The following is a 56,200-nucleotide window of genomic DNA, read 5'->3' as shown; positions in this document are numbered from 1 at the left end:
GCGGTGTCCTGGTGGCCCCGATGACCCTGCTGCGGCAGGACTACCGGGACGAGATCTTCGGCGGCCTCGCGTCCCGCGGTATCGAGGTCCGGCATGTGCTGCTGGAGCCAGGAGAAACGATCCTGCGCGAACGCATTGCCGCCAGGGACGACCTCCCCGAGGGACCCGGCGCGGCCGACCGCGCCCGCCGCTGGGCCCTGGACCGCATCGCCGACTACGACAACGCCCTGCCGTGGCTCGCGCTCGACGCGTACATCGTGTCCACCGCTGGCCTCACGCCGAGGCAGACCGCGGCCCGTGTCGCCGAGGCCGTCGGGCGCGGCGCCGGGGCCTGCGGCATCGTGCAGACCCCGGAACCGGCCGCCGAGACCGTGGCGTCCGGCGTCCTGCTCTTCGACGACGCCGACCGCGTCCTGCTGGTCGACCCGACCTACAAGCCCGGCTGGGAATTCCCCGGCGGTGTCGTCGAACGCGGCGAGTCGCCCGCGCGTGCCGGGCACCGCGAGGTCGCCGAGGAACTCGGCCTGGAACTCACCACCGGACTCGAACTCCTCGTCGTCGACTGGGAACCCCCGCAGCCGCCCGGACACGGCGGTCTCCGGCTGATCTTCGACGGGGGCCGGGTCGCGGCGGCCGACATCGGCCGGCTGCTGCTGCCCGCCGCGGAACTGCGCGACTGGCGCTTCGTCACCGAGGACGAGGCCGCCGGGCTGCTGCCGCCCGCCCGGCTCGACCGGCTCCGCTGGGCGCTGCGCGCCCGCGAACAGGGCCGCCCGCTCAATCTGGAGGCCGGTCACCCCGCGGAGTGACCCGGCCGGCCCCGGCCGTCGCCGCCCACCGCCACGGGCGGCGACGGCCGACCGGCCGTAGCCCGACAGGGGGGCGGCTCAGGCCGCGCCGCCCCCGGACTTCGACGCCGCGTACCGGCCGAGGAACAGCGCCTCGGCCAGCGACAGCCGCTCCAACTCCTGCGGCGACACACTCTCGTTGACCGCGTGGATCTGCGCCTCCGGCTCGCTCAGCCCGATCAGCAGGATCTCCGCCTCCGGATACAGGCCCGCCAGCGTGTTGCACAGCGGGATCGAACCGCCCTGCCCGGCCACCGCCAGCTCCTCGCCGTACGCCTCCCGCATCGCCGCCGCCATCGCCGTGTACGCGGGGCTGCCGGTGTCCGCGCGGAACGGCTGGCCGCTGCCGCGCTGCGTGACCTCCACCTTCGCGCCCCACGGCGCCGCCGCCCGCAGATGCGCCGTCAGCGCCTGCGCCGCCTGCTCCGACGTGACACCGGGCGGTACGCGCACGCTGATCAGCGCACCCGCGGTGGCCTGTACGGACGGGGTGGCGCCGACGACCGGCGGCGCGTCGATGCCCAGCACCGTCACCGAGGGCCGGGCCCAGATCCGGTCGGCGACCGTACCGGTGCCGACCAGCTCCACGCCGTCCAGCACCTTGGCGTCCCGGCGGAAGTCCGCCTCCGGGTACTGGAGTCCCTGCCACTCGCCCGACGCGTCGAGTCCGTCCACCGTCGTCGAGCCGTCCTGGTCCCGCAGCGACGCCAGCATCTGGATCAGGGCGCCGAGCGCGTCCGGCGCCGCCCCGCCGAACTGCCCCGAGTGCAGATTGCCCTCGAGCGTGGCCACCCGCAGCTCCATCAGCACCATGCCGCGCAGCGTCGAGGTCACCGTCGGCAGCCCGACCCGGAAATTGCCCGCGTCGCCGATCACGATGGCGTCGGCGGTCAGCAGCTCGGGGTGCTGCTCCGCGTACCGCTCGAGACCGCCGGTGCCCTGCTCCTCAGAGCCCTCCACGATCACCTTGATGTTCACCGGGGCGCCGTCGTGCTCGCGCAGGGCCCGCAGCGCGGTCAGGTGCATCAGCAGACCGCCCTTGCAGTCGGCCGCGCCCCGCCCGTACCAGCGGCCGTCCCGCTCGGTCAGCTCGAAGGGCGGGGACAGCCAGGCCGATTCGTCCAGCGGCGGCTGCACGTCGTAGTGCGCGTACAGCAGGACCGTCGGCGCACCCTCCGATCCGCGCAGCCGGCCGTACACCGACTGCGTGCCGTCCGGGGTGTCCAGCAGGGCCACCTCCTCGAAGCCCTCCGCGCGCAGCGCGTCGGCCACCCAGACGGCCGCCTTCTCACTCTCGCTCCTGGGGAACTGCCGCTCGTCGGCCACCGACGCGTACGACACCAGCTCGGCCAGCTCGGTGCGGGCGCGGGGCATGAGGGCGGCGACGGTATCGGCGAGCGGCGTGCTGGACATGAGTGCTCCTCGTAGGAATCCGGTGACAACATCGTTCGTTGGTGCACACAACGGGTCGCTGCCGATGGTGCCACAGCGAGCCGTTCCCGACGGGCGCAATAGGATGCGGCTGAACAGGGGCAACACAGCCGGACCGGCCGAGCGGGAGCGAATCAGACGTGAGCGGTGAGCAGGCGGCGCAGGACAGCGGCGCGAACGACGGCGAGACGCTCGACGTCTGGGACGTGGTGGTGATCGGTGCGGGTCCCGCGGGTGCCACCGCCGCCCACGCGGCGGCGGTCACGGGCCGTCGGGTCCTCCTGTTGGAGAAGTCCGAACTGCCGAGGTACAAGACCTGCGGCGGCGGCATCATCGGCCAGTCCCGGGACGCGCTGCCGCCCGGCTTCGAACTGCCCCTGCGCGACCGCGTGCACGCGGTCACCTTCAGCCTCAACGGCAGGCTGACCCGGACCAAGCGCTCCCGGCAGATGCTTTTCGGGCTGATCAACCGGCCCGAATTCGACAACGCCCTGGTGGACGCCGCCCGTGAGGCCGGCGCCGAGGTGCGCACCGGAGTGACCGTCTCCCGCGTGGAGCAGCACGGCCCCGGCGTGCCCGACCGCCGTACGGTCGCCGTCGTCCTCAGCGCCAGCGGCGGCCCCGCGGGCAAGGGCGCGGAGGAGACCGTCTACGCCCGCGCCGTCGTCGGCGCCGACGGCAGTGCCAGCCGGATAGGCGCTCATGTCGGTGTCAAGCTCGACCAGGTCGACCTCGGCCTCGAGGCGGAGATCCCGGTGCCGCCGTCCGTCGCCGAGGACTGGGCGGGCCGGGTGCTCATCGACTGGGGCCCGCTGCCCGGCAGTTACGGCTGGGTCTTCCCCAAGGGCGACTCCCTCACCGTGGGGGTGATCTCCGCCCGCGGCGACGGCAGCGCCACCAAGCGCTATCTGGACGACTTCATCGCCCGCCTCGGCCTGGCCGGATTCGAGCCCAGCGTCTCCTCCGGACACCTCACCCGCTGCCGCGCCGACGACTCGCCGCTCTCCCGCGGCCGGGTGCTGGTCTGCGGCGACGCCGCGGGCCTGCTCGAACCCTGGACGCGCGAGGGCATCTCCTACGCGCTTCGCTCCGGCCGGCTCGCGGGGGAGTGGGCGGTGCGCATCGCCGAGTCCCACGACGCGGTGGACGCCAGGCGGCAGGCGCTCAACTACGCCTTCGCCGTGAAGGCGGGCCTCGGCGTCGAGATGGGCGTCGGCCGCCGGATGCTGACCCTCTTCGAGCGCCGCCCCGGCATGCTGCACGCGGTGCTCACCACCTTCCCGCCGGCCTGGCGGGCCTTCGCGGGCATCACCCGGGGCAAGAGCTCGCTCGCCGAACTGGTCCGCACCCACCCGCTGGCCCGCCGCGCGCTGGAGGCCGTCGACCGGCCCTGACCGGCGCACGGCTCACTCCCCGTCGGTGGTGTGGACCCGGAAGACCGGGTGCTTGGGCGCTATCGCCCGCAGCTCCTCATCGGTCGAATCCGGGCCCACACCGCCGAAGAACACACCGACCTCGGCCTTCCAGCGCTTGAGGTAGGCCCGCAGTACGGCGGGCTTGTCGTCGTCGGCGATCTCGGTGGCGGTGAAGACCTCGACGCGCTTGCCGACGTGCAGCTCGCCGCCGCCTGCCGCCCGCATGTTGTGCGTCCACTGGACGTGGCCGCGCGGCGCCACCAGATACCGCTCGCCCTCCAGGGTCAGCAGATTGACGGGGGTGCGCCGCCATTCGCCGCTCTTGCGGCCCCGGACCGCAAGCACCCGTGAGCCCCAGACGCTGAACCCGCGCCGGGTCAGCCACGCGACGCCGCGGTTGAGCACCTGGACGGTGAACCAGCCGGGCTTTTGGACATGCGCCGCCCCCGCCGAGGCATCCGTGGCGGCCGTGATGCCGGTTGCTGCGATCGTCGCGTTGCCGTTGCCGTTGCCGTTGCCGTTGCCGTTGCCGGCGGTGGCGGCGGCCGCGGCCGTGGTGACAGTCGTGGTGGTCATGGCGTCTCTCCCATTTCGTGAGCACTGCTCTCGCTTGAGAACAGTGTGCACCGCCGTACCGACAAAAAGCAAGAGCGGTGCTCTCTTTCTTGGCCGATGCTCTTTCGGGTGGCACACTGGCTGGCATGAGCGTCATCAAAGGGGCCAGGGAACGGGCCAGGATCGAAGTCACCGCGGCCATCAAGCAGGAGGCGAGCAAGCAGCTCGCCGCCGAAGGCGCGGCGCGGCTCTCGCTGCGCGCGGTCGCCCGCGAGCTGGGCATGGTCTCCTCGGCCCTCTACCGCTACTTCCCGAGCCGCGACGAGCTGCTCACCGCGCTGATCATCGACGCCTACGACGCGATCGGCGCCGCCGCGGAACAGGCGCTCGCGGGCACCGACGGAGAGCCGCCGGCCGACCGCTGGGTCGCGGTCTGCCGGGCCGTCGGCGCCTGGGCCGTCGCCCACCCGCACGAATACGCGCTGATCTACGGCTCTCCCGTGCCCGGCTACACCGCGCCCGACGACACCGTCGGGCCCGCCTCCCGCGCCGCCTTCGCCCTGATCACGATCGTCCGCGACGCCCACCGCGACGGTCTGCTCCAGCCGCCGCCCGGCAGGCCGCTGGCCGCGCCGGTCCGCGCCGACGCCGCCCGGCTCGCCGCCGAGATCGCCCCCGAACTGCCGATCCCGACCATCGCCGCCATCGTCGCCGTCTGGGCCCAGCTCTTCGGTGTGATCAGCTTCGAGGTCTTCGGCCAATTCAACCGGATGATCGACGCGCGCCGCGAATTCCTCGACCAGGCCGCCGCCGGCCTCGCCCTCCAGATCGGCCTCGGCGCCGCGGAGAGCCCGGCGGAGGACACCCCCGAGGGCACCATCGCGGCCACCCCCGAGGACGCCACCACAACCATCCCCGCACCGGACGGCGTACTCCGCTCGTAGTAGCCGCGGTGTCCACGCGCGGCGGACGCCGCCCCCGGGCAGGCGGTCTAGCGTGGTGGGCATGAGCCACGAGGAGCCGACAGGCCCGCCCCGCCGCGGATTCCCGGCCGGGCCGACCCTCTGGGTCCCCGCGGTCGTGCTGGCCTTCGTGCAGCTCGTCGGTTCCGGCGTGGCCGGGCGTCACCAGCCGGAGCGGGTGGACCTCTTCTGGTTCGGCTATGTGCTGCTGCTCGCCGGGCCCGTGCTGCTGGTCTTCCGCCGCCGGGCGCCGGTCCTGGTGGCCGCCGCGACCGGCGGCGTGACGCTGCTGTACGTCATGCTCGGCTATCCGTACGGCCCGGTCTTCGCCAGCCTCGTGGTCGCCGTCTTCAGCGCGGTCGCCGAGGGCCGCAGAAAGGCCGTACTGACCATCGCGCTGGTCGTCTTCGCGGCGCACACCCTGATCGGCCAGTGGCTCTACCGCTATCTGCCGCCGTCGGGGGACGGCCGTACGTCGTGGACCGAGGTCTCCGGCGCCGGCGCCTGGCTGCTCGCGGTGCTGGCCGCCGCAGAACTGTTCCGGCTGCGGCGCGAGCAGATCGCCAGGGACCGCCACGAGCGCGCCGAGGCCGAGCGCCGCAGGACCGACGAGGAACGCATGCGGATCGCCCGCGAGTTGCACGACGTCCTCGCCCACAGCATCTCGGTGATCAATGTGCAGGCCGGTGTCGCGCTCGCCCTCATCGACGAGCGGCCGGAGCAGGCCCGTACGGCACTGACCACCATCAAGGCGGCGAGCAAGGAGGCGCTCGGCGAGGTCCGGCAGGTGCTCGGCACGCTGCGCGCGCCGGGCGAGGCACCGCGTTCGCCCGCGCCCGGCCTCGACCGGCTGCCCGAACTCGTCGAGCAGGCGGCCTCGGCGGGGCTGAAGGCCGAGGTACGTGTGGAAGGTGAGGCCGTCGCGCTGCCGCCCGGTGTCGACCTCGCGGCCTTCCGCATCGCGCAGGAGGCGCTGACCAACATCGTGCGGCACTCGGGCTCGCGCGCCGCCCGTATCCGTATCGCCTATCCGCCCGGCCGCGTCGAGGTGCGGGTGGACGACGACGGCCCGGCGGTCGCGGGCGGCGAGACCGGCGGCGGCAACGGACTGGTCGGCATGCGTGAGCGGACCGCCGCGCTCGGCGGCGGCCTGGAGGCGGGCCCGCGCCCCGACGGCGGCTTCCGGGTGCACGCGACACTGCCGCTCGCCGTACGATCGGCGACGGCCGAAGCGCCGCGCGACCCGGCGGAGCGGCCCGTCCCCGCAACCGAGGAGCGCCCGTGATCCGCGTCCTGCTGGTCGACGACCAGATGCTCGTACGCGCCGGATTCCGGGCCCTGCTCGACGCGCAGAGCGACATCGAGGTGGTCGGGGAGGCGGCGGACGGGGAGGAGGCGCTGCGGCTGGTGCGCGAAGTGACGCCGGACGCGGTCCTGATGGACATCCGGATGCCGCTGCTCGACGGCCTCGCCGCGACCCGCCGGATCACCGACGACCCCGCCCTGGCCGAGGTCAGGGTGGTCGTCCTCACCACCTTCGAACTGGACGAGTACGTCTTCGAGGCGATCCGGGCGGGCGCGTCCGGATTCCTGGTCAAGGACACGGAGCCCGAGGAACTGCTGCGCGCGGTCCGGGCGGTGGTGGAGGGCGACGCGCTGCTGTCGCCGGGTGTGACGCGCCGTCTGATCGCCGAATTCGCCGCCCGCTCCAAGGAGCCCGCCGAGGCGGTCGGCCTCGATCAACTCACCGAGCGGGAAAGGGAGGTGATGGCGCTGGTCGGCATCGGGCTGTCCAACGAGGAGATCGCCCGCCGCCTGGTCGTGAGCCCGCTCACCGCCAAGACGCATGTCAGCCGGGCGATGGTGAAGCTCGGCGCCCGCGACCGCGCCCAACTGGTCGTGATGGCCTACGAGTCAGGACTCGTCCGTCCCGGTTGGCTGGGCTGAGCCGGGAACACCGCGCCTTCGCCGGGCTCGGTCCCGGACTCCGCCGCCGAACGCGCCGCGGTGTCCGGGAATTCGTCACCGTCGGGCTCCGGCAGATGCCCGCGCGGCCGGCCGCGTCGTTCGAACCGGCGCAGCGTCACGGCCACCCGCCCGCAGAAGGCCGCCGCGGCCACGATCACGGCGGCGGTGAACCACCCTTCACGGGCTGTGCCGTGGGCCTGATCCGCCATCACCGGGCTTGCCACCGCCAGGAATGCCGCCGCCGCGAGCACGGCGCCCGTCACCGCGGCGAAGACCATCTCGACGGTGGTAGCGTCGCGTTCGGCCCGCGTTCGGCTGCTGCGCATCCCACCCCTCCCCCTTGCGTCCCCCGTTGTACCGCTGCGCCGTGATCCGCCCAAGTCTGTCACGGCGGGGCCGGCCCCGCGCGGGTGCAATGCGCGCGGGGCCGGCCCTTCCATGTAATGGGGGACGTTGTGAATGGCGTTTCGGTTGACTGCCGGTGACGGTGGATCAGTCGCGTACGGAGAGCTGCTCCGCCGCGTCCGCGGACTCGGCGTCCGACCGCTTCGACGTGCTGTTCTCGAAGTCCGCGGAGGAGGCGACGAGGATGCCGTAGGACGCCTTCCTGCGGACGAGGAGGCCGGACAGGGTCAGCAGCAGACCCGCCAGGCCGATGCCGGTGACGACCCATAGGCCGGGCCGGTAACTGTCCAGAATGGCCTGCTTGTTCGCCGGGTGATCGCCGCCGCCCGAGGTGACGACCGCGGTGACCACCGCGAGGAAGATGGCGCCGCCGACCTGGAAGGAGGTGTTGAGCAGCCCGGAGACCATGCCCTGCTCGTGGTCCTTGACGCCGTTGGTGGCCTGGATGTTGAGGGACGGGAAGGCCAGGGCGAAGGCGGCGCCGAGCAGCAGCATCGAGGGCAGGATGGCCGCCGCGTAGTTCGGGTGCAGATCGACGCGGAGGAAGAGGATGTAGCCGATCACCAGCGACGTGAAACCGACGGCGATCACCCGCGGGGTGCCGAAGCGGTCCACGATCGGGCCCATCCGGGTGGACAGCACCGCGACCAGCGAGCCCGCGGGCAGGAAGGCGAGCGCGGTGTGCAGGGCGCTCCAGCCCAGCACGTTCTGCATGTACTGGGTGACCAGGAACTGGAAGGCGACGTAGGAGCCGAAGAAGGTGGCGCCGCCGAGATTGGCGCGGACCTGGCTGGACGAGCGGAGGACGCCGAGCCGGATCAGCGGATGGGCGGAGCGGTTCTCGATCATGACGAACGCCGCCAGCAGGACGGCGACGGCGGCGAAGGAGCCCAGGGTACGGGCCGAGGCCCAGCCGGCGTCGGACGCCGAGACCACGGTGAACACCAGCAGCAGCATCGACGCGGTGCCAGTGATGGCGCCGGGCAGGTCGTAGCCGCGGCCCGCACCGCTCTCGCGCGGGCTCTTCGGGATCAGCTTCAGACCGGCGATCAGGGCGATCAGCGCGACGGGGGCGGGCAGCAGCATCGTCCAGCGCCAGCCGGCCTCGGTGAGGAAGCCGGAGAGCACCAGGCCCATGGAGAAGCCGGTGGCGCCGCAGCTGGAGTAGATGGTGAGGGCGCGGTTGCGGACCGGGCCCTCGGCGAAGGTCGTGGTGATGATCGACAGTCCGGCCGGCGCGGTGAAGGCGGCGCTGAGGCCCTTGATGAAGCGGGTGGCGATCAGCAGTTCACCGGAGTCGACGAGGCCGCCGAGCAGCGAGGCGACGGCGAAGACGGCGAGCGCGACGAGGAACACCCGTCGCCTGCCGAGCAGGTCGGCCGCGCGGCCGCCGAGCAGCAGCAGGCCGCCGTAGCCGAGGATGTAGCCGCTGACGACCCACTGCAGCGAGGACGTGGACAGGTCGAGGTCATGGGCGATCGAAGGCAGCGCCACGCCGACCATCGACACGTCGAGTGCGTCGAGGAACAGCGCCGCGCAGAGCACGAAGAGCGTGCCCCACTGGAGGGCACTCCATCGCTCTTCGGTGCGGGGGACGGTAGGAGACGGAGAGGTCATGGAGGAGAGACTTACATGCGTACGCATTCAATGCAAGTGCATTTAATGTCCGCGCATGCAGGGTCCGTTTTCTGCTACCGTTCCTGTATGACCGGCGACAAAGGTGAGCGGGCGCTCGTGGACGAGTGGCGGCAGATCCTTGCCGTACACGCGCGCACGGCATGTGAACTCGACCGTGAACTGCACCAGTACGGCCTCGGCGCGAGCGACTTCGAGGTGCTCGACGTGCTGGCCGCCGGTGAGCCGCAGGACGGCGGCTGCACCTTCCGGGTGCAGGAGCTGGCCGACCGCGTGCACCTGAGCCAGAGCGCGCTGTCCCGGCTGGTCGCCCGGCTGGAGAAGGACGGGCTCGTCGACCGCGGCATCTGCAACGAGGACCGGCGCGGTGTCCGGGTCGGCCTCACCGAGGCCGGCCGCGCCCGCTACGAGCAGGCCCGCCCCTGTCACCGCGCCGTACTGGAGCGGATGCTCGTCACGTCCTGACGGCGCTCACCCAAGTGACGGTCCTCGCCGGGCCGACGGCCGTCACGATCCGCGGCGTCCCGTGCGCCGTCAGGTGATCGCCGAGGTGCGCCGCCACAGCTCCAGCAGCGAGTCGTCGCCCGTCACCGACAGGCCCTCGTACGGTCCCCGGTTCCACAGCGCCAGGTAGAGATCCTGGGCCGGTCCGCCGACCGTGCAGTCCGCGGCGGTGTCCTGCGCGTCCCGCTCGGTGACCGGCGCCTCGGCCGACAGCCGCACCAGCCACTCGCGCGGCCCGTCCGCGACATCGACGGCCCGGATCCGTACCGTACGGGGCCGGTCGGTGCGAACCCTGCTGCGCTGCCTGGCGTGGAAGCCGGTGAGCAGTTCGTCCACCCCGTCCGCCGCGAAGTCCGGTTCCACGGAAGAGAGTTCACCGCCGCGCGCGGCCTGCGCGTCCACCCGGTGGACCGTCGTCTCATGGGCCTGACGGCGCGCCCAGAAGGCCAGCGGCGACGGCGCCGGCAGAAAATACCAGCAGTCGACATCGGCGGGGGCCGCGGTGAGTACGTCGGTCAGCCGACCGTGCGTCCCGCGATACCAGTCCACCAGCTCCGGATCGGCGGGCGCGCTCGGGTCCCAGTCCTGGGGCCGGGTGCGCCGCTCCGCGACATAGCCGGCCGCCCAGCGGTGCACCGCGCCGGTGTGCGCCAGCAGATCGCGGACCCGCCAGTCGGGGCACGGCGGCACGGGCGCGTCGAGCCCGGCGTCCTGTGCCGCGTCGGCGAGCAACGCGCCTTCGCGGCGCAGCGTGTCGATGAACCCCGAGGTCTCCATGCGCGGATTGTCGCAGGTCCGGGCCGCGCGGACGACGGGATTACGGGCGGCGCGCGCGGTGCAGCGCGGCGGCGCTCAGCCCGTCGGCCGGGTGCCGGCTCCGGCGCTCGGCGCGCCCTTCACGGAGCCCGCGCCGGAGGTGCCCTCCGCGCCGGCCCGGCGGCGCGACCAGCGGGCGGCGTAACCGAGCAGGACGGCGTTGATCGCGGCGCCTACCAGGGCGGCGACCACCGTCAGCGTCCAGCCGGACCAGCCGAAGGCCGTGCCACGGGTGTCCATACCGCCGACCGCGGCGAACAGCGCCCACAGGGCGGGCGTCCAGGGCAGGGTGAGCAGGACCAGCAGGACCGCGGTGAGCGAGGCGTTGCGGTGCGAGAAGACCGCCGTGTCCAGCAGCATCAGCGCCAGTGCCGCGCCGACCACGTACAGATAGCCGCGGGAGACCCGTTCCCGGTGCAGCGGGACGGTGGCGGCGGCCAGCCAGGTCGGTATGCGCATCGCTCCTCCTCCTTGCGGGTGCCGCGGGCGGCGGCAGGGACACCCGCGGCACCGCGGGCGGCGGCCGGACCGGCGTCCGCGCCGATCACCCGCCGGGTGCCGGGCAAAGGACTAGGATGCCGCGAACCGCGCCGGTGAGCGCCTGTTCCGTAGGTCACTTCCGCGCGGGCGCCGCGCTCCGTCGCACCTGGCGCGAGCCGCCGGGCGCGCCGTTGCGCAGCGCGTAGGCGATCGCCGCCGCGATCGCCGCGAGCACGGAGACGGTGGTGAGGGCCGTGGGCAGCCCCAGGGCGTCGGTGAGGAAACCGATCGACGGCGGGCCGAGCAGCATGCCGCCGTAGCCGACGGTGGAGGCCGCCGCGACACCGCCGGGCCCGGTCAGTTCGCCCGCCCTGGCGATGGCGGTGGGGAAGAGATTGGCCAGGCCGAGACCGGTGAGGGCGAAGCCCGCCACCACCAGCGGGATGGACGGGGCCAGCGCGCCGAGCAGCATGCCGGCGCTCGCGGTGAGCCCGCCGAGCACCAGCGCCCGGGTCTGCCCCAGCCGTTCGATCAGCGCGGTGCCGGACAGCCGGCCGAGCATCATCGCGCACGCCACCGCCGCGTAGCCGGCCGCCGCGATGCCCGGCCCGCCGTGCAGATCCTGCTGGATGTGCAGCGGGCCCCACTCGGCGAGCGCGCCCTCGCCGTACGCCGAGCAGCCCGCGATCATGCCGACGAGCGCGACGAGCAGACCGGCGCGCGCGGGCCGGCCGGCGGGTGCGGCATCCGGCCCGGACCCGGCATCCGCCGTGGACGCCGGCCTCGACCCCGCCGCGGTCGCGGGCCGTACGTCCTCGGGCGCGTCGGCGGCCGGCGTCCCGGCGCCGGGCCCGCGCAGCGGGTGCGCCAGCAGGACGCGCCCGGCGAGGACGACCGCCACCAGGCCGATCGGCGTGAGCAGCAGCAGATGGGTGCGGGGTGACAGATGGGGTGCCAAGAGGCCGCCGAGTCCCGCGCCGAGCAGCCCGCCCAGGCTGTACGCGGCGTGGAAGCCGGACATCACCGGGCGGCGCAGAGCCGCGATCAGATCGACCGCGACGCTGTTCATCGCCACATTGAGGCCGCCGTAGGCGATGCCGAACAGCAGCAGGACCAGGCCGAGGGCGAGTGCCGAGTGCGTCCTCGGGGGCAGGGCGATGCTCAGCGCGAGCAGGATGCCGGTCAGTACGGTCACCCGCTCGCTGCCGAGGCGGCGGCAGAGCCTGCCGGTGATCATCATGGTGGCGATCGCGCCGGCGGACACGCCGAGCAGGGCCAGCCCGAGCTGGCCCGCGGACGCGCCGACCTGGGCCTTGATCGCGGGAATGCGGACGACCCACCCGGCGAAGAGGAAGCCGTCGACGGCGAAGAAGACGGTGAGGGCGACGCGCAGGCGGCGGAGGGCGGGGGAGGGGGCGGGAGTGTGGTGGGATCCTCGGAAGGTCGTCCCTATTTTGTTTAGCGTCGGCACAAAGTCAGAATAGAGGGGTGACACAGATTCGGACAAGGCTTGAGAGGGGCCGGGGCGCGCTCGGTCCGGCGCTCTCCCTCGTGCACACCGGACGGGCCGCGACCCGCGCGCTGCTCACCGCCGAACTCGGGGTGACCCGCGCCACCGCGGGCGCGGTGGCCGCCGAGCTGGAAGCCCTGGGGCTGATCCGGGTCGACACCCGGCCCACCGGTCCTTCCGGCGCCCAGGGGCGTCCCTCGCACCGGCTGGACGTCGCCCCCGAGGGGCCCGTCGCGCTCGCCGCCCAGGTGCACGCCGACGGATTCCGGGCCGCGCTGGTCGGACTCGGCGGCGAGATCGTGGCCACCGCGCCCGGCTCGATGACGGTGCCCGCCGACCCCGCGCATGTGCTCGGCGCCGTCGTGGACGCCGGGGTGGAACTGCTGCGCGAGTCCGGGCGGGTCTGCGTCGGCGCCGGCCTGGCCGTGCCGTCGGCGGTCGCGGAACCCGAGGGCACCGCCCTCAACCCGCTGCACCTGGCCTGGCCCGCGGGCGCCCCCGTACGGCAGGTGTTCACCGACCGGATCGCGCGGGCCGGCATCAACGGCCCGGACGGCGAGCCCGTCCCGTCCTTCGTCGGCAACGACGTCAATGTCGCCGCGCTCGCCGAACACCGGCACGGCGCGGGCCGGGACGCCCAGCACCTGCTCGTCGTGGCCTCCGGGCACCGCGGTGTCGGTGGCGCCCTCGTCCTCGACGGGCGTCTGCACACCGGCAGTTCGGGCCTGGCGCTGGAGGTCGGCCACCTCACCGTGCTGCCCGACGGCAGGCCCTGTCACTGCGGCAGCCGCGGCTGCCTGGACGTCGAGGCGGACCCGCTGGCCTTCCTGGAAGCGGCCGGCCGGGCGCCGGGGCCCGAGGGGTCGCTGCTGGAGCAGTGCATCGGCCTGCTCCGTGCGGAGTACGCCGACCCGGCCGTCCGCGACGCCGCGCACACCCTCATCGACCGCCTCGGCCGCGGCCTGTCCGGGCTCGTCAATGTCCTCAACCCCGACCGCATCCTGCTCGGCGGGCTGCACCGCCATCTGCTCGACGCCGATCCGGAGCGGCTGCGCGCGGTCGTCGCCGACCACAGTCTGTGGGGCCGCAGCGGGGGCGTGCCCGTACTGGCCTGCGCGCTGGACCACAACAGCCTGGTGGGAGCGGCCGAGTTGGCGTGGCAGCCGGTGCTCGACGACCCGCTCGCGCTGCTCGGCGGCTGAGCGCGGGACGGGCCGCCGCGTCGCAGGTCAGAACAGCGGCTGCGGCGCGTCCCTCGGCTGCTTCGGGGGTACGAGGTCGACGGTCGGCACCTGCTGCGGCGCGTCTTCCGGCGGGCGGTGCAGCGGCCAGCCCCGCGCGAGCCGGGTGTCCAGCAGCAGGAGCCGGCCGGGACCGTCGGGCTCCGCGGTCCGCACGTACAGATCGGGGCCCGCGGCGGCGACGAGCGTGCCGGTGAGCGCGCTGCCGGGCGGCAGCGCGCTCACCTGGCCCACGGGCGGCGGGAGTTGGGTGGGGGCGAGGCCGAACAGCCCGGCGTGGTCGACGATTTCGCACGGCCGTGGGCGCAGGGTGTCGGGCAGCTGGTCGGTCACCGAGGCGTGCAGGGCGCGCAGTTCGGCCGCGCGGGCCCCGGCGTCGGGCAGCGCGTGACGGGCGGCCCGCTTGGCCTGGCTCGCCACCCGGTCCGGTACGCCGAGCGCCGCGCCGAGGATCGCCTCGGTCCTGCGCGCCGTCATCAGCGGCCCCTCGCCGAGGAAGGTGAAGCAGACCGCCGCCTGCTCCAGCAGCCGCGCCGCACCCCGCTCGGCCGCGGTGATGCCCACCTTGAGCAGCCCGGGACCGAACCAGGCCAGATAGACCGCGTACGGCCGCGGGTCGTCCGCCTTCGTATCGGCCGCCACCGAATACGAGCGGTCCAGCGCAGCGCACCGCTCGCACTGGTCGCGCCGCGCCTCGGGAGGCAGCACCGCCCCGTACGGACACGCCGCGTACCGCCCGCCGCGCCACACCCCCGCGCAGGTGCGCACCGCGTCCGCGGCGACCGCGAGCGACACCGGTCCACCGAGCCGCAGCGGACTGGACCGGCCGCCGCGCACCGGATGCCACCACGTCCAGCCGGGCCGGCCGTCGCTCCAGCCGAGTCCCGTGCAGCGCCACATGCCGATCAGCGTAGAGCGGGGGTACGACAACGGCCTCGCGGACCGCGGGCGGCGGACCCCGGAAACAGGCAGGAGTCGGGAGCAGGGGGCGGCCCGCCGCGTACTCCACGGGTGGTAGCCCAGGTGCCGCTGGCCGTACGACGACGCGGCGACGGCGAAAAGCCAGGCTCGATGGTGTCGGCAACCCCCGACGCACCGAAGCACCGACGCACCGACACATCGCGGCACCGAGGAGTTGACGAGCGATGAACACCCTGGCGTGGCACGACGGCGGGCCCGGCCCGTGGATCCTGTTCTTCCCGCTGATCTGGGCGGCCGTGATCGTCACCGTGGTCACCGTGCTGCGCCGCACCGTCCGGCGTGGACGCGGACCCGGCGGCCCGTGGCAGCCCGGTCCCTGGCGGTTCCGTGACGCGGCGCAGGCCGCGCAGAGCGCCGAGCATTCGCCGGTCACCCTGCTCGGCCGCCGGTTCGCCGCGGGCGAGATCGACGAGGACGAGTACTGGCGCCGGCTGTCGGTGCTGGACGAGCGCTTCGGCCGCGACCTGACCGAGGGCAAGGGCGGCGCGCTGTGAGAGGGCCGACGAGCACGGCGCGGCGGTCCGGGACCGCCACCGCGGCCCGGCTGGACGTGCTGCGGGCGATCGCGACGGAGTAGCCGGACGGTCGCGCGGACCGGTCGGCGTATCCGAGCGGGGGCGGATGAACGGACCGGCCGCCGTATCCACACGGGGGGATACGGCGGCCGGTCCATGGCCGTACGGGCGGGGTCCGCTGCCGGTCCGCCCCCGGCCTGTCGCCGGGCGGTCAGGCGACCGGCACGGCCGAGGCGGCGCTCGCGGCGACGGCGGCCCGCTCGCGCGGGGGCTCGAAGGCCACGGCGGTCCGCAGCGGGACCAGCTTCGGGCGCGGCACCGGGGCGCGGAGCACGAACCACACGATCTTGCCCTCGTCCTCGGGCAGCAGGTCGGTGCCCCAGCTGTCGCTCACGGCCTCCACCATGGCCAGTCCGCGGCCGGCGGTGCCCATCGGCTCCATCGGAGCCAGCTTCGGCAGCCTGGGATCCTTGTCGGCGACGGCCACGGTGAGGCAGTCGGCGGAGTGCGACAGCCGCACCGAGCAGTGCTTGTCGGGCTTGGCGTGCCGGTGGACGTTCGCGAGCAGCTCGCTGATGCCGAGCGACGCCGCGTCTATCAGCGGGTCGAGGCGCCAGTAACGGAGCTGGGCGGACACGATTCTCCGGATCTGCTGGATCCGGTAAGGGTGCGCCTCCAGTTCGAGCGCGCATTCCTTGTCGACTCGGTCGGCTTGGTCGGCTTGCATGATCACGGCTGCGACTCCCTCCGCGGCGGGGGCCGGACACCGCGTGGCGGGGTCCGGGCGTGCGCCGCTCCGATGGGAACACCTGAGCGAAAATGCGTAGAGTGACTGCTGCAGTACTCCGTGATGCCCTAACAGCGTCACCCCGGGTGGCCGAATCCGCAACTTCCGTGACCGGCGCCCGCCTGTGCAAAGGCATCCCGCCTGGTCATGGCCACCTTTTGGCGGGTTTGCCCGTTTATGATCCCGGCATGGATGCCAACGACGACAGCGGCGTAGACCGCCGCTGCACGCACACGGCGGACGTCGACCGCAGCGACAGCGGCTACCGCGGCTGGCTCAAGGACGCCGTCCGCAAGGTCCAGGCCGACGCCAACCGCTCGGCCGACACGCACCTGCTGCGCTTCCCGCTGCCCGAGTCCTGGGGCATCGACCTGTACCTCAAGGACGAGTCGACCCACCCCACCGGCTCCCTCAAGCACCGGCTGGCCCGCTCCCTGTTCCTGTACGGCCTGTGCAACGGCTGGATCCGCCCGGGCAAGCCGGTCATCGAGGCGTCCAGTGGTTCGACGGCCGTGTCCGAGGCGTACTTCGCGGAGCTGATCGGTGTGCCCTTCGTCGCGGTCATCCCGCGCGGCACGGCCCACGAGAAGCAGCGGCTGATCGAATTCCACGGCGGCCGCTGCCATCTCGTGGACGACCCGCGCACGGTCTACGAGGTCTCGGCGCGGCTCGCGGCCGAGACCGGCGGGCACTACATGGACCAGTTCACCTATGCCGAACGCGCCACCGACTGGCGCGGAAACAACAACATCGCCGAGTCGATGTTCCAGCAGCTCGGCCGCGAGCGGTATCCGGACCCGGCCTGGATCGTGGCCACCGCGGGGACCGGCGGCACCTCGGCGACCATCGCCCGCTATGTGCACTACATGCAGCGCGACACCCGGATCTGTGTCGCCGACCCGGAGAATTCCTGTTTCTTCGACGGCTGGGTGAGCGGCGACAAGTCGGTGTCCTGCGACCGTGGTTCACGGATCGAGGGGATCGGCAGGCCGCGGATGGAGCCGAGCTTCGTGCCCGGCGCGATCGACCGGATGATGAAGGTCCCCGACGCGGCCTCGGTCGCGGCCGTCCGTGCCCTCGACGCGGCGATCGGCCGCAAGGCGGGCGGCTCCACCGGCACCGGGCTGTGGAGCGCCTTCAAGATCATCGCCGAGATGGTCGCCGACGGACGGACCGGCAGCGTCGTCACCCTGATCTGCGACCCGGGCGACCGCTACCTCGACAAGTACTACTCCGACGCCTGGCTCGCGGAACAGGGCCTGGACATCGCGCCGTACGCCGCCGCCGTCAACGCCTTCCTCGCGGACGGCAGTTGGCCGGACTGAGCCCCTTGTGCCGTACGCGAGCAGCGCCGTCCTACAGGGCGTCCGGCGACGCGTCCTCGGGGGTGCCCGCGGCGAGCGCCGCCAGGGTGGTGAGCGCCCGGCGCAGGACGTCGGGCGGGGGAGAGGCCAGACCGAGGCGGACCGCGTCGGTGGTGCGGTGCGGACCCACGACGAAGGACGCGGCCGGCGTGACGGCGATGCCGTGGCGGGCGGCGGCGGCCACGAAGGTGTCGGCCCGCCAGCGTCCTGGCAGCCGCCACCAGCAGAAGTAGGCGCGCGGATCGGCGCGCAGCGCGAAGCCGTGCAGGGCCTCGGCCGCGATCCGCTGACGCTCGGCGGCGTCCACGCGTTTGGCGGCGGCGACGGTGGCCGCGGTGCCGTCGGTGAGCCAGCCGGTGGCCGCCTCCAGCGCGTAGCCGGAGGTCGTCCAGGCGCCGGACCGCAGCGCGGCGGTCAGCCGGTCCGCGAGTCCCGGCGGGGCGACCGCGAAGCCCAGCGTGAGGCCCGGGGCGAGCCGCTTGGACAGGCTGTCGGCGAGGACGACCCGCTCCGGCGCGTACGCGGCCAGTGGTGGCGGCGCGTCCTGGCGCAGAAAGGACCAGACGGCGTCCTCGACCGCGGCCAGCCCCGACTCCCGCAAGGCGGCGGCCAGTTCGGCACGGCGGGCGGACGGCATGGTGACGCCCAGCGGATTGTGCAGCGTCGGCTGGAGGTACACCGCGGCGAGCGGCGCGGCCCGGTGGGCGGCGAGCAGCGCGTCCGGGCGCAGGCCGTCCGCGTCGCACGCCAGCGGTACGAGGCCGATGCCCAGCCGCCCGGCCACCGCCTTCAGCACGGGATACGTCAGCGCCTCCACGCCAAGACGGCCGCCGGCCGGGACGAGGGCGGCCAGCGCGGCGGCGATCACCTGACGGCCGTTGCCCGCGAAACGGATCGCCTCCGGGTCGGGCGCCCAGCCTGGTACGGCGAGCAGCGCGGCGACCGCGGCGCGGGCGGCGGGGGTGCCGGCCGCGGCGGCCGGGCGCAGCGCCGCCGTCAGCACATCGGGCCGCGCGAGCCTGGTGAGGCCGGCGGCCAGCAATTCCGTCTGCCCCTGGACCACCGGGTAATTGAGCTCCAGGTCGACGCGCGCGGGCGCGGGCTCCGCGAGCGCGGGACCCGCGGCCGGCGGCGCGGCCCGGACGAAGGTGCCGCGCCCCACCTCGCCCACCACGAGACCGCGCCTGGTCAGCTCGCCGTAGACCCGGCCCGCCGTGGAGTCCGCGATGCCGTGCCGCCGGGCGAAGGCGCGCTGCGTCGGCAGCCGGTCGCCCGGCCGCAGCCGCCCCGCCGCGATCTCCGCGGCCACCGCGTCCGCCACCCGCCGAAAGTCCCGCACCACCCGCCCCGCCTTCCGTACCGCCCCGGCGCCGTATCCGCCGCCCCGCCACATTGCACCGAGATCAATATAGGGATTGCCCTCTCAAATGCCCAGCCATAGCATCGACTTACGGTTCGAAGGAGAGGAAACCCGCAGGTGAGCACCGCATTCGTCAACGGCGTCACCCTCGGCTACGACGACGTGGGAAGCGGTGGCGCGGAGCCGCTGCTCCTCGTCCACGGGCACCCCTTCGACCGCGGCATGTGGCAGCCGCAGCTCCGGGCGGACACCGGCCGCCGGGTGATCGCCCCCGATCTGCGCGGATACGGCGCCTCGGACGTCGTGCCCGGCGTCACGTCGCTGGAGACCTTCGCCCGTGACCTCGCGGCGCTCCTCGACCACCTGGGGATCGAACTGGCCGTGCTGTGCGGGCTGTCCATGGGCGGGCAGATCGTGCTCGAATTCCACCGGCTGCTCCCGGACCGCGTGGCCGGCCTCGTCCTCGCCGACACCTTCGCGCAGGGCGAGACTCCGCAGGGCAAGAAGGAGCGCAACGACCGCGCCGACCGGCTGCTGCGCGAGGGCATGGCGGGATACGCCCACGAGGTACTGGACTCGATGGTCGCGCCCGCCAATGTCGCGGCGCTGCCCGACGTGGCCGCGCACGTCCTGCGGATGATGCTCGCCGCACCGCCCGAGGGTGCCGCGGCGGCCCTGCGCGGCCGGGCCGAACGCCCCGACTACACCGGCACGCTCGGCGGCGTCCGCGTACCGACGCTGGTCGTCGTCGGCCGCGACGACGGCTTCACCCCGGTCTCCGACGCCGAGTATCTGCACGCGCGGATTCCCGGCGCGCGTCTTGAGGTGATCGAGGGCGCCGCGCACCTGCCGAATCTGGAGCGGCCCGCCGACTTCAACCGCGCCCTGGACGGGCTGCTCGCCGCCGTGTCCGCCGGCCCGGCCGCGCGTGCGGGAGCGGCGGCGTGGTCCACAGCCGCCGCAGATGTGACGAAACACTGACGGTGCCCGGTCGCCCCTGGCCACGGTGCCCGCCGCGTGCTCGAATCGAAGGATGGACGACAGCGCGCCGCACCCGGTGAGGACACCGGTACCGCTCCCGCTCAGGGAGCCGCGGGAGCCGGGGGAATCCCACACATCGCACGACGCATCCGGCCCGGGGGACGCCGGGCCGCCGCACGAATCCGGGGAAGCGGCCGGAAAGGAGGACCGCGGCAGCCCGGTGGGCCGCCGCGTGGTGCTCGGCATGCTCGGCCTCGGCGCGGCCGGCGTCGCCGTCGGCGGTGACATCCAGGACAAGCTCGACTCCGTCCTGGCCTCGGTCAGCGCCAAGGACCCCACCGGGGTGACCGGGCTGCTGCCCGGCGGCGGCGGATTCCGCTTCTACTCCGTCTCGAACTCCATCCCGCACCGCGCCGAGAGCGATTACCGGCTGACCATCGGCGGCCTCGTCGACAAGCCCGTGTCCTACCGGCTGTCCGACCTGCGGGCACTGCCCCAGGTGCGGATGGTGCGCGACGTGCAGTGCGTCACCGGCTGGCGGGTGCCGCACACCGCCTTCTCCGGGGTGCGGCTGTCCACCCTGCTGGACGCGGCGGGCGTCCAGTCCAAGGGCGCGGCGATCCGCTTCACCTGCTTCGACGGCGTCTACACCGAGAGCCTGACCATGGAACAGGCCAGGCGGCCCGACATGCTGGTGGCGCTCACCATGAACGACAAACCGGTCACCGACGCGCACGGCGGCCCCGTACGGCTCTACGCCGCGCCCATGTACTTCTACAAGTCCGCCAAGTGGCTGTCCGGGATCACGGTCACCAAGGACGTTCAACCCGGCTACTGGGAGCACTACGGCTATGACGTGGACGGATGGGTCGGCAAGTCGAACGGCCGCCATGATGACCCGACTTCATGAGTCGCGGGCCGTCACCGGACTGCGCCGCTTCACCCGCGCCGAGACCTGGGTGCACCGTTCGCTGGCCTGGCTGATGGGTGTGTGCGTGGGCACCGCCGCCTGCCTGTACTTCCCGCCGCTGTCGGAGATCGTCGGCCGCCGGCGGCAAGTGGTCACCCTGCACGAATGGTCCGGGATCGCACTGCCCGTACCGGTGCTCCTTGGCCTCGCCTCCCGGGCCTTCCGCGAGGACGCCGGCCGGCTCGGCCGCTTCTTCCCGCACGACCGGCGCTGGCTCGGCGTCGCGCTGCGCGCCCGGCGGCGGGAGGCGAGCCTGGCGGGCAAGTTCAACGCGGGCCAGAAACTCTTCGCCGCCTTCAGCGTCGGCGCGGTCCTGGTGATGATCGGCACCGGTCTGATCATGTGGTTCCCCCGGCTGACGCCGCTGTTCTGGCGGACCGGCGCCACCTTCGTGCACGACTGGCTGGCGCTGTTCATGGCCGCCGTGATCACCGGGCACGTCTGGTTCGCCAGCAAGGACCCCGAGGCGCGGCGCGGCCTGCGCACCGGCTACGTCCCGCGCTGGTGGATCAAGGAGGAACACCCGCTGTGGCGGCCGGAGTCGGAGGCGCCGCGGAAGACGGCGGCCGGCAGGCACCGGACCGCGCCGGACGACGACCGGGCCCGTGAACGCGGCTGAACCGGTACCGGTCGGCGGCTGAACCGGTCCCGGTCCGCGGCTGATCCGGTACCGGCCCGCGGCGGACCGGTAAGGCGCCGCGGACCCGCCTCGCTCTTCGCTGTCGTTCTGTTACGGTCCGGACACCCGGGGGCCGCCCGCAGGCCATGGAGGTGTCGCGGAGCACTCCTAGCGTCGCGGTATGACGACGTCTCAGGTGACGCGGCCCCCGGCCGGCAGCCAGCCCCCCGTGGTGGCGGTGGCGGTCAGACAACCCGAGACGATACGCGCGCCGCGGCGCGGCCTTCGACGGGGGAAGGCCGGGCCGCGGCGGCTCGGCACCAGGGCCGTCACGGCGCTCGTCCTGCTCGCCGCCCTGTGCGCGGTGGCCGTCGTGGGCGCGGTGTCGGTCCGCTCCGACACCGCCGACCTGCGCGACGCGGTGAACCAACGGGCCGCCGTCGCCGCACAGTTGCGCTTCGCGCTGGCCGACCTGGACGCCCAGCGCGCGGACACTCTCGCTCCCGGCAGGTCCGCCACCGACGACCAGGTCGAGGTCGGCAACCAGCTCGTCGCGCTGATCACCGCGCAGCAGCGGCGTGCCGAGGTCAGCGAGGCCCTGCGACAGCTCGGCGCGGACCGCGGGAACAGCGGGACGGTCGGCGACCTGCTCAATTCGCTCGGCCGCTACGACGACCTCAGCGGGCGCGCCGCCTACGTCGACGAGCAGCAGCCCGACCGCACCGCGGGCCACCCGCCGACCCGCGCGGTGGCGATGAACGTACAGGCCGGGCAGATCATGCAGAACGAACTGCTGCCCAAGGCCACCCACTTGGCCGCCGTCTACCAAAACGAGGCGGCCGACCTGGAGTCGACGGCGCATGACGCGGCCATGCGCTGGACCCTGGTGATCGGCGTGATCGGCGCCCTGGCCCTGGTCTTCCTGCTGTGGTGGCAGTGGGAAATGGCCGTCGACTACCGCAGGCTGTTCAACCCGGCGCTGGTGGTCACCACCGCCGCCGTGCTGGCCGTCACCCTCGCGGGCACGGTCGCCCTCACCTCCTCGGCGGACGCCGTCGCCACCGCGAACCGCGAGGGCCTGCGCCCCTGGTCCAGGCTGGCCGAGGCACGCGCCGTGGCCGCCCAGGCCGCCGCGAGCGAGAGCCGCTGGTTCGTGCACGACGCCGCCTACGGGGTTGCCGACAAGGCCCAGTTCGACGGTTACGTCAAACAGCTCGACGCCCTGCTCCGCCCGAACGGCTACGCCACCGCGGCGGAACGCCCCGGCTACGACGACGTCCTCACCCGCTACGGCCACTTCCGCGCCGACGACACCAGGCTGCGTTCGCTCAAGAGCCAGGGCCGCACCGACGAGGCCGCCGTCGTCCTGACCAATGTCGGCCGCGGCGATGTGGCCTTCGACTTCTGGGACTTCGCCACCACGCTCGACGCGCTCGCCGGCCTCCAGCTCGCCGACTTCGACAGCAGCGCCAAGGAAGCGCACGACGACCTGGCGGGCTGGCCCCTGGTCCCGGCGGGCGCGCTCGGTGTCGCGGGACTGCTGGTACTGCTCGGCGTACGCTCCCGGTTCGCCGAATACCGCTGACGCACCTGGTACGTCAGGTCAGTTGTCGACGGCGCCCGCGCCGCCGTCGGGTTCCTCGGCGACCATCAGCTCCGACAGGTGCTCGGCGATCTCCTCGCGCAGCACCTCGGGGATGCCGGCGTCGGTCACCAGGGTGTCCACGTCCTCCAGCGAGGCGAAGGAACTCAGGCCCACCGTGCCCCACTTGGTGTGGTCGGCGATCACCACGACGCGCCGCGCGGACCGCACGAACTGCCGGTTGGTCTCGGCCTCTGCGAGATTCGGCGTGGACAGCCCCGCTTCCACCGAGATGCCGTGCACGCCGAGGAAGAGCAGATCGAAGTGGAGCGACTGGATCGCCCGGTCCGCGACCGGGCCGACCAGCGTCTCCGACGGGGTGCGCACCCCGCCGGTGATCACCACGGTCGCGCTGGCCTCGCCATTGTGCGCGCCGGTCCGCCGCTGCCCGGACTGGAAGACGTCCGCGACCCGCACGGAGTTGGTCACCACCGTCAGATCCGGCACGTCCAGCAGGTGGTGCGCCAGCGCGAAGGTCGTGGTGCCGCCCGCCAGCGCGATCGCGCTGCCCGGGGTGACCAGGGTGGCCGCGGCCCGCGCGATGGCCTCCTTGGCGCCGAGTTCCAGCGCCGACTTCGCCTCGAAGCCCGGCTCGTGGCTGCTCGCCTCGACCACCGGCACCGCGCCGCCGTGCACCTTCTCCACCACGCCCTGCCGGGCGAGTGCGTCGAGGTCGCGGCGCACCGTCATGTCGGACACATTGAGCCGCCGGGTCAGTTCATTGACCCGGACGCCGCCGCGGCGCCGCACCTCGTCGAGGATCAGGGCCCGCCGCTGCTCCGCGAGCAGGTTCTGGTTGTCGCTCACCCGTGACCCCGTCCCGTCCGTCTCGTTGTCCGCGGTGCCGTCCACCGACGCGCTGCGGTCATCTTTCCATGGGCGGGGCCGTCGCGTGTACGTCAGGTGATCGGACCGGTACGACATCCGACCGTCCGCATCACGATTACGGCACGGCTGCCGCACAAGGCGGCTGGCCGAGGTCCGCGTCGGGCACCACCGGAGTGACACGCGAGGGACAGGGGACGCCAGTGCCGACACAGCCGGGAGCGGGAGCGGACACATCGGAGGACACGGCCGTCCGTACGGCTCCGGAGGCGGCGGGAACGGCCGCCCCGCCGGTCGCGCTGGAACTCCTCGTGCACGGCGTCGGCGGCACTACCCCGGCCCTGATGCTGGACGATCCGCGGACGGTCTGCCTGGCGGGTGATGACACCGCGGGGATCCACCGCCGCGCCTGCGACGCCGACGCCGAGGAGCACCCGGAGACGCACCGGGACGGGCCCGTGCCCGAGGCGTACTGCTGGTCCAACCTCACCTCGGGCAACGGCAGCCGGGCGCTGTGGCTGCTGCTCCTGCCGTTCATGATCGCCAATCTGGCGCACTGGATGCGGCCGCCGTCCACCCGGCGGCGGCTCGGCGTGGCCTACGAGGTGCTGGTCCGGCTGATCGCGCTCACGCTGACCGTGCTGCTGGTCGCCGCGGCCTGCGAAGTCGCCCTCGACATCGTCGGCTGGCAGTGCGCGGGCCGGTCCGGCTGCTCCCGGCACCAGACCTGGCTGGGCTTCGCGGCGGCCGCGCGCGGCGGCTGGTGGAGCGAGCCGGGACGCCGCCTCGCGCTCGCCGCCGTCGCCCCGCTGGCCCTGACCGGCCTGCTGTGGTGGCTGTCCCGCCGCACCTGGTCCGCGTACGAGTCGCAGCGCCCGACCGGCGGCTGGACACCGTCGGCACCTGGAACCGCGCACCGGGCCGTGGCCGCACCCGGTACCGAGGCCGGTGCGGAACCGCCCGCCCTCGCCCTGCCCGGCTTCTGGTACGGCCGCCACTCCGTCGCCCGGCTGCGCACCGCCCACACCGCGGCCGCCCTGGCCACCGTCTCGGCCGCGCTGTGCGTACCGGCGCTGCGCCACGACCACGGGCGCGGCGGGTCGGTGCTCGCGGCGCTCGGCTGGGCACTGGCCGGGCTGCTCGCCCTCCTCACGGCGGTGGCCGTCGTGGCGGCGGCCCGGGCGCGCAGGACCGAGGACGACCTCGACGACGCCACCGACCGCCGCGCCACCCGGCTGCTGCTCATCGGCTCCGCCGTCGTGCTCGCCGCCGCCGTCCTCTACAGCGGCTGGCACCGCCCCGGCTGGACATCGTCCGGACGGCTGCCCGCGGCCCAGACCTTCACCACCCTCACCGTGCTCCAGGGCGCACTGATCGCCGCGCTCGCGGTCATCGCCGGACTCCTCCACCGCACACCCACGCCGCTCTCCGGCCCGGGTCCGACGGGACGGCGCGAAGCGGCTGAAGCGGCTGCCTCGACCGTGGCGGCTGGCCCGACCGCTACGAGCGGCCCGACCGTCGCGACAGACCCGGCCGTGCCGACCGGCTCGACCGGCCGGACGAGCCCGACCGAAGCGACCGGCTCCGCCAAACCGGCTCAAGCGGCCGGCTTGACCGGCCCGCTCGAACCGACCGCCGCGCCCCCGCGGGGCGTTGCCCTGCGTGGTCTTGCCGGGCCCGCCGTCGCGCTGCTGGCGTGCGCGTTGGGTGGGGTCCTCACCGGAGGTGTCGCGCAGCGTTGTGCGGACTGGCTGGACCGGGGGCCCACGCCGGGGGAGGACGGGAGTCCGCTGGCCGGGCCGCCCGCCGTGCTGATGTGGGAGGCGTCGGTGATCCCGGCCGTGCTGGTGGTCCTGCTGCTGTGCGGCGCCGCGGTGATGGTCCGGCTGCGCAAGCGGGAGCGGGCGCTGTACGCGCAGGTCGAGGGGTTGTATCCGGACGAGCCGCACCACCCGTTCAGGACCCGGCAGATCGCGGGCGCCATCGCGCGGGCGGGCCTGACCGACAGTGCGCCGCTGCTGATCGCCGTGGTGTGCGCGGCGGCCTTCGCGCTCGGCGCGGGCGCCGTCGTCGGCGCCTGGACGGGCAGCGGCACTCCTGGGGACACCGCCGCCGGCGCGCCGGACGTGCTGGCCGCCTGCGCCCGTACCGCGCAGGCGCTCGGCTCCTGGCTTGTCGGGGCCGGCGTGGTGGCCCTGGTCGCGCTCGGGCGGCGCGCGTACCGCGACGCCTCCGCCCGCAGGACCGTCGGCATCCTGTGGGACGTCGGCACCTTCTGGCCGCGCGCCGCGCACCCCTTCGCGCCGCCCTGCTACGCCGAGCGCGCCGTGCCCGACCTGAGCTGGCGGATGGCGTCATGGACGCAGGCCACCGGCGGCCGGATCATCCTGTCCGGTCACTCCCAGGGCAGCGTCCTGTCGGCAGCGGCCGTCTGGCAATTGGACCCGGAGACCCGAGGCCGGGTCGCCCTGCTCACCTACGGCTGCCCGCTGGACCGGCTGTACGGCCGCTGGTTCCCCGCGCACTTCGGCCCCGACCGGCTGCGCGCACTCCACGACGACATGCACGCCTGGCGCAATCTGTGGCGCCGCACCGACCCGATCGGCGGCCCGGTGCACCTCGATCCACCGCATCCTGCCGGGAGTTCGGGCGGCACGGCCAAGGCTGCGGCCCCCGTGGACCGCGGCCCGCTGCTCGACCCGGTGGCGTACGGCCGCAGCCTGCGTCACCCGCTGCCGGCACCGGTGCTCGGCCACTCCGACTTCCAGGCCGACCCGGCCTTCGCCGAGGAACGCGCGGCGCTGCTCGCGGAGTTGGTGTGCTCCTCCGGCCGTACGGCGCCGCGCGCCGGGACGTTGCCCGCGCAGGGTGGCGCTCAGGGCAGCTCGGGCAGATCCTCCGGATAGAGCAACTGCAGCTCCTCGTGGGTGGGTTCGGTGACATGGGCCAGCCGGCCCGCGTGCCGCTCGACCATTGCCTCGAACGTCTGCCGCGCCGCCCGGCCGTTGCCGAAGCCCGGGCCCTTCGGGATCGCCGTGAAGTACTTCAACAGCGCCTCGCCCGCGTCGTCGGCGAGGCGGTACTCCTGGTCGACGACCTGCGACTCCACGATCCGCAGCAACTCCTCGGCGGTGTAGTCGCCAAAGGTGATGGTGCGTGAGAAACGGGACGCCACACCGGGATTGGAGGCCAGGAAGCGCTCCATCTCGGCGGTGTAGCCGGCGACGATCACCACCACCGCGTCCCGGTGGTCCTCCATCAGCTTCACCAGCGTGTCGATCGCCTCGCGCCCGAAGTCCCGGCCGGAATCCTCCGGGGCCAGCGCGTACGCCTCGTCGATGAACAGCACACCGCCGCGGGCGCGTTCGAACGCCTCCTGGGTGCGGATCGCCGTCGACCCGATGTGCTCGCCCACCAGGTCCACGCGGGCCACCTCGATCAGATGGCCGCGCTCCAGCACCCCGAGCGAGGCCAGGATCTCCCCGTACAGCCGTGCCACCGTCGTCTTGCCGGTGCCGGGGGAGCCGGTGAAGACCAGATGGCGGCGCAGGGACGGCGCCTTGAGCCCCGCCTCCTGGCGGCGGCGGCCGACCGCGATCAGGTCGATCAGGGTGCGCACCTCGCGCTTGACGCTGTCCAGGCCGACCAGCGCGTCGAGGTCGCCGAGCACCTCGTCGCTGTCCCGGGCGGCCCGCTCCACGATCCCGGAGCCCTCGGGCGTCGCGGGACGCTGCTCCGGCACACCGCCGAGCAGCCCGTACGACTGGGTCGCCGGCGCCTGCTGCACCGCTGCCGCGGGGCCCGAGGGCACCGGCACCGGATCGGCCGCGGTCGCCGCCCGGTCGCTGGTGCAGTCCTCGGTGACCGGGCCCGGCTCGGCGAATTCGTAACCGCCGCGCGCGCAGCGCTCGGTGCGACAGCGGGTCAGCGTGGACCGGCAGCCGTCGATGATGTGGAAGCCGTAGCCCCGGCTGCCGGTGACCCGCACCGCGGTGAAGGTGCCGCGGCCCTCGGCCGACACGTAGATGCCGGACTCGGCCGCGTTGGTGACGGTGCAGCGTTCCAGGGCGGGATCGGCGCCCTTGGTGACGATCACCCCGGTCGCGGTGTCGTCCACGGTGACCTGGGCGAGGGTGCCGCCGCTGCCGTGGTCACGGAACCAGGCGCCGGTGGCGGCCTCCCGGATCCGGCAGTCGTCGAGCTGGACATTGGCGCCGTCGCTCACCGACACGGCGGTGTTGCGGATCTGGGTGAAGTCGGTGTCCACGACGTCCGCGCGGGAACCGCGGTCCAGGACGAACAGCGCGTCCGGCACGTCGTGCACCCGGCACGCGTCCAGTATGGCGACGGCGCCGTCGCTCACCCAGACCGCCGGGTAGTCGCCCGTACTGTCGTGGATCTCGCACTGGTTGGCGTCCGCGCGGGTGCCCGGGTCCCACACCGACAGGCCGTTGCGGCCGAAGCGGCGGATCTGGCAGCGGGTCAGCGTCAGGACGGACCGGGCCCGCAGATCGACCGCGTTCTCCGGGATGTCGTGGATGTCGCAGTCCGACATCGCCAGCACGCCGTCGGTGTCCAGCGAGACGCCGTCGCCGGTGGTCCGGTGCACCTGGCAGTCGGTGAAGTGCGCCGAGGCGCGCGCCGAGACCTGGGCGCCGGTGCCGCGGATCTCGTACACCTCGCAGCTCACCGCCTCCAGCACACTGCCCTCGCCGGTCACCGACAGGCCCGAGCCGGCGGCGTGGTGCACCCGGCAGCGCTCCAGCCGCGGCGTCGCGGCGCCGCGCACCGCGATCCCGCTCTGGCCCGCGGCGACCACCTCGCACTCCTCGAACAGGCCGCCTGCCGCGTCCAGCACACTGATGCCGAGCCCGCCGGGATTGTCCACCACCAGGCCGCGCACCGTGGGCCGGGCGCCGTCGCGGACCTCGAGGCCGACCGCGGAACGGGTGTTGATCCGCACCCCGGTCAGCTCCGGCGCGCACGCCTCCACCAGCAGCGCGGCGGCCGAGATGTCCTGGCCCTCGACGAGCAGGTCCTGCACGGTCGCGGCGGCCCGTACCGTCAGCGCCACACCCGAGGCCGGGGCGATCCGCACTGTCCCGGCGCCGTCGGCGCAGCGCAGCGTCACCGCGCGGTCCAGCACCAGATTCTCCCGGTACGTGCCGGGGCTCACCGAAAGGATGTCGCCGTCACCCGCCGCTTCGACCGCGGCGGCCAGCGACTCGTACTCGCCCGTGCGGCGGCGCCACCGCGAGCTGTTCGGATTGGTCACCTGGACCACGCCATGTGCCATCGGGCTGCTGTGCCCCCACCTCTTGCATCTGCTGACCGGGGATCAACCGTAGCGTGCGCGGAAGGCACCTGTTGACGAACACCGGTCCGGCCGTGCCCCGCTCCGGCTCCCGCCCCCGCTCGCGGCCCGGTCCGGGCCCCCGCTCCCGGGCACGGTCCGCGCCGGCTCAGCCGCCCGCTCCGGCGCGGCCCCAGTCCTGGCCGACCCGGGCCCAGTCCTTCTCCCAGCCCGCCAGTCTGCGGCGCATCAGCCGCCACATCAGCAACTGCCGGGTGAGGAAGACGAATCCGGCGGACGCCGAGCCCGCGGTCGTACCGGCGAGCACCGCGTGCGTCGTCGCGGTGGCCGCGTCCAGCGGCGGCGGGACCAGCTCACCTGCCCGGTCGGCCCACAGCCATATCCGGCCGTCGCGCCACACCTCGATGTCGGGCGAGACCGGCGCGGTGTACACGGACTTGTGGTCCCGGGAGGTCCAGCGGAGCAGATCGCCGCGGCGCGGATCGGCCGTACCGACCTTGTCGGCGACCTTGACGCCGCCCTCCGGCGGGTCGAGCACCTCGGCCCGGACCAGCTTGCGCTGCGCGTTCTCGGTGCGCACCACCCGCTGCAGCGCCCGGTCCACCGAATGCCCCGCCCACCAGCCCAGCAGCGGTGTCGCGCACAGCAGCACCGCGGTGAACAGGCCGAGCCACGCCTCGACCAGGTCGCTGCGGCGGCGCAGCGGATTGCGCCGCCACCGCCATCCGTACCTGCCGAGCCGCTCGGCCCGGCCGTGGCGATCGCGCCGGCGCCCCGGACGCTCCGCACGGCTGCCGCGACCCGGCGGACGACTCCGACGGCCCATGGACGCCACCCCCTTCACACCCGTTCAACCACCGCAAACGGCGCGACTCGTGCGGGTGGGTCCGCGGGCGTCGCGGGAGCACACGCCGACGCGCTACTCCACGATGGTCAACGGGTCGCCGACCCGCAGGGTTCCGGGATGCTCGGGGATCAGATTCTGGCCGAAGACCAGGCTGGAACCGATCTTTCGGTACTTGCCGAGGGTGTGCAGCGGCTCCTTGCCGCGCCCGGCGGTGCCCTGGTCGGTGGTGGTGATCACGCAGCGCCCGCAGGGCTTGGGTACCCGGAAGGTCACCTCGCCGATCCGCACCCGCCGCCAGTCGTCCTCGGCCCACGGCCGCGTGCCGTCCACCACCGCGTTCGGCCTGAAGCGGTTCATCGGCAGCGGGCCCTCGTCGGCCCGTTCGCCGCCCGCGATCAGTGAGTTGAGCGCCGCGAGCGACGCGCTCGTGGTGACCAGCAGCGGATAGCCGTCGGCCAGGCTGACCATGTCGCCGGGCTCGGCGAAGTCGGGGTCGACCGGCCGCCGCACCGCCGGGTCGTCCAGGTGCATCAGCCGTACGGGACCGCCCAGATATCCGCTGAACCAGTCGTCGGCGGCCCGCCCCACGGGCAGCACCTCGATCTTGTGGGCGAACAGCCGGACCGTCTCCAGCGCCGCGGGCGCGGGCACCGCGACCTCCAGCGGCGGCAGCCCGGGACCGGTCAGCCGCAGGCCGCCGCCCGGGGCGGGCACGGCGGACAGCAGCGCGAGCCGCGGCTGCTCGCGCTGGGTCACGGCCTTCATCTTCTCGGCGTCGACCAGCATCCAGCGGCGGTCGGCGGTGAGCCCCCACGGCTCCACGACCGCTTCCCGCAGCGCGACGGCGCGCAGCGACTTGACCGGATAGATGTGCAGCGCGCTCAGGACGGGCGTGGTCATGCCACCATCCTGCCAGCACCGCGGACCCGGTGATCAGCCCTGGTAGTAGCCGCCCCCGGGCTGCTGTGAAGGCGGCACGCCCAGGCCGAGGTTGCGCCGCGGATACTGCTCCTCCGGGTGCCCGCCGGGCACCTGCCGGGGCGGTACGGGACGCGGCGGCACCGGCCGCGCGGCCTCGTAGCCCGACGGCGAGGGCTGCGGCGGCTGCGGGTAACCGGCGCCGTTGCTGTAACCGTTGCCGGAGCCGTTGAAGCCGCCGCCGGCGCCGTTCATGCCGTTCATGCCGGGCGCGCCGTTGAAGCCGTTCCCCGGGAAGCCGCCGCCGCGCGGGGCGGACGCCTGCTGGGGGATGTACGGCGTGGGCGGCTGCTGGTAACCGCCGGGCGCCTGGTAGCCGTTCTGCGCGGCCGGCTGCGGCTGGGTGTACTGCGGCGAGGGGGCCGAAGGCCCGGAGGGCAGTGCGGGAAGCGCGGGCAGCGCGGGGAGGTTGCTGCCGGCGTAACCGCCGTATCCGGCGCCGCTCTCGTACGGGGTGTAGGGAGACGGCACGCGGATGGGGGCGATCTGCGGTGTGCCCCGCTCGGCCACGAGGCTGTCGTAGATCGGGGTGTCCGGGAAGGACGATGACGAGGGGTAGTAGCCGCTGTAGCCGCCACCATAAGAACCGCGGGGGGAGCTCATGGGGCATAAGTTAAGCCCACGATGTGGTCGTTGGGGAGACCGATTTTCGGGTTGTTTGCGGTGCGTGGAGTGACCCCGCGTCCCCAATCTGAGCGAATCCGGGGAAAACGGTCAGCGTCTCATGATGTGATCAGGTAAAAGCCGTGCGTCCGTGGTGTTACCGGGCGTCACGGCAGCCGCGTGAGGGGGATCCGATGACGCTGCGCAAGGGTGAGAACGTTCCGCTGCCCACAGCGGTCCTGCGGGTGGAGTTCAGCAGGCGTGCCGGTGCGGACATCCCGCGCGCCGACGTCTGCGCGCTGCTCGTCGCGGACGGGGCCGCGCGCGGCCCCGACGACCTGGTGCACGCCGCCGCGCCCGCCCACCCGTCAGGAGCGGTGCGCTACGAGGGCGGCGACGCCACGGCCGCGCAGGGCACGGCCACTGACACTCTTTCGGTGGACCTGACGTCCGTCGAACCCGCCGTCACCGTCGTGCTGATCGTCGCCCGCGCCGAGGGCGGCACCTTCGGCCGGATCCCCGGACTGCGGCTGCGGGTCGGCAACGGGGGAGTTGAGGCCGCGCTCTTCGACTGCGAGGGCGCGACGGCCGAGACGGCGTACGTCCTCGGCGAGTACTACCGGCGCGGCGGTGGCTGGAAATTCCGCGCGGTCGGCCAGGGGTACGACACCGGGCTCGCCGGGCTCGGCGCCGCGTACGGGCTGCGCCCGGACCAACTGCCGGACCGGATACCGGAATCGGCGCCCGGCAACCGGACGCTTGCGGCACCGGCACCGGCGTCCGTGGCCCCGTCGGCACCGGCTCCTGCACCCGCACCCGTGGTCCCGCCGGCACCGGCACCCGTCCGGCTGTCCAAGGTCACGCTCACCAAGGACGCGCCCGCCGTCTCCCTCACCAAACAGGGCGGCACGACCGGCGCGCTGCGGGTCAATCTGAGCTGGCAGGTCGACACCTCGCGCACCGGAAGCAGCTACCGCAAGGGCGGCGGAGTCGACCTCGACCTGTGCGCGCTGTTCGAACTGTCCGACGGCAGCAAGGGCGTGGTGCAGGCGCTCGGCGACGCCTTCGGCTCCTTCCACCAGCCGCCCTTCATCCTGCTCGACGGCGACGACCGCACCGGCGCCACCGCGACCGGCGAGAATCTCACCGTCAATCTGGACCACACCGCGCACTTCCGGCGGATCCTGATCTTCGTCACGATCTACGAGGGCGCCCGCAGCTTCGCCGGGCTGCACGCCACCGTCACCCTCCAGCCGCAGCACGGCGCACCCGTCGACTTCGTCCTCGACGAATGCACCGTGCAGTCCAACGTCTGCGCCCTCGCACTGGTGACCCGGGACGGCAGCGACCTCGTCGTCCGGCGCGAGGCCCGCTATCTGGTGCCCCGGCGGGGGGTCAGCCCGCAGCGCACCGTCGACTACGCCTACGGCTGGGGGCTGAACTGGACCCCGGGCCGCAAATGACGGCGCGCCTCCACCGCCTCCGTCTCCGTCACAGCGAGGCGTCGGGCCGCGCGTAGGTGCGGCCCTTCCAGGCCGCGCCCCGCCCGCGGTAGTGCTCGACCGCCGAGTCCACCGTCATCAGCAGATACAGCGCGGCCGTGTACGGCAGCGTCGGCGCCAGCCACCACCGCTGGCCGTAGTAGCGCAGCATCGGCAGATAGCTGGCCGTCATCACCGCCCACGCGGCGAACCCCAGCGCGCACAGCGGCCAGGCCCCGGCGACCGCCCCGCCGACCGCCGCGACCGGCGGCACCAGATAGATCAGCGCGAGGCCGAGCACCGTGCCGAGCAGCACCGCGGGATTGTGCCGCAGCTGGGCGTACGCGCTGCGCGAGACCATCCGCCACAGCTCGCCGAGGTCCGGGTAGGGCCGCACGCTGTCCACCCGCTCCGCCAGGCCCAGCCAGATCCGCCCGCCCGACCGCTTCACCGCGCGGGCCAGCGCCACATCGTCGATCACCGACTGCCGGATCGAGTCCGGCACCCCGGCGGCGGCCACCGCGGACGCCCGGATCAGCACACAGCCGCCGGCCGCCGCGGCCGTACGGGAGCCGGCCCTGTTGATCCAGCGGAAGGGGTAGAGCTGGGCGAAGAAGTACACGAACGCCGGGACGATCAGCCGCTCCCAGCCGGTCTCCACGCGCAGCCGCGCCATCAGCGACACCATGTCGAGGTCGGCCGAGACCGCGGCGGCGGTCAGCTCACGCAGGCTGTCCGGCTCGTGCGCGATGTCGGCGTCGGTCAGCAGCAGGAATTCCGCGCCCGTCCGTTCACCGGCCAGCGCGATGCCGTGCCGCACCGCCCACAGCTTGCCCGTCCAGCCGGCCGGCGGCTCGCCGGGGGAAGTGACCGTCAGCGCCAGGCCGCCGTGCCGCTCGGCCAGTGCACGGGCCAGGTCGCCGGTGCCGTCGGTGCTGCCGTCGTCCACGAGGAAGACCTCCGCGTGCCCGGGGTAGTCCTGGGCCAGCAGTGACGGCAGGCTCGTCCCGAGCACACCCGCCTCGTCCCGCGCGGGCACCACGACGGCCACCGAGGGCCACCGTTCCAGTGGCGCCCTGGCCGGCAGCCGTACGTCGGTCCGCCAGAAACCGCCCTGCCCGGCCACCAGCCACACCCAGGCCAGCAACGACACCCCTGCGATCACCATCAACACCGTCACGACCCGCAGTCTGCCGCACCGGCGCCGCGCCGCAGGGCGCGCCCCGCCCCCGTCCTGCGCCGCGCCTTGTCACCGCTGCGCGGACGCCCCGCCCGCCGCGTGCCCGGCACGGCGGTGCCGCCGCCACTGGCTACAGTGGCGGAGTGAAGATCGCACTGGTGGACTCCGGGATCGGACTGCTCGCCGCCGCGGCGGCGGTGCGGCGGCTGCGGCCGGACGCGGACCTGGTGCTGTCGTCCGACCCGGACGGGATGCCGTGGGGGCCGCGCTCCGCGGACGACGTGACCGGCCGGGCCCTGGACTGCGCGCGCGCCGCCGCCGAGCACCGGCCGGACGCGCTGATCGTCGCCTGCAACACCGCGACCGTGCACGCGCTGCCCGCGCTGCGCGCTGCCTTCGAACCCGGCCTTCCCGTCGTCGGGACCGTGCCCGCGATCAAGCCCGCGGCGGCGGACGGCGGCGAGGTGGCGATCTGGGCCACGCCCGCCACGACCGGCAGCGCCTACCAGCGCGGACTGATCGCCGAATTCGGCAACGGCGCCCGGGTCACCGAAGTGCCCTGCCCCGGTCTCGCGGACGCGGTGCAGAGCGGCGACACCGCCGCCGTGGCCGCCGCCGTCGAGGCCGCCGCCGCGCTGACCCCGCCGGGGGTACGGGCGGTCGTGCTCGGCTGCACCCACTACGAACTGGTCGCCGACCGGATCGCCGCGGCCGTGCCCGGCGCCGGTCTGCACGGCTCCGCCGACGCCGTCGCTGCCCAGGCGCTGCGGCGGATCGGGCCCGCGGGGCCGGGCGCAGGCAGCGGCCGGATCGAGGTGCTGCTCAACGGACGCCCTGCCGCGCTCCCCGCGCAGGCGCTCGCGTACGCCGAGGGCGCCTCATTGGTGACACCCGCCACGGCCTGAGCGCGTAGGGCTGCCTTCCGATGGGTATGGAAGTACCCTTCACGACATGACGCACCCTCCCCGCCCGGAGAGCGGCGCGCCCCAGGTCTGGACGGGGCGGGCCCGTAACCGCATGCAGTGGGTGCTCGCCGCCGGCGGCGCGGCGTGCCTCGCGCTCGGCATCGACCTGGCCGTGGACGGCCCGGACGTGGACGGTCTGGCGCCGCTGGTGATGTCCGTCGTGGGCTGTGTGGCCGTCGGCCTGCTGGTGCTCTTCGGCACCGTCGCCTTCACCCATGTCCGGGTCCGAGTCGACCACGACGCGGTGGACGTGCGCTGCGGCCACATCGGTGTGCCGCGCCGCCGCATCCCGCTGGAACAGGTCAGCGGCGCGCAGCTCGCGCCCCTGGTCAGCCCCCGCAATTGGGGCGGCTGGGGCTACCGCTGGCGGCCGGAGAAGGGCACCGCGGTCGTCGTCCGGCGCGGCCAGGGCCTGGTCATCGACCTGGGCGCCGGGCGCCGCTTCACCGTCACCGTGGACGACGCCCAGGGCGCCGTGGACACCATCCGCGACCTGCTGACCCTCCGCACCACGACCAGCCGCCCCACCTCCGGCACCTGACGGCAGGGCCTGGTCCGCCCCGCCCGAGCCGTACGGCTCGTGACCTCGCCCCCGCCTCGTACATCCGGCGCCGAAACCGCCTCGCCCGAGCCGAAGCGTCACGATCCGCCTGCCTGAGCCGTACGCCCGGGATCCGGGAGCCTGTTCCCGACCGTACGCCTTGCGCCGGATCCGCCTCGCCCGAGCCGTAGCGGAACGATCCGCGTCACCTGATCCGTACCTCCGGGGCACGGGCCGGCGCCCGCCTCGTACGGCCGCCGGTCGAGCCGCGGCGGCCCTTCGGGTGATGCCGCGCCCCGTTCAGAGCAGTGGGCCGTCACCGTTCCGTTCGGCGGACGCGGGGGGCACCCGTATTGGTGTCGCCGGCGGCGGCGTCGCGGGGCTCGTCCGTCAGGGGGCGGGCCGTGGCGAGGCCGGCCAGATAGCCGGCGCCCGCGGTGACCACGGCGTAGCTGAGTACGTGGTCGACGCTGGCCAGGAGGGCGAGGCCGGTCAGGGCGGCGCCGGCGGTCAGCACCACGGGTGTCGGGCGCGGCGAGCGCCACAGGGCGTACAGGAGCCAGCCGTAGGCGACGGCCAGCAGCGCCGCGCCAGGCACGCCCTGCTCGGCGGCCAGCTGGAGGGGCGCGGACTGCGGGGACTCGGCGGCCTGCGCGTCGGCGGGCTGGAGCGGGCTCTCGTCGGTGAAGCGCTCGGGCCCGACCCCGCGCAGCGGATTGCGCTCGGCCAGGTCGACCGCCTCGTGCCACAGCTCGACCCGCGGCTGGGTGAGCTGACCGGTCAGCGACTCCGAGAGCCCCGACGGCAGCGCGTCCACCGCGACCGCGTAGCTGCCGCCGACCGCGAGCAGCGCGGCCAGCGCGAGCCCGCACAGACCGAGCAGCCGCTGCCGCATCCGCGCCGCTGCCAGCGAGCACAGCGTGACGGCGACACCCGCCGCGAAGCCCGCCGCGGAACCGAGTGCGAGCGCGGTGACCGCCGCGCCGAGACCGACCAGCCGCAACGCCACCTGCCACCCCCGGCCGCGGGCCGCCCACGCGGCGCAGCAGGCAGCGCCGGCCGCGAGCACCAGCAGCGCGGCGTCGGCGTTCGGATAGCCGAGCGGCGGCGCGTCCGGATGCGCCGACAACCGGGTCGGCGGGACGAGCACCAGGGCGAGTACGGCCAGGGCCGCGGCGGCCGGGGCGAGCACCGGCAGCAGCGCGCCGAGGATCCGGCCCGCCGCGTAACCGGCGCTGACCGCGAGGATGGCGAGCAGCGTGCCCTCGGGCCGGGCCGAGCGCCCGGCGGCGGCGACCAGCGTCCAGATGCCGCAGCAGGCCAGGACGACGATGCCCACCGCGTCGGTAGTGCCGCTGTACGGACGCGGTTCGCGCCGTCGCGGGCTTCCGGCCGCCTCCGTCCGCGTGGCGCCAGGCGTCCCGCCGGCCGTCATGTCCATCCCCCGGTACCCCCTGCCACCCGGGCGTGACGGGGTACCGTCCGGCCCGCGTTCCCCGCGTGGGCGCTGCTGTCGGGCCACCGTAACGGGTGACGCGGCACGCTGTGGATACGTCGTGCAGGAACCTGGCACCACGTGGGAAACCTGGTGCTGGTGTGGCGTTCACCATGCTTCTCGTAGGCTTCGGCGCATGGCGATTCCCGAATTCATCCGTGAGATCCGCGAGAAGGCGGGCAACACCCTGCTCTTCCTGCCGGGCGTGGTGACCGTCGTCTTCGACGACCGCGGCCGCATCCTGCTCAACCGCCGCGCGGACACCGGGAAGTGGGCGCTCATCAGCGGCATCCCGGACCCGGGCGAGCAGCCGGCCGAGGCCGCGGTCCGGGAGATCGAGGAGGAGACCGGTGTGCACGCCGTCGTCGAGCGCGTGCTGAGCGTCTTCACCAACGAACCGGTGACGTATCCCAACGGCGACCGCGCGCAGTACATCGACATCGTGCTGCGCTGCCGCGCGGTCGGCGGCGAGGCCCGGGTGAACGACGACGAGTCGCTGGACGTCGGCTGGTTCGCGCTCGACGAACTGCCCCCGCTCGGCCCGATCGCGCGCGGCCGGATCGAACTGGCGCTGCGGGACGACCCGACCTGGTTCGCGCCCGCCGCCCCGGCAGGACCCGCGCACCGCGGATACGCCGCGCCGTAACCGGTCCTCCCGGACGCGCGGTCCCGGCCGGTCGCAGGGCCGGTACGGACCGGTCGGCCGGGGCGTACCCGCCCGGAGAAACGGGCGAGGCCCGGATGCGGAGCCGCCCCGTGCCGGTTCCGAACCCGGGCCTCGCCCAGGGAGGCACCGCCCGTGTCCCGACCGTCGGCCGTCGGAAACGGTGGCGTGTGCCATCGAGCCGACCTTCACGCCACACCCCCGTTGGGTGGCGGAAGACCGCCAAGCTCGTTTGCCTTCGTCGCACTGATCGACTACTCATCGATTACTCAACCGAAGGGCTTGGCTCAAGCATTGGGCACGGCGGCCTCAACTCGTCCTCAACTGGTCCTCATTGGAGCCCGCGATCTATGATGCAGTTTCCGATCACAACGCCGGGCGAACCCGGTAAGGGGGACGGAGTGAGGTTTCGGGTCCTCGGCGCGCTTGAGGCCTGGTCCGGTCAGACCCGCATATCCTTCGGCGGCCCACGGGAACAGCGTGTCCTCGCGCTGCTGCTCCTGGAGGCCAACAGGACCGTATCGCTCAGCCACCTCATTGACGCCCTCTGGGACGAGAAACCTCCCGCCACCGCGGGCAAGCAGATCCGCAACGCGGTGTCGCGGCTGCGGTCCGCGCTGGCCGCCGGCCCCGGCGAGACCGGGCACATCGCGGCCGTCGGCGACACCGGGTACCGGATGACGGTGGGCGACGGCGCCCTGGACGCCGTGGAGTTCGACCGTCAGGTGGTCTCCGCCGAGTCGGCGCGGGTCGCGGGCGACCTCGCCGAATGCGCCGAACTCCTCGGCCACGCACTGGACCTGTGGCGCGGTCCGGCGCTCGCCGGGCTCTCCGGCCGGGTGATCGAGGCCAGGGCCGCCGCCTGGAACGAACGGCGCCTGGCGGTCCAGGAGACCTGGACCGACCACCAGTTGGCGCTCGGCCGGCACACCGAGGTGGTCGCCCCGCTGTCCGCGATCGTGGCCGAACACCCCCTGCGCGAGAAGCCGGTCAGCCAGCTGATGCTGGCGCTGCACCGCGGCGGCCGGCAGAGCGAGGCGCTCGCCGTCTTCCACGGACTGCGCACCCGGCTCGCCGACGACATGGGCCTGGACGTACCGCCCGCGCTCGACCAGTTGCACCAGCGGATTCTCGCCAATGATCCGGCCGTCGCCGCGCCCGAGAAGCAGCGCGCCACCGAGACCGGTACGACCGCCGCCCCGGTCCGCGTACCGCGCCAGCTCCCCGCCGCTTCCAGGCACTTCACCGGCCGCCGCAGACAGCTCAAGCTGCTCGACGAACTCCTCGACCACGCCGTGCAGTTCGGCGGCACAGCGGTCATCTCGGCCATCGACGGCACCGCGGGCATCGGCAAGACGACGCTCGCCATCCACTGGGCGCAGCGCAACGCCGAGCGCTTCCCCGACGGCCAACTCCACGTGAATCTGCGCGGCTTCGCGCCCGGCTCCCGGCCGGTCGCGCCGGTCGAGGCGATCCGCGGCTTCCTCGACGCGCTCGGTGTGCCCGCCGAGAGCGTGCCCGAGGAACTGGACGCCCGCGCCGCGCTCTACCGCACCCTGCTGGCCGGCCGCCGGGTGCTCGTCGTCCTGGACAACGCGCGCGACACCGACCAGGTGCGCCCGCTGCTGCCCGGCAGCACGTCCTGCGCGGTGGTCATCACCAGCCGCAATCAGCTCACCGGCCTGATCGCCGCCGAGGGCGCCACCCCCGTCACGCTCGACCTGCTCAGCCCGGCCGAGTCCCTGGACCTGCTGGCGCGCCGGCTCGGCCCGGAGCGCACCGCGGCGGAACCGGGCGCGGCGGCCGAACTGGTCGAGCTGTGCGCCCGGTTGCCGCTCGCGCTGAGCATCGCCGCCGCCCGCGCCCTCGTCTCGCCCCGGCTGTCGCTGGCCGACCTGGTCACCGCGCTGCGTGACGTACGGCACCGGCTCGACACCCTCGACATCGGTGACGCCTCCACCGACCTGCGCGCGGTCTTCTCCTGGTCGTACGGACACCTGGCGGAGTCCACCGCGCGGATGTTCCGGCTGCTGTCGGTGCACCCGGGCCCGGACATCACGGTGCCCGCCGCCGCGAGCCTGACCGGGGTGCCGGCCGCCGAGGCGCGCCGCGCGCTGTACGACCTGACCCGGGCGCATCTGGTGATGGAGCACATACCCGGCCGCTTCACCTTCCACGACCTTCTACGCGCGTACGCCGGCGAGTTGTCCGGTACGTACGACAGCGAACAGGAGCGCCGCACCGCCCTGTCGCGGGTGCTCGACCACTATCTGCACACCGCGCACGCGGCGGCCCGGCTGCTGAGCCCGGTGCCGATCCCGCTGACGCTCGGCGACCCCGACCCGGGCGCCGTGCCCGAGACGGTCACCGACCGGCGGCAGGCGGCGGAGTGGATGGACGCCGAGGAGCAGGTGCTCATGGCGACCGTCACCCAGGCCGACGTCAACGGCTTCGACGTCCACTCCGACCGGCTCGGCTGGATCCTGATGGGCGTCTCCGACCGCCGCGACCCCAACCCGGCCGCGCCGCCCGACCCCTGGGGCCCGCGGCGCAGCGGGGTGCACCGTGGCCTGGGCACCAGCTACGCGTGGCTGGTCGCCTACCCGGCCGCGATCACCCACCTCGAACACTGCGCCGGCGTCTACCGCGACCTGGACGACAGCACCGGCGTCGCGCACACCTACTTCGGCCTCAGCTCGGTGCTCGAACACCGCGGCCGCTATCAGGAGGCGCTCGAATACGCCGAGCAGGCCGCGGAGTTGTTCGACACCGTCGGCCACCAGCACGGCGAGGCGCGGGCCCGCAACGCGGCGGGCTGGCTACTGGGCAGACTCGGCGACTTCCCGGCCGCCCTGACGCAGTGCCGGCGCGGGCTCGACCTCTACCGGGAGCTGGGGGACCGGCTGATGCAGGCGGTCTGTCTGGACAATCTCGGCTACGCGCACAAGGGACTCGGAAACTACGCGGAAGCGGTCGACGTCTTCGAGCGCTCGCTGGAACTCACCCGTGAACTGGGCGACACGGCCGAGCAGGTGGTGACCCTCGGCCTCCTCGGCGACACCCAGCACGCCGCCGGGGACAAGGCCGCCGCGGCACGGACGCGGCGCACCGCGCTGACCATCCTCGACGGGCTCGACCCCCGCGAGGCCGCGGTGCTGCGTGAGGTGACGCACCTCTGACCGGGGCCGGTTGACGGACCGGCCCGGCGTCTGTCACGGTTTTCCCAGGGGTCCGGTGTATCCCCGAGCACCTCCGAAGCTCCCCAGGAACACTCCAGGAACCCCTCTTTTCGCGGCCTCCGCGCGGGAATCCCCCGCGACCGGGGGCTTTTCGCTGTCCGCGCCCCCTGCGCCCGGCGGCCCCTGTGATACACGCCTCACCGCCCGGCGGCGATGTCACATCCGTTCTCGTACGGCTCCTCTTGAGGTCGTGGAGCTGATCGTCGTCGCCTCGAACCACACATGCGACCGTGAGCGCTGGCACGCCCACGGCAAGGAGGAATTGTGACCAAGTTGCGGGGAAACCCGTGGGCGATCCTGACGGTGCTGTCCATCGGGTTCTTCATGACACTCCTCGACCTGACGATCGTCAACATCGCCATTCCGGACATGGTGGAGCACCTCGACGCGTCACTCGACCAGATCCTGTGGATCACGAACGCCTACACCCTGGCACTCGCCGTCCTGCTGATCACCGCCGGCCGCATGGGCGACCTGACCGGCAAGAAGAACCTCTTCGTCTACGGCGTCGCCCTGTTCACCCTGGCGAGCCTGGCCTGCGGCCTGGCGCAGGACCCGTCGCAGCTGATCACCTTCCGGGCGATCCAGGGCGTCGGCGCCGCGATGCTGCTGCCGCAGACCCTCTCCCTGATCATCGACGTCTTCCCGCACGAGAAGCGCGGTGTCGCGCTCGGCATCTGGGGCATCGTGGCCGGTGTGTCCGGCGCCGCGGGCCCGGCCGTCGGCGGTGTGCTGGTCACCAAGATCGACTGGCGCTGGATCTTCTTCGTCAACATCCCGCTCGGTGTCCTGGCCGTGGTCGGCGCGCTGCTGTTCATCCCCAACGCGGACCGCTCGGTCAAGCACCGCTTCGACATCCCCGGCGTCATCCTGTCGTCGGTCGCGCTGTTCCTGCTCTCCTTCGCGCTGATCGAGGGTCAGAAGTACGACTGGAACGGCTGGATCTGGACGTCCATCGCCGCGTCCGCGGTGGTGTTCGCGGTCTTCCTCGGCTACCAGCGCGGTCAGCAGGACAACGAACCGCTGGTGCCGTTCTCGCTGTTCAAGGACCGCAATTTCACCATCATGAACTTCGTCGGCATCGCCATCTCCTTCGGCATCGTCGGCCTCTTCCTGCCGATCACCGTCTACCTCCAGTCGGTCCTCGGCTACAGCGCCATGAAGTCCGGCATCGTCCTGCTGCCGCTGTCGGTCGGCACCTTCGTGATGGCCGGACCCGCGGGTGTGCTGTCGGAGAAGCTCGGCGGCAAGTACATCCTGATGACCGGCCTGGTGCTGTACGGCGGCGGTCTGCTGTGGGTGATGTCCGTGGCCGACGTCGGCGAGAGCTGGACGGGCGTGGTGGCCCCGCTGTTCGTGATGGGCATGGGCGCGGGCTGCACCTTCACCCCGATGGCCACGGAAGTCATGCGCAATGTGCCGCCCAAGCTCACCGGCGCAGCGTCCGGCGTCAACAACGCGCTGCGGCAGGTCGGTTCGGTCCTGGCCGGTGCCGTGGTCGGCGCGGTGCTCCAGGGCCAGCTGGCCTCCTCCCTCAAGGACCAGGCGGCGCAGCGGGCCGGCGCCGTACCGGCCGACTACCGCGACGGCTTCGTGAAGAGCTTCGACAGCGCGGGCAAGCACCTCGAAGTGGCCGGGAACACCTCCGGCATGAAGCTGCCGTCCAGTGTCCCGGCCGATGTGGCGCACCGTATCCAGGACACGGGCGCCGCCGTCTTCGGCCACGGCTTCATCGACGCCATGCACCCGACGCTGCTGGTGTCGGTCGTGGTGATGTTCCTCGGCGCGGCGTCCTGCCTGCTGGTCAAGAAGCCCTCGGGCGCCTCGGCCAACCCGCACGGACTGCCGCTGAGCGCCGACGAGCTGGCGGCGGCCGAGGCCGCCGACGCCGCGCCGGCCAGGGGCTGAGCGCGACGTACCGCGACACATGAGCGGGCTCCGCTCCCGGCGCCACGGGGGAGCGGAGCCCGCTTCGTGCGGTGTCCCGGCCACCGGTCGGCGCCGCGCACGACAGGCCATGTCTGATGAAGGGACCGTGCCCGCCATGTCCGACGCCGGCCACGACGCGCCGCACGACCCCGCGTACGACACCGCCGTCAACGAGGCCCTGGAACGGCTCGGCCACGCGGGCTTCTTCCTCGGCACCGGCACCCAGCTGCGCGGTTTCGCCCTCCACGCCCCGATGGGCGCCGAGGCGCTCGCCGCCCTCGGGCACGGCGACCAGGTGCCCGACTGGGTCGAGTGGTACGCGGCGCACCGCGGGCTCGGCGCACCGCCCGACCTGTTCGCGCCGATCGACGCCGCCGACCCCTCCTCGTGGCGGGCGGCGCTCGGCGAGGCCCGGCGGCTCGCCGACTGGGCGACGCTCTTCCGGCGCGAGATCGACGCCGTGGGCTGGCAGGCCGCCCTCGCCACCTGGTGGCCGCGGCTGACCCCCGGCATGTTCGCGGGCCTGACCCACGGGGTGATCCGTACCGCGCACGCCGTCCGCGGCATCACCGCGGTCCCCGCGCCCAGCACCGCCCAACTCCACGAACTGGCCAACGGACTGGCCTTCTGGGCCGCGCTGTACCAGCCCGCGAACGGCGCGGCGGCGCGCGGCGCGAAGGCCGTCGGGGCGGTGCGTACGCTCGGCAGGCAGCGCGGATCGACGCTGTTCGCGGCGGCCGACGCCCTGCTGGAGACATCCGTGGACGCGGCCCTCATGGAACTGACCGCCACCGGCGCCGCCCGCTACACGCTCGTGCGGCCGGGCGGCAATCCGGTGCCCGCCATCCACGCCGTCACCGCGCCCGCGGCCGTCCGCATGACACTGCCGCACCTGCCGCCGCACCTCGCGCTGCCCTCCTACGAGGCGGTCCGCGACGTGTCGGGGACGCTGCTGAACATCTTCACCGGACGCGGCGCGCCCGACCCCGGAGCGCTGACCGTCGACGCCCACGACCCGGCGGTGCGCCGCCGCATCGTGGAGTCGGCGGTCGACCTGCGCGACGAACACGCCATCAAGATCGCCGAGGCGGCGCTGCGCGAGTACGCCGACGCCGACCACGACGACCCGCGCTGCTTCGCCGCGGCGCGGCACGCCGTACGCCTGCTCGGCGGGTAGCGGGAGCGCCCTCCCAATGGTTGGTCAACCCTCGTCTGGCCAGCGGACTTTGTCAGTGCTTGGCGGTAAAATCGAGAGTGTTCGAAAGGGTCGGACGACGCCTCAGGAGGATGCCGATGGCTGTTGCCGCACTGCCCCTACTGTCCCTGCCGAAGAAGCCGCTCCCGGCCGGCCGGCCGCGCGAGTGGTATGTCGCGCACAACCGCCGGCTCAAGACGATGCGCCTGGTCATCGCCCTGCTCGATTCGGGTGTCTACGAGCCGTCGCAGGCCGGCGACCGCCGGATCCGTGACACGGCCGACCGCATCGGAGTCCACCCGCCGTCCGACATCACCTGCCGGATGGTCCGCGCCCTGATCGGCTACGGCCGCTGACCCGTCCGCCGTCCGCACGCCCGGCCCCCGCCGATCCGTCGGCGGGGGCCGTCGGCCGTACGGGGCCGCCGGGACGGCGGGGCCCGGTCACAACTTGCGGAAGGTGTACGCCTCTTCGGCCGCCGCGGCGACCGCGTCCAGATCGGCGCCGGTCGAGGCCGTGACGACGGCGGCCACCGCGCCCTCCAGGAAGGGCGCGTCCAACAGGCGGCTGCCCGCGGGCAGTTCGTCGTCCGCGAGCAGCGCCTTGACGGTGAGGACGGCGCTGCCGAGGTCGGCGAGTACCGCCACCCCCGTGCCCTGGTCGACCGTGCGCGCCGCCGAGGCGATCAGGTCCGAGCTGGTGCCGAGGCCCCCGTCGGGACCGCCGCCCGCCGCGACCACCGGGACATCGGTGCCGCCGCCGGTCAGCCCCGCGGCGAGCGCGGCGACCGCCTCGGCGACCGAGGCGCTGTGCGAGACCAGCACGATGCCGACCATGGGGGCGGTCACGCCGCGCCCCCGCCCGTAGCACCCGCGGCCTCCGCCAGCGCGCCGATCAGCAGCGCCGCCGAGGTCGCGCCCGGGTCCTGGTGGCCGATGCTGCGCTCGCCCAGGTAGCTGGCCCGGCCCTTGCGGGCCCGCAGCGGTGTGGTGGCCTCGGCACCCTCCTCGGCGGCGGAGGCGGCCGAGGCCAGGACCTCGGCCGCCGACCCGCCCGCGTCGAGCGCGCCGGTCAGCGCGTCGAGCGCCGGGAGCAGCGCGTCCAGCATCGTCTTGTCGCCCGCCGCGGCGCCGCCGAGCTGCGCCACCCCGCCGACCCCCGCGCGCAGCGCGTCCCGCAGCCGGTCGGCGCCCACCGTCTCCGCCTCGCCCAGCTCCTTGCCCGCCTTGCGCAGCAGCGTGCCGTACAGCGGCCCGGACGCGCCGCCGACCGTACTGATCAGTGTGCGGCCGACCAGCACCAGCACTCCGCCCGGCGTCTCCGGCGGCTCCTGCTCGACGGCGGTGCGGGCCGCGATGAAGCCGCGCCGCATATTGCTGCCGTGGTCGGCGTCGCCGATGGGGGAGTCGAGTTCGGTGAGCCGGTCGGCCTCGCGGTCGAGCGCGGTGGTGGCGAGATCGAGCCAGCGGCGTACGAAGGTGGCGTCGATGCCGGAGCCGGGGGCGGGGGTGTCGTTCATGGGGCGGTACGGTCCTTTCCGCGGTGGGTGGTCGAAGGCCCGGGGGGCCGGCGGGATCACCGGCGTGGGATCACCGGGCGGGATCAGCAGCCCCAGCGCAGCGCCGGGGTGGAGACCGGCGCGTCCCACAGCCCGAGCAGCTCCTCGTCGACCTGGCAGATGGTCACCGAGCAGCCCGCCATGTCGAGCGAGGTCACGTAGTTGCCGACCAGGGTGCGGGCGACCGGCACCTTGCGTTCGGTGAGAGCGCGGTGCACCTCGGCGTTGAAGCCGTACAGCTCCAGCAGCGGTGTCGCGCCCATCCCGTTGACCAGCACGATGACCGGGCCGTCCGGCCGCAGGTCCTCCACGACCGCGTCCACGACCACATCGGCGATCTCGCCGGACGTCATCATCGCGCGCCGCTCACGGCCCGGCTCGCCGTGGATGCCGATGCCCAACTCCAGTTCCCCGGCGGGCAGATCGAAGGTCGGAGTGCCCTTGGCGGGTGTGGTGACCGCGCTGAGCGCCACCCCGAAGCTGCGCGAGGACTCGTTCACCCGGCGGGCCACGGCCGCCACCCGGTCCAGCGGCGCGCCCGCGTCGGCGGCGGCGCCCGCCAGCTTCTCCACGAACAGCGTCGCCCCGGTGCCGCGCCGGCCCGCGGTGTAGAGGCTGTCCACCACCGCCACGTCATCATTGACCAGCACCTTGGCCACTTGGACGCCCTCGTCCTCGGCAAGCTCCGCGGCCATGTCGAAATTGAGCACGTCGCCGGTGTAGTTCTTCACGACGAACAGCACGCCGGCCCCGCTGTCGACCGCGGCGGCGGCCCTGACCATCTGGTCCGGCACCGGCGAGGTGAACACCTCACCGGGACACGCGGCGTCCAGCATGCCGCGCCCGACGAATCCGCCGTGCAGCGGTTCGTGCCCCGACCCGCCGCCGGAGACCAGGCCCACCTTCCCCTCGTACGGCGCGCCCCGCCGTACGATCACCCGCCGCTCGACGTCCACGGTCAGCTCCGGATGCGCCGCGGCCATGCCGCGCAGCGCGTCCGCGACCACGGTCTCGGCGACGTTGATGAGCATCTTCATCAGTACCTCCTGAGAAGGTCGGGCTGGTACGCCTCCTGCCCAGTATTGCCGCAACCGCGCCGCGCAGCGCGTTCCGCTCAGGCGGCGAGCAGCGCGGTCACCGCGTCGACCACGACCTGGCGGCGGCGGGCCCGGGAGACATCGGCCACCAGCGGGTCGTACTCCGGGGTCGCGGTGATCCACAGCGAGGCCATGTGCATGATCAGCCCGAGCAGCTCGGGCGCGGTGAAGCGGGACGGCAGCTCTCCGGCCGCCTGGGCGCGGGCGATCGCGTCGGTCTTGGCCCGCAGGCTGGTCACGACGATCTCCAGCGGATCGCGGGAGCCGGGCCGTTCCAGGCGGTACCAGGTGACCAGCCGGGGGACCTCGGGACGGGCTTCGTAGCCGTCGAAGATACGGGCCGCGTAACCGGGCAGATCGGCGGTGTCGATCGGATTCTCACTCACCGAGCGCACGCAGATCTCGTTGAAGACGGCGTCGAACAGGCCGTCCTTGCTGCCGAAGTAGTGGTAGATCTGCGCCTTGTTGGACTGCGCCGCCGCCGCGATCCGGTCGACCCGGGCGCCCGCGATGCCATAGGCCGCGAATTCGTCCAGGGCCGCCGTCAGCAGTCTCTTCCGTGTCGCCTCCGCGTCGCGCGCCATGCCGCCACCTTAGTCAACTAACCGTCTAGTTGACAAGCGTCCCGCCGAGTGCTCCAATCGGAAGCGCGTAATCAACTAAACGGTTAGAAGACAGCAGTAAGGCAGGGTCCCGCTCATGTCGAAGGTCTTTCTCGTTACCGGCAGCGCACGCGGTCTCGGACGAGACATCACGGAGGCCGCGCTCGCGGCCGGACACCGGGTCGTCGCGGCGGCGCGCCGCCCCGAACAGCTCGGCGACCTGGCCGCCGCGCACGGCGACCGCATCCACCCGGTCGCCCTCGACGTCACCGACCGCGCCGCCGCCGAGGCCGCGGTCCGCGCCGCCGTGGACACCTACGGCCGCCTCGACGTCGTCGTCAACAACGCCGGATACGCCAATCTCGCCTCCGTCGAGGACATCACCGACGAGGACTTCAGGGCCCAGGTCGACACCAATCTCTTCGGCGTCGTGAACGTCACCAAGGCCGCGCTGCCCGTGCTGCGCGAGCAGGGCGCGGGCCACATCATCCAGATCTCCTCCATCGGCGGCCGGCTCGCCTCGGTCGGACTCTCGGCCTACCAGGCCGCCAAGTGGGCGGTCGGCGGCTTCTCCGAGGTGCTGGCCCAGGAGGTCGGCCCGCTCGGCATCAAGGTCAGCGTGCTGGAACCGGGCGGTATGACCACCGACTGGGCGGGCTCCTCGATGGCCGTCCCGCCGGTCAGCGAGCCCTACCGCGCCACCGTCGGCGTCCGCGCCGAGGCGATGCGCGGCGGCCCCGCCGCCGCGGGCGACCCGGCGAAGGTCGCCCGCGTCGTGCTCGACGTGGCCGCCATGGACGAGCCGCCGCTGCGCCTGATCCTCGGCAGCGACGCCTACCGCTACGCCGGTCTCGCCGCCGAGGCCCGCGCCGCCTCCGACGCCCGGTGGCGCGAGGTGAGCGTCTCCACCGACCGTGACGACGCGACCGCCGCGGAACTCGACCCGCTGGGCACGCACACCTCCTGACCTCCGACCTCTCATCCTGGCCTGCGGGATCAGGGCGCCGAGACCGGGATCCAGGGGGTGGCGCGGAAGGCGGCGCTCGGCGTCAGCGTCTCGCCGCGCACCGTCACCGCCGGCTCGGTCGCGACCTGCGCGCAGGCGGTGCGGGTCGCGGCGGTACGGCCGGGGGTGCGGGTGAGCGGGGTGGTCGGTGCGGTGCTCGGCGTGGCGGTCGGCGAGGCGCTGCCGTTCGCGCCGTCGGAATCGGAGGAGAACTCCGAGTCGGCGTCGGACGAGTATTCAGAGTCGGAGTCCGACGAGTATCCCGAGTCCGTGCCGGAGTCCGAGCCTGACGGGACATCCGCGTCGGACGAGGTCCCCGTTCCGTCGGGCGCCGCTGTGTCGGCGGCCGTCTCACCGGCCGCGTCGTCCGGGCTCGGGGCGGCCGTGACCGTCAGGGGCAGATCCGCGGCGATCGCGGCGAACAGCCGGCGGCCGGAGGCGGAGACCACGACCCGGTCGGTGTCGTCGGGGTCGGGCACATTCGGCATCGTGGTGAAGACGATCCGGGACGAGGGCACCTTGCGCAGGTCGTTGGCCAGGCCCACCAGCCGGTGGACGGCGGCGAGTCCGGGGTCCACGGTCAGCGCCTTGGTCGCGGCGTCCGCCAGGCTCAACAGCGAGGCCGGATCGGTGAAGGAGCTGTTCTCCCGCAGCCGGCCGGCCAGCGCGCCGAGGAAGAGGTGCTGCGCGTCGGTGCGGCCGAGGTCGCTGCCGTCCCCGAAGGCGTGACGGGAGCGCAGGAATTCCAGCGCGGACGTGCCCTGGAGCTCGTGCCGGCCCTTGGCCAGTTTCAGGTGCGAGTACGAGTCGTAGACATCACGGTTCACGCACACCGGTACGCCGCCGATGGCGTCGGACATCCGGACCACACCCGCGAAGTCGGCCATCACGAAGTGGTCGATCGGGATCTTGGTCAGCGCGTGCACGGCCGCGACCGTACAGCCGGGGCCGTGCCGCAGCGTGGCATTGATCGGGCCGCGCCAGGCGTCCGTGACCTCGCCGTCCTGGTCGCGGCAGGCGGGCAGATCGGTCACCGTGTCGCGCGGGATGCTGAGCACCGAGGCGTGCGAACGGTCGGCCGAGATGTGCAGCACCATGCCGACGTCGGCGTTCTGCCCGGGGCCGCAGTCGCCGCCGAGGCGGCAGTCCTCGGGCTCCGCGCGGGTGTCGGAGCCGATCACCAGCACATTGATCGGCGTCCTGCCGAAGGCGTCGGGGACCTCGCGCCCCGCGTCGCCGCCGACCCCGCCGAACAGCGGCAGATTCCGGATGTTGCCGTCGAGCCGCAGATAGAGCACGGTGGCGGTGGCCGCGGTCAGCAGGACCAGGGCGGATGTGGCGAGCGCGACCATCCGCAGCACCCGCCGCCTGCGGGTGCGTCCGCCGCGCGGCGCCACCGCCGACGCCCCGGACCCGGTGACCTCGTCCGGTCCGCCGCCCGGCCCGTGCGGGCTCCCGCCGCTGTCGTCGCGGTCGCCGCCCTCACCGCCCTCACCGCTCTCGCCGCGGCCCGGCAGGCGGGCGGTCCGGTCGATTTCCGGGCGGTCGTTCGCCGTGCGGTCGTCGTCGTGATGGTCGTCCTGCCCGTCGGCCATACGTGTGTGCGCCCTCGCGTCCGTCCGCGGACCGATGGACCCTGCGCCCATCAGCGGAATTGCAGTATTACCCACAAAAGCGGCGAAACCCGGCCATCCATGGACGGGGGGGTGTCGCCGCGACGCGTACGCCTGGCGGACGGAGGCACCCCCGGCGACCGGACAGCTCGAAGAGGGCCGGACGGGCGCCGTGCCCCACGGTGAGCCGGACCGCGGCTGCCCCGCGGCGCCGCCATCATCACCTCCGGCGGCAGCGGCAACGGGATCCGGCGCGGGACCGTCTCCCGCACCGGCCTCGGCATGCCGCCGGTACGGCGTTAGCGTGGGTGGTGCGCCGGAAACGGCGGCGCATCGGGTGCGGGTGGGTCGAAGGAGGCGCCGTGCGGGACGCGGACCCCGGGCTGTTCGGGCCGGATTCGGTGACCTGGCAGCTGCACGGCGACCCGATCATGTGGATCGCCGGGATCAGGGCCCTGTACCTCCAGGCGCTGCATCCGCGCGCGGTGCGCGGGGTGACGCAGAATTCGGACTTCCGGCGCGACGCGTGGGGGCGGCTGCTGCGCACCGCCTCCTTCGTCGGCGAGATCACCTACGGCACCGCGCCCGCCGCCGAGCGCGCCGGCGCCAGGATCCGCGGCATCCACCGCAGGCTGTCCGCGACCGACCCGGACACCGGGGAGCGCTACGGCGTGGACGACCCCGAGCTGCTGCTGTGGGTGCACTGCGCGGAGATCGACTCCTACCTGCACATCGCGCGCCGCTCCGGCTTCCCGCTGACCGACGCGCAGGCGGACCGGTACGTGGACGAACAGCGCGTGTCCGCGCGGCTGGTGGGCCTCGACCCCGAGCAGGTCCCGGCCGGCACCGCGGAACTCGCCCGCTACTTCGAGAAGGTGCTGCCGGAACTGGCGGCGACACCGGAGTCCCGCGAGGTGACCGGTTTCCTCAAGGCGCCGCCCGTGCACTGGGCGCTGCTGCCGGTACGGGCCGCGCTGTGGCGGCAGATCGCCGGAACCGCCTACGCGGCGCTGCCGCCGTACGCGCACGAGCTGTACGGCGGCCGGCCGCCGTCGCGGGCCGCGGCCGACCGGCGGCTGCGCGCCATGGGCCGGCTGCTGCGGGCCGTACCTGCCGGGCTGCGCTGGCAGTTGCCGCCCGGCCACATCCTCAAGGCGGTCGGCCGGCTCGGCCCCGGCACCCACCCCTCCGTCCGGCGGCTGACGGAGGCCGCGACGGTGGGGACAGGGGCAGGGAAGACGGCGGTGCGGGCGGCTGGAGAGCCCGAATCGGGGCGCGCCGTACAGCGCTGATCCGGCACCTTCCGGCCCCGTCCGACCCGCCGCCACACGCCGCCGCCGGGGAAGAACGCCGCGGACCGGGGCCGCGACGCGCTGGAGTTGTCGGCGGTCATGGCCATACTGGATGCGGGGAAGCACCGAGGACCACGGGGGCGGCGGCACGCGATGGCGGCTGGACATCAAGAGGGACACGGCCAAGGACGCGACGAGGGACACGAGCGGATCCACGAGCAAGGGCGAGAACAGGGACACCGGCAGGGGCAGGGCCCCGAGGGTCAGGGGGCCCTCATCCAGGGCCGGTACCGGCTGCACGAGCTGATCGGGCGCGGCGGCATGGGCGAGGTCTGGCGGGCGCTGGACGAATCGCTGGGCCGCCGGATCGCGGTAAAGTGCCTCAAGCCGGTCGGGCACGCGGGCGACGCCGGGTTCACCCGTATCCTCCAGGCGCGTTTCCGGCGCGAGGCCCGGGTCGCGGCGGCGCTCCAGCACCGCGGCGTCACCGTGGTGCACGACTTCGGTGAGCACGACGGCCTGCTCTTCCTGGTGATGGAGCTGCTCGACGGCCGCAATCTGCTCCAGGTGCTCGACGACGCGCAGCGCCATCCGCTGCCTGTCCCCGACATCACCGACATCGCCGAGCAGGTCGCGGACGCGCTGGCGTACACGCACAATCAGGGCATCGTGCACCGGGACCTCAAGCCGGCCAACATCATGCGGCTCAGCGACGGGTCCGTGAAGATCTGCGACTTCGGCATCGCCCGGCTCGGCCACGACATCGGCTTCACCTCCCGGCTGACCGGCACCGGCATGGCGATGGGCACCCCGCACTACATGTCGCCCGAGCAGATCGGCTCGGGCGCCGAGGTCGACCACCGCAGCGACCTGTACTCACTGGGCTGCGTGCTGTACGAACTTGCCACCGGGCGCCCGCCGTTCGACCTGGAGGACGCCTGGTCGATCCTGGTCGGCCACCGCGACACCGAGCCGGAGCCGCCGCGCGCGCGGCGCCCGGAACTCCCGGCCGAGCTGGAACGGCTGATCCTGGACCTGCTCGCCAAGGACCCGGAGGACCGCCCCCAGGACGCGGCCGACGTCGGCGGACGCCTCAAGGCGATGCGGGCGGCGGCCGGCGCCGCGGCGGCGAGCAGTCCGCCGGTGCTGCCCGGCTGGGCCGCGGGCCTGAGCACCGGCTCCGCCGCCCGCTCCACCCGCGCCCACCGGATGCCCGCACCGGCCCGGCACGAGATCACCGGCGCCTGGTCCACCCGCGCCCTGGCCGTCGAGGCCGGGCCCGACACGCTGGCCGCCCTCGCCGCCCGGCACACCGAGGGCATCGACCTCGGCCGGGTCGGCAACTGGCGGCAGGCGTACGACCTGCACACCGCCGTCGCCGCCGACCGCGACCGCGCGCTGGGCACCGAGCACCCCGACACGCTCGCCAGCCGCCACGAGGCCGCGTACTGCCTCGGCCGGCTCGGCCGCACGGAAGAGGCGCTGCGGCTGTACGAATACGTCGCGGACGTCCGCCGCCGGGTGCTCGGTCCGGACCACCCCGACACGCTGGTCGCCCGGCACGAGGCCGCCTATGCGCTGGGCGGCCTCGGCCGCTACCTGGAGGCGCACCAGATCTACTCCGACGTGCTCGCCGCCCGCGAGCGCACGGTCGGCCCCGAGCACCCCGACACCCTGCACTGCAAGCACAATCTCGCCTTCAACCTCGGCCGTCTCGGGCGGACCGACGAGTCGTACGCGATGGCCGTCGAGGTCGCCGACGTACGCGCCAGGGTGCTGGGCCCCGACCATCCGGAGACCCTGGTCACCCGTTTCGAGGTCGGCTACGCGCAGGGCCAGGCGGGTCGCTGGGCCGAGGCGCTGGAGACCTACCGCGAAGTGGCCGCCGCCCGCGCCAGGGAACTGGGCGCCGACCACCCCGACACGCTCGCCGCTCGCTACGAGACCGGCATCTGCCTCGGCCGGCTCGGCCGCAGCGCCGACGCCCTCGCGCTGTACGAGGAACTGGTCGAGGCACGCACCAGGATCGCGGGCTCCACCGACACCGAGACACTGCGCGCCCGGCACGCGCTCGGCGTCAATCTGGGCAGGCTCGGCCACTGGGACCGGGCGCTGGCCGAGGCCCGCGACGTGGCGGCGGTGCGCGAACGGGTACTGGGCGGCGAGCATCCGGACACACTGGTCAGCAAGCGGGAGGTCGCCGTCGGCCTGGGCTGGCTCGGCCGCTGGTCGACCGCGCTCGCCGTCTACCAGGACGTCGCCGACGCGCGCGAACGCGTCCTGGGCGCCGACCACGCCGACACCCTCACCAGCCGGAACGACGAGGCGCACTGCCTGGAACAGCTCGGCCGCACCGCCGAGGCCCAGGCCCTCTACCGCCGCGTCTCGGCCCAGCAGCAGGGCGGCCCCGAGCGGCTGTGAAGCGCGCGTGCGGCGGGAGGCCCTGCGCATTGGGCCGGGCGCGAACGTCCGCCGCGAGCGGTGTGCGCCCGCCTACCGTGGGCGTATGAACGACATCGCGCACGTCGAGGTGGCAGGAGTACGGCTGGCGTACGAGAGCGCGGGACCCGTGGACGGGCCGCCCGCCGTGCTGCTGCACGCGCTCGGCGAGGACCGTACGTCCTGGCGGGCGGTCACGGCCGCGCTCGCCGCCGACGGATACCGCTGCCACGCCCTCGACCTGCGCGGCCACGGCGCAAGCGAGCACCCCGGCAGCTACTCCTTCGAACTGCTCCGGGACGACGTGCTCGGCTTCCTCGACGCGCTGGGCCTGAACGAGGTGACGCTGATCGGGCATTCGCTCGGCGCGGTGACCGCCTCCCTGGTCGCCATGGCCCGGCCGGACGCCGTACGGCGGCTGGTGCTCGAAGAGGGCCCGCTGCCCTTCCCCGCCGATCCGCCGCGTCCCGTCCCGGCCGCCGCCCCCGACGAGCCGACACCGTACGACTGGCGGCTGCTGCCCGCCGTCGCCGTGCAGCGCAATGCGCCGGACCCGGCCTGGTGGCAGGAGCTGACCGCGATCACCGCGCCCACGCTGCTGATCGCGGGCGGCCCGCGCAGCCACCTGCGGCAGGACCAGCTCGCGCGGGTCGCGGACCGCATCCCCGACTGCCGGCTGACCACCATTGACGCCGGCCACATGGTGCACGACGAACGGCCCGCCGACGTCCTCCGCGAACTGCGGGCCTTCCTGCCCGGGGCGGCCGCTGCCGCCTGGTGAACCGGGACGGCGGCCGTCAAACGGTGACGCGGGCGGCGATCGTACGGGCGCAGGTCAGCGGATCGCCGGCGCCGGTGTCGACCTCCAGGTCGTAGACCATGCCGCGGTGCACCGATTCCGCCTGGGCGCGGGCCATGCCGGGGGTGCGGTCGCCACGGGCGGCCTCACGCGCCGCCGCGACGTCCGGGTCGCAGCGCACCCCGACCCACAGCACGTCGAGACCGGTCAGCGCGGTGCGCCAGCGGTCCTGCGAGGCCGGGCCGCCGAGGAAGATCTCGTCCACGACGATCCGGGCGCCCGCCCTGGCCATCGCCGCGATGCCCAGGGACCAGGCGATGTCCAGCCGCCGGAATTCCGCGCCGGTGGACACCGAGCCGTCGGCGGCGAAGGAGATCCCCCCGCTCCCGTCGCGGAGCACCGCGGGCAGCGCCTCGACCAGCGTGTCCGCGCCGAAGGTCAGCCACGGCCGCTCCAGCACGTCCTGGAGTCGCCGGGCGATCCCGGACTTCCCGGAACTGGATCCGCCGTTGAGAATGATCACCGCAGTGGACATACCGCCACGCTAGGTGCGACGAGGGGAACCGGCGAATGAATAACGGCATCGGTCTCGGCTCCGGTGGGGCGGGCGGTACGGACGGCCGCGGCCGCGCGGACGGCCCCGCGCCCGGCAGTACCCGGATCATGACCTGGAACCTCTGGTGGCGCTTCGGTTCCTGGCGCGAACGCCGCACCGCGATCCTGCGGACCCTGGAGGAGACCCGCCCCGACGTGGTCGGCCTGCAGGAGGTGTGGGCGGACCCGGACGAGAACATGGCCGGCTGGCTCGCCGCCGAACTGGGCATGCACTGGGCCTGGTCGCGCGGCCGGGCGCAGGACCGCTGGCACAGCCGCAACGGCGGGGACACCAGCGTGGACGTCGGGATCGCCGTGCTCAGCCGCCATCCGATCCTGGCGACCGCCGAGCGGCGGCTGCCCGCGGGCCAGGCGTCCGACGACGGCAAGACGGCGCTGCACGCCCTGATCGACACCCCCGCGGGGCCGCTGCCGTTCTTCACCACCCATCTGAACTCGGGACCGGCGGAATCCGCGGTGCGCTGCCTCCAGGTGCGGGAGCTGGCCGCCTTCGTCGCGCGGCACACGCCGGACGGCGGTCATCCGCCGGTCGTCACCGGGGACTTCAACGCGGAACCGGACTTCGACGAGATCCGGCTGATGGGCGGCTACAAGACGGCGCCCGCCGTGCCGGGCCTGGTGCTGCTCGACGCCTGGCGGTTCGCCGACCCCGCGCTGCCACAGGGCACATGGGACCTCGCCCACGAGGACTCGGTGAACTTCGGCGCCCGGCCGACCTGCCTCGACTACATCTTCGTCGGCATGCCGGACGTCGCCGGCGCGCGCGGCGCCATCCAGTACGCCCGCAGGGCCGGGGACCGGCGGATCGACGGTGTGCTGCCGTCGGATCACGCCGCCGTGATCGCCGACCTCGCCCACGGCGCGCCGGCCGCCCCGTAGGTCTGCCGGTCAGGGGTCGTCGCGCCACCGCGCGGACAGGGCGCGCGCCGGATTG

The 56,200-nt window shown here is 73.8% G+C and carries 51 protein-coding genes (2 of these 51 only partly in view); 27 read left to right on the top strand and 24 right to left on the bottom strand.

All coding sequences use genetic code 11. The features are described 5' to 3' along the window. Nucleotides 1–809 carry the 3' portion of an NUDIX hydrolase gene (locus tag BM076_RS26890; protein ID WP_093716289.1) on the top strand. Its footprint begins 226 nt before the window's first position, so 809 of the gene's 1,035 nt are visible here — the last part of the coding sequence; the start codon falls outside the window, past its left edge; the stop codon is at nt 807–809. A gap of 78 nt (nt 810–887) precedes the next feature. Here the strand turns inward: BM076_RS26890 and BM076_RS26885 are convergent, their stop codons facing one another. Continuing rightward, entirely contained in the window at nt 888–2,261 is a 1,374-nt protein-coding gene (locus BM076_RS26885) for a dipeptidase (protein ID WP_093716288.1), read from the bottom strand. A 158-nt stretch (nt 2,262–2,419) separates the two neighbouring features. Here BM076_RS26885 and BM076_RS26880 point away from each other — a divergent pair, with 158 nt between their 5' ends. Continuing rightward, nucleotides 2,420–3,673: a geranylgeranyl reductase family protein gene (locus BM076_RS26880; protein ID WP_093716287.1), complete on the top strand. Its 1,254-nt coding sequence runs from the start codon at nt 2,420–2,422 to the stop codon at nt 3,671–3,673. Nucleotides 3,674–3,685: 12 nt separating this feature from the next. Here BM076_RS26880 and BM076_RS26875 read toward each other — a convergent pair whose 3' ends face one another. Further along, nucleotides 3,686–4,168, bottom strand: coding sequence for a nitroreductase family deazaflavin-dependent oxidoreductase (locus BM076_RS26875; protein WP_245796428.1), 483 nt, complete (start codon nt 4,166–4,168; stop codon nt 3,686–3,688). Between the two features lie 227 nt (nt 4,169–4,395). Here BM076_RS26875 and BM076_RS26870 point away from each other — a divergent pair, with 227 nt between their 5' ends. The 3 genes from BM076_RS26870 (at nt 4,396) to BM076_RS26860 (ending at nt 7,158) form a co-directional block, all read left to right on the top strand. Then, complete coding sequence (locus BM076_RS26870) at nt 4,396–5,193, top strand: TetR/AcrR family transcriptional regulator (protein WP_093716285.1); 798 nt, start codon at nt 4,396–4,398, stop codon at nt 5,191–5,193. A 61-nt stretch (nt 5,194–5,254) separates the two neighbouring features. Beyond that, entirely contained in the window at nt 5,255–6,496 is a 1,242-nt protein-coding gene (locus tag BM076_RS26865) for a sensor histidine kinase (RefSeq protein ID WP_093716284.1), read from the top strand. Beyond that, nucleotides 6,493–7,158 carry a response regulator gene (locus tag BM076_RS26860; RefSeq protein ID WP_093716283.1) on the top strand — a complete coding sequence of 222 codons (666 nt, stop codon included), beginning with the start codon at nt 6,493–6,495 and terminating at the stop codon, nt 7,156–7,158. The genes BM076_RS26865 and BM076_RS26860 overlap by 4 nt, the downstream gene beginning before the upstream one ends. Here BM076_RS26860 and BM076_RS36800 read toward each other — a convergent pair. Continuing rightward, nucleotides 7,119–7,505: a DUF6332 family protein gene (locus tag BM076_RS36800; protein WP_177246631.1), complete on the bottom strand. Its 387-nt coding sequence runs from the start codon at nt 7,503–7,505 to the stop codon at nt 7,119–7,121. The two genes, BM076_RS26860 and BM076_RS36800, sit on opposite strands and share 40 nt — an antisense overlap. A 166-nt stretch (nt 7,506–7,671) precedes the next feature. Next, a complete protein-coding gene (locus tag BM076_RS26850; RefSeq protein ID WP_093716282.1) occupies nt 7,672–9,201 on the bottom strand; it encodes an MFS transporter in 1,530 nt (509 codons plus the stop codon). An 87-nt stretch (nt 9,202–9,288) separates the two neighbouring features. Between BM076_RS26850 and BM076_RS26845 the strand changes: the two genes are divergently transcribed. After that, on the top strand, nt 9,289–9,684 hold the full coding sequence (locus BM076_RS26845; RefSeq protein ID WP_093716281.1) for a MarR family winged helix-turn-helix transcriptional regulator: 396 nt from the start codon (nt 9,289–9,291) through the stop codon (nt 9,682–9,684). 69 nt (nt 9,685–9,753) lie between these two features. On the opposite strand, the gene BM076_RS26840 is transcribed toward BM076_RS26845, so the two are convergent. The 3 genes from BM076_RS26840 to BM076_RS26830 form a co-directional block, all read right to left on the bottom strand. Further along, complete coding sequence (locus BM076_RS26840; RefSeq protein ID WP_093716280.1) at nt 9,754–10,500, bottom strand: maleylpyruvate isomerase family mycothiol-dependent enzyme; 747 nt, start codon at nt 10,498–10,500, stop codon at nt 9,754–9,756. Between the two features lie 75 nt (nt 10,501–10,575). Continuing rightward, complete coding sequence (locus tag BM076_RS26835; RefSeq protein ID WP_093716279.1) at nt 10,576–10,998, bottom strand: SCO4225 family membrane protein; 423 nt, start codon at nt 10,996–10,998, stop codon at nt 10,576–10,578. 154 nt (nt 10,999–11,152) lie between these two features. After that, on the bottom strand, nt 11,153–12,490 hold the full coding sequence (locus BM076_RS26830) for an MFS transporter (protein WP_093716278.1): 1,338 nt from the start codon (nt 12,488–12,490) through the stop codon (nt 11,153–11,155). Between the two features lie 17 nt (nt 12,491–12,507). Here BM076_RS26830 and BM076_RS26825 point away from each other — a divergent pair, with 17 nt between their 5' ends. After that, nucleotides 12,508–13,731: an ROK family protein gene (locus tag BM076_RS26825; protein ID WP_093716277.1), complete on the top strand. Its 1,224-nt coding sequence runs from the start codon at nt 12,508–12,510 to the stop codon at nt 13,729–13,731. 27 nt (nt 13,732–13,758) lie between these two features. On the opposite strand, the gene BM076_RS26820 is transcribed toward BM076_RS26825, so the two are convergent. Further along, the gene (locus tag BM076_RS26820) at nt 13,759–14,670 is read right to left on the bottom strand and encodes a DUF2797 domain-containing protein (protein ID WP_093716276.1); all 912 of its coding nucleotides are present in this window, start codon (nt 14,668–14,670) and stop codon (nt 13,759–13,761) included. A 245-nt stretch (nt 14,671–14,915) separates the two neighbouring features. Between BM076_RS26820 and BM076_RS26815 the strand changes: the two genes are divergently transcribed. Further along, nucleotides 14,916–15,245 carry an SHOCT domain-containing protein gene (locus BM076_RS26815; protein ID WP_093716275.1) on the top strand — a complete coding sequence of 110 codons (330 nt, stop codon included), beginning with the start codon at nt 14,916–14,918 and terminating at the stop codon, nt 15,243–15,245. Nucleotides 15,246–15,477: 232 nt separating this feature from the next. On the opposite strand, the gene BM076_RS26810 is transcribed toward BM076_RS26815, so the two are convergent. After that, nucleotides 15,478–15,993 carry an ATP-binding protein gene (locus tag BM076_RS26810; RefSeq protein WP_093716353.1) on the bottom strand — a complete coding sequence of 172 codons (516 nt, stop codon included), beginning with the start codon at nt 15,991–15,993 and terminating at the stop codon, nt 15,478–15,480. Between the two features lie 248 nt (nt 15,994–16,241). On the opposite strand from BM076_RS26810, the gene BM076_RS26805 reads away from it, so the two are divergent. After that, nucleotides 16,242–17,378, top strand: a complete 1,137-nt coding sequence (locus BM076_RS26805; protein ID WP_093716274.1) for a PLP-dependent cysteine synthase family protein — start codon at nt 16,242–16,244, stop codon at nt 17,376–17,378. A 31-nt stretch (nt 17,379–17,409) separates the two neighbouring features. On the opposite strand, the gene BM076_RS26800 is transcribed toward BM076_RS26805, so the two are convergent. Further along, on the bottom strand, nt 17,410–18,810 hold the full coding sequence (locus BM076_RS26800) for an aminotransferase-like domain-containing protein (protein ID WP_407640718.1): 1,401 nt from the start codon (nt 18,808–18,810) through the stop codon (nt 17,410–17,412). 84 nt (nt 18,811–18,894) lie between these two features. Here BM076_RS26800 and BM076_RS26795 point away from each other — a divergent pair, with 84 nt between their 5' ends. The 4 genes from BM076_RS26795 (at nt 18,895) to BM076_RS26780 (ending at nt 22,932) form a co-directional block, all read left to right on the top strand. Beyond that, entirely contained in the window at nt 18,895–19,758 is an 864-nt protein-coding gene (locus BM076_RS26795) for an alpha/beta fold hydrolase (RefSeq protein WP_093716273.1), read from the top strand. 220 nt (nt 19,759–19,978) lie between these two features. Then, nucleotides 19,979–20,668 (top strand): molybdopterin-dependent oxidoreductase, encoded by a 690-nt coding sequence (locus BM076_RS26790; protein WP_407640717.1) that lies wholly within the window; start codon nt 19,979–19,981, stop codon nt 20,666–20,668. Beyond that, nucleotides 20,649–21,347, top strand: coding sequence for a cytochrome b/b6 domain-containing protein (locus BM076_RS26785; protein WP_407640716.1), 699 nt, complete (start codon nt 20,649–20,651; stop codon nt 21,345–21,347). Before BM076_RS26790 ends, BM076_RS26785 begins: the two co-directional genes overlap by 20 nt. A gap of 181 nt (nt 21,348–21,528) precedes the next feature. Next, nucleotides 21,529–22,932 carry a hypothetical protein gene (locus BM076_RS26780; RefSeq protein WP_143120654.1) on the top strand — a complete coding sequence of 468 codons (1,404 nt, stop codon included), beginning with the start codon at nt 21,529–21,531 and terminating at the stop codon, nt 22,930–22,932. An 18-nt stretch (nt 22,933–22,950) separates the two neighbouring features. On the opposite strand, the gene BM076_RS26775 is transcribed toward BM076_RS26780, so the two are convergent. Continuing rightward, complete coding sequence (locus BM076_RS26775; protein WP_093716351.1) at nt 22,951–23,796, bottom strand: DeoR/GlpR family DNA-binding transcription regulator; 846 nt, start codon at nt 23,794–23,796, stop codon at nt 22,951–22,953. A 221-nt stretch (nt 23,797–24,017) separates the two neighbouring features. Here BM076_RS26775 and BM076_RS26770 point away from each other — a divergent pair, with 221 nt between their 5' ends. Then, nucleotides 24,018–26,720, top strand: a complete 2,703-nt coding sequence (locus BM076_RS26770; protein WP_093716269.1) for a hypothetical protein — start codon at nt 24,018–24,020, stop codon at nt 26,718–26,720. Here BM076_RS26770 and BM076_RS26765 read toward each other — a convergent pair. From BM076_RS26765 to BM076_RS26750, 4 genes are all read right to left on the bottom strand, one after another. Then, nucleotides 26,690–29,110 (bottom strand): right-handed parallel beta-helix repeat-containing protein, encoded by a 2,421-nt coding sequence (locus BM076_RS26765; RefSeq protein WP_093716268.1) that lies wholly within the window; start codon nt 29,108–29,110, stop codon nt 26,690–26,692. The genes BM076_RS26770 and BM076_RS26765 overlap by 31 nt on opposite strands. A 166-nt stretch (nt 29,111–29,276) precedes the next feature. Further along, entirely contained in the window at nt 29,277–29,954 is a 678-nt protein-coding gene (locus tag BM076_RS26760; RefSeq protein WP_143120653.1) for an Rv1733c family protein, read from the bottom strand. A 93-nt stretch (nt 29,955–30,047) separates the two neighbouring features. Next, nucleotides 30,048–30,875 (bottom strand): MOSC domain-containing protein, encoded by an 828-nt coding sequence (locus BM076_RS26755; protein WP_093716266.1) that lies wholly within the window; start codon nt 30,873–30,875, stop codon nt 30,048–30,050. A 33-nt stretch (nt 30,876–30,908) separates the two neighbouring features. Then, entirely contained in the window at nt 30,909–31,556 is a 648-nt protein-coding gene (locus BM076_RS26750; RefSeq protein WP_093716265.1) for a DUF6643 family protein, read from the bottom strand. A gap of 194 nt (nt 31,557–31,750) precedes the next feature. On the opposite strand from BM076_RS26750, the gene BM076_RS26745 reads away from it, so the two are divergent. Next, nucleotides 31,751–33,019, top strand: a complete 1,269-nt coding sequence (locus BM076_RS26745) for a TerD family protein (protein ID WP_093716264.1) — start codon at nt 31,751–31,753, stop codon at nt 33,017–33,019. A gap of 28 nt (nt 33,020–33,047) precedes the next feature. Here BM076_RS26745 and BM076_RS26740 read toward each other — a convergent pair whose 3' ends face one another. Continuing rightward, on the bottom strand, nt 33,048–34,205 hold the full coding sequence (locus BM076_RS26740; protein ID WP_093716263.1) for a glycosyltransferase: 1,158 nt from the start codon (nt 34,203–34,205) through the stop codon (nt 33,048–33,050). A 155-nt stretch (nt 34,206–34,360) separates the two neighbouring features. Here BM076_RS26740 and BM076_RS26735 point away from each other — a divergent pair, with 155 nt between their 5' ends. Next, complete coding sequence (locus tag BM076_RS26735; protein WP_093716262.1) at nt 34,361–35,122, top strand: glutamate racemase; 762 nt, start codon at nt 34,361–34,363, stop codon at nt 35,120–35,122. Nucleotides 35,123–35,168: 46 nt separating this feature from the next. After that, nucleotides 35,169–35,723, top strand: coding sequence for a hypothetical protein (locus BM076_RS26730; RefSeq protein WP_093716261.1), 555 nt, complete (start codon nt 35,169–35,171; stop codon nt 35,721–35,723). A 316-nt stretch (nt 35,724–36,039) separates the two neighbouring features. On the opposite strand, the gene BM076_RS26725 is transcribed toward BM076_RS26730, so the two are convergent. Further along, a complete protein-coding gene (locus BM076_RS26725) occupies nt 36,040–37,062 on the bottom strand; it encodes an O-antigen ligase family protein (RefSeq protein ID WP_322936289.1) in 1,023 nt (340 codons plus the stop codon). Between the two features lie 292 nt (nt 37,063–37,354). On the opposite strand from BM076_RS26725, the gene BM076_RS26720 reads away from it, so the two are divergent. The 5 genes from BM076_RS26720 to BM076_RS26700 all read left to right on the top strand — a co-directional run bounded on the left by BM076_RS26720 (nt 37,355) and on the right by BM076_RS26700 (nt 44,601). Continuing rightward, nucleotides 37,355–37,864 (top strand): NUDIX hydrolase, encoded by a 510-nt coding sequence (locus BM076_RS26720; RefSeq protein WP_093716259.1) that lies wholly within the window; start codon nt 37,355–37,357, stop codon nt 37,862–37,864. Nucleotides 37,865–38,283: 419 nt separating this feature from the next. Further along, the gene (locus BM076_RS26715) at nt 38,284–41,061 is read left to right on the top strand and encodes an AfsR/SARP family transcriptional regulator (protein ID WP_218160119.1); all 2,778 of its coding nucleotides are present in this window, start codon (nt 38,284–38,286) and stop codon (nt 41,059–41,061) included. 324 nt (nt 41,062–41,385) lie between these two features. Then, entirely contained in the window at nt 41,386–43,029 is a 1,644-nt protein-coding gene (locus tag BM076_RS26710) for an MFS transporter (RefSeq protein ID WP_245796410.1), read from the top strand. A gap of 136 nt (nt 43,030–43,165) precedes the next feature. After that, on the top strand, nt 43,166–44,227 hold the full coding sequence (locus tag BM076_RS26705) for a questin oxidase family protein (RefSeq protein ID WP_177246630.1): 1,062 nt from the start codon (nt 43,166–43,168) through the stop codon (nt 44,225–44,227). 116 nt (nt 44,228–44,343) lie between these two features. Beyond that, nucleotides 44,344–44,601, top strand: a complete 258-nt coding sequence (locus tag BM076_RS26700) for a hypothetical protein (RefSeq protein WP_093716256.1) — start codon at nt 44,344–44,346, stop codon at nt 44,599–44,601. 87 nt (nt 44,602–44,688) lie between these two features. On the opposite strand, the gene BM076_RS26695 is transcribed toward BM076_RS26700, so the two are convergent. The 4 genes from BM076_RS26695 to BM076_RS26680 form a co-directional block, all read right to left on the bottom strand. After that, nucleotides 44,689–45,081 (bottom strand): PTS-dependent dihydroxyacetone kinase phosphotransferase subunit DhaM, encoded by a 393-nt coding sequence (locus tag BM076_RS26695; protein WP_093716349.1) that lies wholly within the window; start codon nt 45,079–45,081, stop codon nt 44,689–44,691. 8 nt (nt 45,082–45,089) lie between these two features. Beyond that, nucleotides 45,090–45,764 carry a dihydroxyacetone kinase subunit DhaL gene (dhaL, locus tag BM076_RS26690; RefSeq protein WP_093716348.1) on the bottom strand — a complete coding sequence of 225 codons (675 nt, stop codon included), beginning with the start codon at nt 45,762–45,764 and terminating at the stop codon, nt 45,090–45,092. 83 nt (nt 45,765–45,847) lie between these two features. Then, nucleotides 45,848–46,840 (bottom strand): dihydroxyacetone kinase subunit DhaK, encoded by a 993-nt coding sequence (gene dhaK / locus BM076_RS26685; RefSeq protein WP_093716255.1) that lies wholly within the window; start codon nt 46,838–46,840, stop codon nt 45,848–45,850. A 77-nt stretch (nt 46,841–46,917) separates the two neighbouring features. Further along, nucleotides 46,918–47,484 (bottom strand): TetR family transcriptional regulator, encoded by a 567-nt coding sequence (locus BM076_RS26680; RefSeq protein ID WP_093716254.1) that lies wholly within the window; start codon nt 47,482–47,484, stop codon nt 46,918–46,920. Between the two features lie 115 nt (nt 47,485–47,599). Here BM076_RS26680 and BM076_RS26675 point away from each other — a divergent pair, with 115 nt between their 5' ends. Next, nucleotides 47,600–48,469, top strand: coding sequence for an SDR family NAD(P)-dependent oxidoreductase (locus BM076_RS26675; protein WP_093716253.1), 870 nt, complete (start codon nt 47,600–47,602; stop codon nt 48,467–48,469). A 29-nt stretch (nt 48,470–48,498) separates the two neighbouring features. Here BM076_RS26675 and BM076_RS26670 read toward each other — a convergent pair whose 3' ends face one another. Further along, nucleotides 48,499–50,103 (bottom strand): LCP family protein, encoded by a 1,605-nt coding sequence (locus BM076_RS26670; protein WP_245796408.1) that lies wholly within the window; start codon nt 50,101–50,103, stop codon nt 48,499–48,501. A 380-nt stretch (nt 50,104–50,483) separates the two neighbouring features. On the opposite strand from BM076_RS26670, the gene BM076_RS26665 reads away from it, so the two are divergent. From BM076_RS26665 to BM076_RS26655, 3 genes are all read left to right on the top strand, one after another. Further along, nucleotides 50,484–51,413 (top strand): oxygenase MpaB family protein, encoded by a 930-nt coding sequence (locus BM076_RS26665; RefSeq protein ID WP_177246629.1) that lies wholly within the window; start codon nt 50,484–50,486, stop codon nt 51,411–51,413. A gap of 153 nt (nt 51,414–51,566) precedes the next feature. Beyond that, nucleotides 51,567–53,834, top strand: coding sequence for a serine/threonine-protein kinase (locus BM076_RS26660; RefSeq protein WP_093716252.1), 2,268 nt, complete (start codon nt 51,567–51,569; stop codon nt 53,832–53,834). Between the two features lie 85 nt (nt 53,835–53,919). Further along, a complete protein-coding gene (locus BM076_RS26655) occupies nt 53,920–54,633 on the top strand; it encodes an alpha/beta fold hydrolase (RefSeq protein ID WP_093716251.1) in 714 nt (237 codons plus the stop codon). Between the two features lie 16 nt (nt 54,634–54,649). Here BM076_RS26655 and cpt read toward each other — a convergent pair whose 3' ends face one another. Beyond that, nucleotides 54,650–55,186, bottom strand: a complete 537-nt coding sequence (gene cpt / locus BM076_RS26650; RefSeq protein ID WP_177246628.1) for a chloramphenicol phosphotransferase CPT — start codon at nt 55,184–55,186, stop codon at nt 54,650–54,652. A gap of 128 nt (nt 55,187–55,314) precedes the next feature. On the opposite strand from cpt, the gene BM076_RS26645 reads away from it, so the two are divergent. Beyond that, nucleotides 55,315–56,145 (top strand): endonuclease/exonuclease/phosphatase family protein, encoded by an 831-nt coding sequence (locus BM076_RS26645; protein WP_093716345.1) that lies wholly within the window; start codon nt 55,315–55,317, stop codon nt 56,143–56,145. Nucleotides 56,146–56,154: 9 nt separating this feature from the next. Here the strand turns inward: BM076_RS26645 and BM076_RS26640 are convergent, their stop codons facing one another. Beyond that, nucleotides 56,155–56,200 carry the end of a phosphotriesterase family protein gene (locus BM076_RS26640; protein ID WP_093716249.1) on the bottom strand. 902 nt of this gene lie beyond the right edge of the window, so only the last 46 of its 948 coding nucleotides appear in the window; its start codon lies off the right edge, out of view — the gene reads right to left on this strand; the stop codon is at nt 56,155–56,157.

The sequence above is a fragment of the Actinacidiphila alni genome (assembly GCF_900112845.1).
GTDB lineage: Bacteria > Actinomycetota > Actinomycetes > Streptomycetales > Streptomycetaceae > Actinacidiphila > Actinacidiphila alni.
Note: the sequence above shows the minus strand (reverse complement) of the source record. Positions and strands in the feature narration are given on the sequence as shown.

What these genes read in the sequence shown, in the direction of transcription:
- BM076_RS26845 (WP_093716281.1), top strand. Translation starts at nt 9,289, where the DNA reads ATGACCGGCGACAAAGGTGAGCGGGCGCTCGTGGACGAGTGGCGGCAG.
- BM076_RS26730 (WP_093716261.1), top strand. Translation starts at nt 35,169, where the DNA reads ATGACGCACCCTCCCCGCCCGGAGAGCGGCGCGCCCCAGGTCTGGACG.
- BM076_RS26645 (WP_093716345.1), top strand. Translation starts at nt 55,315, where the DNA reads ATGACCTGGAACCTCTGGTGGCGCTTCGGTTCCTGGCGCGAACGCCGC.
- BM076_RS26785 (WP_407640716.1), top strand. Translation starts at nt 20,649, where the DNA reads ATGATGACCCGACTTCATGAGTCGCGGGCCGTCACCGGACTGCGCCGC.
- BM076_RS26800 (WP_407640718.1), bottom strand. Translation starts at nt 18,810, where the DNA reads ATGTGGCGGGGCGGCGGATACGGCGCCGGGGCGGTACGGAAGGCGGGG.
- BM076_RS26680 (WP_093716254.1), bottom strand. Translation starts at nt 47,484, where the DNA reads ATGGCGCGCGACGCGGAGGCGACACGGAAGAGACTGCTGACGGCGGCC.
- BM076_RS26760 (WP_143120653.1), bottom strand. Translation starts at nt 29,954, where the DNA reads ATGGGCCGTCGGAGTCGTCCGCCGGGTCGCGGCAGCCGTGCGGAGCGT.
- cpt (WP_177246628.1), bottom strand. Translation starts at nt 55,186, where the DNA reads ATGTCCACTGCGGTGATCATTCTCAACGGCGGATCCAGTTCCGGGAAG.
- BM076_RS26660 (WP_093716252.1), top strand. Translation starts at nt 51,567, where the DNA reads ATGGCGGCTGGACATCAAGAGGGACACGGCCAAGGACGCGACGAGGGA.
- dhaK (WP_093716255.1), bottom strand. Translation starts at nt 46,840, where the DNA reads ATGAAGATGCTCATCAACGTCGCCGAGACCGTGGTCGCGGACGCGCTG.
- BM076_RS26700 (WP_093716256.1), top strand. Translation starts at nt 44,344, where the DNA reads ATGGCTGTTGCCGCACTGCCCCTACTGTCCCTGCCGAAGAAGCCGCTC.
- BM076_RS26720 (WP_093716259.1), top strand. Translation starts at nt 37,355, where the DNA reads ATGGCGATTCCCGAATTCATCCGTGAGATCCGCGAGAAGGCGGGCAAC.
- BM076_RS36800 (WP_177246631.1), bottom strand. Translation starts at nt 7,505, where the DNA reads ATGCGCAGCAGCCGAACGCGGGCCGAACGCGACGCTACCACCGTCGAG.
- BM076_RS26780 (WP_143120654.1), top strand. Translation starts at nt 21,529, where the DNA reads ATGACGACGTCTCAGGTGACGCGGCCCCCGGCCGGCAGCCAGCCCCCC.
- BM076_RS26870 (WP_093716285.1), top strand. Translation starts at nt 4,396, where the DNA reads ATGAGCGTCATCAAAGGGGCCAGGGAACGGGCCAGGATCGAAGTCACC.
- BM076_RS26835 (WP_093716279.1), bottom strand. Translation starts at nt 10,998, where the DNA reads ATGCGCATACCGACCTGGCTGGCCGCCGCCACCGTCCCGCTGCACCGG.
- BM076_RS26695 (WP_093716349.1), bottom strand. Translation starts at nt 45,081, where the DNA reads ATGGTCGGCATCGTGCTGGTCTCGCACAGCGCCTCGGTCGCCGAGGCG.
- BM076_RS26885 (WP_093716288.1), bottom strand. Translation starts at nt 2,261, where the DNA reads ATGTCCAGCACGCCGCTCGCCGATACCGTCGCCGCCCTCATGCCCCGC.
- BM076_RS26810 (WP_093716353.1), bottom strand. Translation starts at nt 15,993, where the DNA reads ATGCAAGCCGACCAAGCCGACCGAGTCGACAAGGAATGCGCGCTCGAA.
- BM076_RS26670 (WP_245796408.1), bottom strand. Translation starts at nt 50,103, where the DNA reads ATGGCCGACGGGCAGGACGACCATCACGACGACGACCGCACGGCGAAC.
- dhaL (WP_093716348.1), bottom strand. Translation starts at nt 45,764, where the DNA reads ATGAACGACACCCCCGCCCCCGGCTCCGGCATCGACGCCACCTTCGTA.
- BM076_RS26840 (WP_093716280.1), bottom strand. Translation starts at nt 10,500, where the DNA reads ATGGAGACCTCGGGGTTCATCGACACGCTGCGCCGCGAAGGCGCGTTG.
- BM076_RS26705 (WP_177246630.1), top strand. Translation starts at nt 43,166, where the DNA reads ATGTCCGACGCCGGCCACGACGCGCCGCACGACCCCGCGTACGACACC.
- BM076_RS26815 (WP_093716275.1), top strand. Translation starts at nt 14,916, where the DNA reads ATGAACACCCTGGCGTGGCACGACGGCGGGCCCGGCCCGTGGATCCTG.
- BM076_RS26740 (WP_093716263.1), bottom strand. Translation starts at nt 34,205, where the DNA reads ATGGTGATCGCAGGGGTGTCGTTGCTGGCCTGGGTGTGGCTGGTGGCC.
- BM076_RS26865 (WP_093716284.1), top strand. Translation starts at nt 5,255, where the DNA reads ATGAGCCACGAGGAGCCGACAGGCCCGCCCCGCCGCGGATTCCCGGCC.
- BM076_RS26750 (WP_093716265.1), bottom strand. Translation starts at nt 31,556, where the DNA reads ATGAGCTCCCCCCGCGGTTCTTATGGTGGCGGCTACAGCGGCTACTAC.
- BM076_RS26805 (WP_093716274.1), top strand. Translation starts at nt 16,242, where the DNA reads ATGGATGCCAACGACGACAGCGGCGTAGACCGCCGCTGCACGCACACG.
- BM076_RS26755 (WP_093716266.1), bottom strand. Translation starts at nt 30,875, where the DNA reads ATGACCACGCCCGTCCTGAGCGCGCTGCACATCTATCCGGTCAAGTCG.
- BM076_RS26745 (WP_093716264.1), top strand. Translation starts at nt 31,751, where the DNA reads ATGACGCTGCGCAAGGGTGAGAACGTTCCGCTGCCCACAGCGGTCCTG.
- BM076_RS26675 (WP_093716253.1), top strand. Translation starts at nt 47,600, where the DNA reads ATGTCGAAGGTCTTTCTCGTTACCGGCAGCGCACGCGGTCTCGGACGA.
- BM076_RS26655 (WP_093716251.1), top strand. Translation starts at nt 53,920, where the DNA reads ATGAACGACATCGCGCACGTCGAGGTGGCAGGAGTACGGCTGGCGTAC.
- BM076_RS26850 (WP_093716282.1), bottom strand. Translation starts at nt 9,201, where the DNA reads ATGACCTCTCCGTCTCCTACCGTCCCCCGCACCGAAGAGCGATGGAGT.
- BM076_RS26820 (WP_093716276.1), bottom strand. Translation starts at nt 14,670, where the DNA reads ATGTGGCGCTGCACGGGACTCGGCTGGAGCGACGGCCGGCCCGGCTGG.
- BM076_RS26765 (WP_093716268.1), bottom strand. Translation starts at nt 29,110, where the DNA reads ATGGCACATGGCGTGGTCCAGGTGACCAATCCGAACAGCTCGCGGTGG.